The sequence below is a fragment of the Achromobacter sp. GQ309 genome (genome assembly GCF_059759315.1).
Genome location: NZ_JCAXDP010000013.1, coordinates 1 through 47,888, shown reverse-complemented (window position 1 = coordinate 47,888; position 47,888 = coordinate 1). Strand labels below are relative to the sequence as shown.

42 protein-coding genes are annotated in these 47,888 nt (G+C 67.0%); 16 read left to right on the top strand and 26 right to left on the bottom strand.

All coding sequences use genetic code 11. From position 1 onward, the window contains the following. Positions 1 to 69 precede the first annotated feature (69 nt). Genes AC6CIE_RS27670 through AC6CIE_RS27650 form a run of 5 tightly spaced genes read right to left on the bottom strand, consistent with a single transcriptional unit; the run spans position 70 to position 5,195 of the window. Complete coding sequence (locus tag AC6CIE_RS27670) at positions 70 to 1,035, bottom strand: NAD(P)H-dependent flavin oxidoreductase (protein WP_498094957.1); 966 nt, start codon at positions 1,033 to 1,035, stop codon at positions 70 to 72. 19 nt (positions 1,036 to 1,054) lie between these two features. Further along, on the bottom strand, positions 1,055 to 2,029 hold the full coding sequence (locus AC6CIE_RS27665) for a Bug family tripartite tricarboxylate transporter substrate binding protein (protein WP_498094955.1): 975 nt from the start codon (positions 2,027 to 2,029) through the stop codon (positions 1,055 to 1,057). 57 nt (positions 2,030 to 2,086) lie between these two features. Then, entirely contained in the window at positions 2,087 to 3,604 is a 1,518-nt protein-coding gene (locus tag AC6CIE_RS27660) for a class I adenylate-forming enzyme family protein (RefSeq protein WP_498094953.1), read from the bottom strand. A gap of 17 nt (positions 3,605 to 3,621) precedes the next feature. Continuing rightward, positions 3,622 to 4,794: a thiolase family protein gene (locus AC6CIE_RS27655; protein WP_175123282.1), complete on the bottom strand. Its 1,173-nt coding sequence runs from the start codon at positions 4,792 to 4,794 to the stop codon at positions 3,622 to 3,624. Continuing rightward, positions 4,791 to 5,195 (bottom strand): Zn-ribbon domain-containing OB-fold protein, encoded by a 405-nt coding sequence (locus AC6CIE_RS27650; RefSeq protein WP_343737124.1) that lies wholly within the window; start codon positions 5,193 to 5,195, stop codon positions 4,791 to 4,793. The genes AC6CIE_RS27655 and AC6CIE_RS27650 overlap by 4 nt, the downstream gene beginning before the upstream one ends. Before the next feature lie 228 nt (positions 5,196 to 5,423). On the opposite strand from AC6CIE_RS27650, the gene AC6CIE_RS27645 reads away from it, so the two are divergent. The 3 genes from AC6CIE_RS27645 to paaG are packed head-to-tail and all read left to right on the top strand — an operon-like array spanning position 5,424 to position 8,563. Next, positions 5,424 to 6,614 (top strand): acyl-CoA dehydrogenase family protein, encoded by a 1,191-nt coding sequence (locus AC6CIE_RS27645; protein ID WP_498094951.1) that lies wholly within the window; start codon positions 5,424 to 5,426, stop codon positions 6,612 to 6,614. A gap of 33 nt (positions 6,615 to 6,647) precedes the next feature. Further along, on the top strand, positions 6,648 to 7,760 hold the full coding sequence (locus AC6CIE_RS27640) for an acyl-CoA dehydrogenase family protein (RefSeq protein ID WP_498094949.1): 1,113 nt from the start codon (positions 6,648 to 6,650) through the stop codon (positions 7,758 to 7,760). Continuing rightward, entirely contained in the window at positions 7,757 to 8,563 is an 807-nt protein-coding gene (gene paaG / locus AC6CIE_RS27635) for a 2-(1,2-epoxy-1,2-dihydrophenyl)acetyl-CoA isomerase PaaG (protein ID WP_286900358.1), read from the top strand. The genes AC6CIE_RS27640 and paaG overlap by 4 nt, the downstream gene beginning before the upstream one ends. 12 nt (positions 8,564 to 8,575) lie before the next feature. Here paaG and AC6CIE_RS27630 read toward each other — a convergent pair whose 3' ends face one another. Continuing rightward, a complete protein-coding gene (locus tag AC6CIE_RS27630; RefSeq protein WP_367353516.1) occupies positions 8,576 to 9,469 on the bottom strand; it encodes a LysR family transcriptional regulator in 894 nt (297 codons plus the stop codon). A gap of 143 nt (positions 9,470 to 9,612) precedes the next feature. Between AC6CIE_RS27630 and AC6CIE_RS27625 the strand changes: the two genes are divergently transcribed. The 4 genes from AC6CIE_RS27625 (at position 9,613) to AC6CIE_RS27610 (ending at position 13,431) form a co-directional block, all read left to right on the top strand. Then, the gene (locus AC6CIE_RS27625; RefSeq protein ID WP_498094947.1) at positions 9,613 to 10,443 is read left to right on the top strand and encodes an HTD2 family dehydratase; all 831 of its coding nucleotides are present in this window, start codon (positions 9,613 to 9,615) and stop codon (positions 10,441 to 10,443) included. Further along, complete coding sequence (locus AC6CIE_RS27620) at positions 10,440 to 11,633, top strand: CaiB/BaiF CoA transferase family protein (RefSeq protein WP_175185927.1); 1,194 nt, start codon at positions 10,440 to 10,442, stop codon at positions 11,631 to 11,633. The genes AC6CIE_RS27625 and AC6CIE_RS27620 overlap by 4 nt, the downstream gene beginning before the upstream one ends. Continuing rightward, the gene (locus tag AC6CIE_RS27615) at positions 11,630 to 12,463 is read left to right on the top strand and encodes an HpcH/HpaI aldolase/citrate lyase family protein (protein ID WP_452004217.1); all 834 of its coding nucleotides are present in this window, start codon (positions 11,630 to 11,632) and stop codon (positions 12,461 to 12,463) included. Before AC6CIE_RS27620 ends, AC6CIE_RS27615 begins: the two co-directional genes overlap by 4 nt. A gap of 71 nt (positions 12,464 to 12,534) precedes the next feature. Next, a complete protein-coding gene (locus AC6CIE_RS27610; protein ID WP_498094945.1) occupies positions 12,535 to 13,431 on the top strand; it encodes a sugar kinase in 897 nt (298 codons plus the stop codon). Positions 13,432 to 13,562: 131 nt separating this feature from the next. On the opposite strand, the gene AC6CIE_RS27605 is transcribed toward AC6CIE_RS27610, so the two are convergent. Genes AC6CIE_RS27605 through hda form a run of 4 tightly spaced genes read right to left on the bottom strand, consistent with a single transcriptional unit; the run spans position 13,563 to position 16,825 of the window. Then, positions 13,563 to 14,051: a 2-amino-4-hydroxy-6-hydroxymethyldihydropteridine diphosphokinase gene (locus tag AC6CIE_RS27605; RefSeq protein WP_481146355.1), complete on the bottom strand. Its 489-nt coding sequence runs from the start codon at positions 14,049 to 14,051 to the stop codon at positions 13,563 to 13,565. 3 nt (positions 14,052 to 14,054) lie between these two features. Then, a complete protein-coding gene (gene pcnB / locus AC6CIE_RS27600) occupies positions 14,055 to 15,428 on the bottom strand; it encodes a polynucleotide adenylyltransferase PcnB (protein ID WP_175138851.1) in 1,374 nt (457 codons plus the stop codon). After that, positions 15,429 to 16,127, bottom strand: coding sequence for an HAD family hydrolase (locus AC6CIE_RS27595; protein WP_175123270.1), 699 nt, complete (start codon positions 16,125 to 16,127; stop codon positions 15,429 to 15,431). It lies immediately after the preceding gene. Next, the gene (gene hda / locus AC6CIE_RS27590) at positions 16,124 to 16,825 is read right to left on the bottom strand and encodes a DnaA regulatory inactivator Hda (protein WP_105237474.1); all 702 of its coding nucleotides are present in this window, start codon (positions 16,823 to 16,825) and stop codon (positions 16,124 to 16,126) included. The genes AC6CIE_RS27595 and hda overlap by 4 nt, the downstream gene beginning before the upstream one ends. 340 nt (positions 16,826 to 17,165) lie before the next feature. Between hda and purM the strand changes: the two genes are divergently transcribed. After that, positions 17,166 to 18,215: a phosphoribosylformylglycinamidine cyclo-ligase gene (gene purM / locus AC6CIE_RS27585; protein ID WP_056320991.1), complete on the top strand. Its 1,050-nt coding sequence runs from the start codon at positions 17,166 to 17,168 to the stop codon at positions 18,213 to 18,215. A 197-nt stretch (positions 18,216 to 18,412) separates the two neighbouring features. Here the strand turns inward: purM and miaA are convergent, their stop codons facing one another. Next, positions 18,413 to 19,372: a tRNA (adenosine(37)-N6)-dimethylallyltransferase MiaA gene (gene miaA, locus AC6CIE_RS27580; RefSeq protein ID WP_498094943.1), complete on the bottom strand. Its 960-nt coding sequence runs from the start codon at positions 19,370 to 19,372 to the stop codon at positions 18,413 to 18,415. Position 19,373: 1 nt separating this feature from the next. After that, entirely contained in the window at positions 19,374 to 21,416 is a 2,043-nt protein-coding gene (mutL, locus tag AC6CIE_RS27575; RefSeq protein ID WP_367351490.1) for a DNA mismatch repair endonuclease MutL, read from the bottom strand. A 99-nt stretch (positions 21,417 to 21,515) separates the two neighbouring features. Between mutL and AC6CIE_RS27570 the strand changes: the two genes are divergently transcribed. Further along, positions 21,516 to 22,154, top strand: a complete 639-nt coding sequence (locus AC6CIE_RS27570; protein WP_175123266.1) for a VTT domain-containing protein — start codon at positions 21,516 to 21,518, stop codon at positions 22,152 to 22,154. 96 nt (positions 22,155 to 22,250) lie between these two features. Here the strand turns inward: AC6CIE_RS27570 and AC6CIE_RS27565 are convergent, their stop codons facing one another. Both AC6CIE_RS27565 and tsaE read right to left on the bottom strand, forming a co-directional pair. Continuing rightward, entirely contained in the window at positions 22,251 to 23,633 is a 1,383-nt protein-coding gene (locus AC6CIE_RS27565; RefSeq protein WP_175138848.1) for an N-acetylmuramoyl-L-alanine amidase, read from the bottom strand. Then, the gene (tsaE, locus tag AC6CIE_RS27560; RefSeq protein ID WP_175123264.1) at positions 23,561 to 24,100 is read right to left on the bottom strand and encodes a tRNA (adenosine(37)-N6)-threonylcarbamoyltransferase complex ATPase subunit type 1 TsaE; all 540 of its coding nucleotides are present in this window, start codon (positions 24,098 to 24,100) and stop codon (positions 23,561 to 23,563) included. Before tsaE ends, AC6CIE_RS27565 begins: the two co-directional genes overlap by 73 nt. Positions 24,101 to 24,262: 162 nt before the next feature. On the opposite strand from tsaE, the gene fumC reads away from it, so the two are divergent. Next, positions 24,263 to 25,660, top strand: a complete 1,398-nt coding sequence (gene fumC, locus AC6CIE_RS27555; protein ID WP_498094941.1) for a class II fumarate hydratase — start codon at positions 24,263 to 24,265, stop codon at positions 25,658 to 25,660. Between the two features lie 79 nt (positions 25,661 to 25,739). Here the strand turns inward: fumC and AC6CIE_RS27550 are convergent, their stop codons facing one another. Then, entirely contained in the window at positions 25,740 to 26,636 is an 897-nt protein-coding gene (locus AC6CIE_RS27550) for an AEC family transporter (RefSeq protein WP_498094939.1), read from the bottom strand. 242 nt (positions 26,637 to 26,878) lie between these two features. On the opposite strand from AC6CIE_RS27550, the gene AC6CIE_RS27545 reads away from it, so the two are divergent. Beyond that, positions 26,879 to 27,871 carry a tripartite tricarboxylate transporter substrate binding protein BugE gene (locus AC6CIE_RS27545; RefSeq protein WP_218344954.1) on the top strand — a complete coding sequence of 331 codons (993 nt, stop codon included), beginning with the start codon at positions 26,879 to 26,881 and terminating at the stop codon, positions 27,869 to 27,871. Positions 27,872 to 27,961: 90 nt separating this feature from the next. Here AC6CIE_RS27545 and AC6CIE_RS27540 read toward each other — a convergent pair whose 3' ends face one another. Next, on the bottom strand, positions 27,962 to 28,882 hold the full coding sequence (locus AC6CIE_RS27540) for a LysR family transcriptional regulator (protein ID WP_218344953.1): 921 nt from the start codon (positions 28,880 to 28,882) through the stop codon (positions 27,962 to 27,964). Between the two features lie 198 nt (positions 28,883 to 29,080). Between AC6CIE_RS27540 and ggt the strand changes: the two genes are divergently transcribed. Continuing rightward, on the top strand, positions 29,081 to 30,844 hold the full coding sequence (gene ggt, locus AC6CIE_RS27535) for a gamma-glutamyltransferase (RefSeq protein ID WP_495602214.1): 1,764 nt from the start codon (positions 29,081 to 29,083) through the stop codon (positions 30,842 to 30,844). 110 nt (positions 30,845 to 30,954) lie between these two features. On the opposite strand, the gene AC6CIE_RS27530 is transcribed toward ggt, so the two are convergent. The 4 genes from AC6CIE_RS27530 to AC6CIE_RS27515 all read right to left on the bottom strand — a co-directional run bounded on the left by AC6CIE_RS27530 (position 30,955) and on the right by AC6CIE_RS27515 (position 36,529). Further along, complete coding sequence (locus AC6CIE_RS27530; protein ID WP_175123258.1) at positions 30,955 to 32,346, bottom strand: APC family permease; 1,392 nt, start codon at positions 32,344 to 32,346, stop codon at positions 30,955 to 30,957. Between the two features lie 291 nt (positions 32,347 to 32,637). Continuing rightward, positions 32,638 to 33,765 carry a CaiB/BaiF CoA transferase family protein gene (locus AC6CIE_RS27525; RefSeq protein WP_191577769.1) on the bottom strand — a complete coding sequence of 376 codons (1,128 nt, stop codon included), beginning with the start codon at positions 33,763 to 33,765 and terminating at the stop codon, positions 32,638 to 32,640. Positions 33,766 to 33,778: 13 nt separating this feature from the next. Next, entirely contained in the window at positions 33,779 to 34,759 is a 981-nt protein-coding gene (locus tag AC6CIE_RS27520) for a Bug family tripartite tricarboxylate transporter substrate binding protein (protein ID WP_218344949.1), read from the bottom strand. 69 nt (positions 34,760 to 34,828) lie between these two features. Further along, a complete protein-coding gene (locus AC6CIE_RS27515) occupies positions 34,829 to 36,529 on the bottom strand; it encodes an acyl-CoA dehydrogenase family protein (protein ID WP_498094937.1) in 1,701 nt (566 codons plus the stop codon). A gap of 120 nt (positions 36,530 to 36,649) precedes the next feature. On the opposite strand from AC6CIE_RS27515, the gene AC6CIE_RS27510 reads away from it, so the two are divergent. Beyond that, the gene (locus tag AC6CIE_RS27510) at positions 36,650 to 37,570 is read left to right on the top strand and encodes a LysR family transcriptional regulator (RefSeq protein WP_498094935.1); all 921 of its coding nucleotides are present in this window, start codon (positions 36,650 to 36,652) and stop codon (positions 37,568 to 37,570) included. Positions 37,571 to 37,573: 3 nt separating this feature from the next. On the opposite strand, the gene purU is transcribed toward AC6CIE_RS27510, so the two are convergent. From purU to AC6CIE_RS27480, 6 genes are all read right to left on the bottom strand, one after another. Next, positions 37,574 to 38,428, bottom strand: a complete 855-nt coding sequence (purU, locus tag AC6CIE_RS27505) for a formyltetrahydrofolate deformylase (RefSeq protein WP_175138843.1) — start codon at positions 38,426 to 38,428, stop codon at positions 37,574 to 37,576. Positions 38,429 to 38,468: 40 nt separating this feature from the next. After that, on the bottom strand, positions 38,469 to 39,578 hold the full coding sequence (locus AC6CIE_RS27500; protein ID WP_498094933.1) for an NAD(P)/FAD-dependent oxidoreductase: 1,110 nt from the start codon (positions 39,576 to 39,578) through the stop codon (positions 38,469 to 38,471). Continuing rightward, a complete protein-coding gene (locus tag AC6CIE_RS27495) occupies positions 39,575 to 40,099 on the bottom strand; it encodes a flavin reductase family protein (RefSeq protein WP_175138841.1) in 525 nt (174 codons plus the stop codon). The genes AC6CIE_RS27500 and AC6CIE_RS27495 overlap by 4 nt, the downstream gene beginning before the upstream one ends. 69 nt (positions 40,100 to 40,168) lie before the next feature. Beyond that, on the bottom strand, positions 40,169 to 40,798 hold the full coding sequence (pdxH, locus tag AC6CIE_RS27490; RefSeq protein ID WP_498094931.1) for a pyridoxamine 5'-phosphate oxidase: 630 nt from the start codon (positions 40,796 to 40,798) through the stop codon (positions 40,169 to 40,171). 115 nt (positions 40,799 to 40,913) lie between these two features. Next, positions 40,914 to 41,570 (bottom strand): gamma-glutamylcyclotransferase, encoded by a 657-nt coding sequence (locus tag AC6CIE_RS27485; protein WP_175123249.1) that lies wholly within the window; start codon positions 41,568 to 41,570, stop codon positions 40,914 to 40,916. A 2-nt stretch (positions 41,571 to 41,572) separates the two neighbouring features. After that, positions 41,573 to 42,781, bottom strand: a complete 1,209-nt coding sequence (locus AC6CIE_RS27480) for an MFS transporter (RefSeq protein WP_498094929.1) — start codon at positions 42,779 to 42,781, stop codon at positions 41,573 to 41,575. A gap of 314 nt (positions 42,782 to 43,095) precedes the next feature. Here AC6CIE_RS27480 and AC6CIE_RS27475 point away from each other — a divergent pair, with 314 nt between their 5' ends. Genes AC6CIE_RS27475 through AC6CIE_RS27465 form a run of 3 tightly spaced genes read left to right on the top strand, consistent with a single transcriptional unit; the run spans position 43,096 to position 47,670 of the window. Further along, positions 43,096 to 44,280 (top strand): efflux RND transporter periplasmic adaptor subunit, encoded by a 1,185-nt coding sequence (locus AC6CIE_RS27475; protein ID WP_218344945.1) that lies wholly within the window; start codon positions 43,096 to 43,098, stop codon positions 44,278 to 44,280. A 1-nt stretch (position 44,281) separates the two neighbouring features. Then, positions 44,282 to 46,240, top strand: coding sequence for a MacB family efflux pump subunit (locus AC6CIE_RS27470; RefSeq protein WP_175123247.1), 1,959 nt, complete (start codon positions 44,282 to 44,284; stop codon positions 46,238 to 46,240). A 5-nt stretch (positions 46,241 to 46,245) separates the two neighbouring features. Then, a complete protein-coding gene (locus AC6CIE_RS27465; protein ID WP_498094927.1) occupies positions 46,246 to 47,670 on the top strand; it encodes an efflux transporter outer membrane subunit in 1,425 nt (474 codons plus the stop codon). The last annotated feature ends 218 nt before the right edge of the window (positions 47,671 to 47,888 follow it).

The window sequence follows — 47,888 nt, the reverse complement described above, 5'->3', positions numbered from 1 at the left end:
CAGGCCGACGCCGCGCCGGGCGTCAAAAGAACCAACTCAGCCCGACGAACCGCCGGGCGTCAAAAGAACTCAAACCGTTCGCGAAACAGCACCAATAGCCCCCAGATACTCCCCCTCCAACTGCGCCACCAGATCAGCAACCCCCAACACCTCCTGCACAGCCCCCACCCCCTGCCCAGCACTCCAAACATCCTTCCAAGCCTTAGGCCGAGAACTCTTATCCATATTCGGAGGCGGCGTCACCCCATTGCTGCCCAACACAACCGGATCCAACCCCGCCGCCAAAATACTGGCCGACAAATAATTCGCCGGCACCCCAGAAAAGTAAGCCGTATAAGTCACATCCCCCGCCTGCGCAGCCAGCACCATCTCCCGATAAGCATCCCCCGCAAGCGACTCCCGGGTAGCAATAAACCGAGTCCCCATATATGCAAAATCGCACCCAAGCACCTGCGCAGCCAAGATATCCTTCCCATGGCTGATGCACCCCGACAACGCCAATGGCCCGTCATAAAAGGCCCGTATCTCATTCACCAGCGCAATCGGATTCATCTGCCCCGCATGTCCGCCTGCCCCCGCGGCAACAAGGATCAACCCATCGGCCCCCGCATCCAGCGCCCGCTTCGCATGCCGCACGTTCGTCACATCGTGATAGACCACCCCCCCATAGGCATGCGCCGCCTTCACCACCGCCTCCGGCGCGTGCAGAGAAGTAATCAGCAACGGCACCCGCCGTTCCGCGCAGATCGCAAGATCTCCTTGCCACCGCGGATTGCTCGGATGCACGATCAGGTTCACCCCATACGGCGCCACCTTCTGCGATGGCGCCGCGAGACGCCGCGCCGCCAGTCCATCTTCGATCCGCGTGATCCACTCGTGCAACTGCTCCTGCGGCCGCGCGTTCAGCGACGGAAACGTCCCGATGATCCCCGCCGCGCACTGCGCGACCACCAGTTGCGGCCCCGACACCAGAAACATCGGGGCGCCAATCACAGGCAGGCGGATCTGGTCTCGCAATGCGGACGGGCAATTCATCGTGATGCTCCGGGGAAAATCAATTGGCCTGAATGTTCGCGGTCTGGATCACGTCCGACCACAACGCGTACTCGCGGTCGATCCGCGCCTGCAGCGCCTTCGAATCGCCCGCGTTGATCGTGTACCCGCCTTCCGTCATCGCCTGGCGGAAAGCCGGATCCTTCGACACATCCGATAGCGCCTGTGTCAGCCGCGCCGTCACCGCATCAGGCAGCTTCTTCGGCCCCACCAGCGCATACCAGCCCACCACCTCGTAATCCTTCATCCCGGCTTCCATCATCGTCGGCACGTCCGGCAGCTCCGGATTGCGCGTCTTCGACGTCACCGCCAGCGCGCGCGCCTTGCCGCTTTTCACGAATGGAATCGCCGTGCTCGTGATGTCGAACATGAACGTCACCTTCCCGCTCACCACGTCCATCATCGCCGGTGAATTCCCCCGATATGGCACGTGCAGCATCGACGCCTGGCTCTGCTTCTTCAGCAATTCAGCCGAAAGATGATTCGACGCCCCGATCCCCGCTGACCCGAACGACACCGCCTCCGGATGCTCCCGCGCATAGGTGACGAGTTCGCCCACATTCTTCGCCGGAATCTGCGGCCCGATCAGCAGCACGTTCGCATAATCCACCACCAGGCCGATCAGCGAAAAGTCCTTACGGGGGTCAAAGAGCGTGCTGCGCTGGACCAGCGGCGACATCGTCAGCGTCGGGCTCGCTGCAAAGCCCAACATGTAGCCGTCCGGCGTCGCCTTGGCGGTCGCGTCTGACGCGATCATGCCGCTCGCGCCTGCACGGTTCTCCACCACCACGGTCTGTCCCAGCTTGTCGCCGAGATACTTCGCAAAGACGCGCGCCGTCGTGTCCACCGGGCCGCCCGGCGCGTAGCCCACGAGCAGGCGGATGGGGCGGTCGGGGTACGTCTGCGCCGAGGCGGTTTGCGCGCCAGCCAGCGCGGCCACGGCCGAGGCCGCGGCGATCAGGGTCTTGATGTTCACGCTCTTGTCTCCTTGTGCATAGGTGGCCGGTCGTCAGAGCGGAACAGCTGTCCGCGCCTACGCCAGCCTTTCTTTCAGCGGCTGCTTCAGGATCTTGCCGCTGACGGTGGTGGGAATCGTCTCGATGGGAATGATCCGCGCCGGCCGCTTGTACGGCGCAAGCTGGGCGCGCAGGTGCAGCATCAGCAGATTCGTGTCGATCGTCGCGCCCGGCAGCGGCTCGACGAAAGCGATGACCTCTTCGTTGTGATCTTCGGTGTCGCGTCCCACCACGGCCGACAGCCGCACACCGGGAAACGCGTTGATGACCGACTCGACCTCGATCGGGTAAACGTTGAAGCCCGACCGGATGATCAGGTCCTTCGACCGCCCCGAGATGAACAGCGCGCCGCTGGCGTCGACAAAGCCGATGTCGCCCGTGTTGAGCCAGCCGCCCGGCAGCAGCGCCTGCGCTGTCTGTTCCGGATTGCGGTAATAGCCCAGCATCACGCCCGGACCGCGGATCAGCAGGTCGCCGCGCGTGCCCGGCGCAGTCGCCGCGTCCGGGCTGCCGATACGCAGTTCCACGCCGTCCACCGCATGCCCCGCCGAGCAATCGTCCCGCGGCGAATCGATGTCCGTTATGAACATGGAGCCCGCGTACTCCGTGATGCCGTAGCCGTGGTGCATCGGCACGCCGAAGTAGCGTTCGGCATCGCGCTTCTGTGTCGGATCCAGCGCCGCGCCGCCCGTGTACAGGTAGCGCAAGGCCGGCGCGCGCAGTTCCGTGCGGGGCGGCGCCACCGCCATCAGGCGGCTGAACATCGTCGGCACGCCCTGCAGGATGCTGACGCCGGGATGCGCCAGCGCCTTGAACACGTCTTCCGGATCGAAGCGGCTGCGCAGCACCAGGCTGGCCCCCGCATGCAGCGTGGCCATCAACACGGTCGCGATGCCGAAGATGTGCGACATCGGCAGGGCCGCGTAACCGATATCGTGCGGCGTCAGCCGGCGTGACGCCGCCGACACCCGCGCAAAGTGGATCAGCCCGCGATGCGGCACCATCACGCCCTTGGGCGCGCCAGTGGTGCCTGACGTGTAGATCACCGTGGCGACCTCGCCGGCCAGCTCGCCGGTTTCAGCGTGCGTCGGCTCGGCCGCGCGCGCGGCAGCGACGCCCGGTCCCCAGACGGCCGCGTCCGCGTCGACCGCGCCCGCCGCGGCGGCATGGGCGGCAGCCGCCGCCGACACGCCGCTCGTGAACAGCACCAGTTCGGGCTGCGCGTGCTGGCGGATGTTGTCGATCTCGCGGCCGGACAGGCGCGCGTTCACGCCCACCGGCCAGGCGCCTGCCACGCCGCACCCGAACAGCGCCGCCAGCATCGCCGTGCAGTTCTCACCCACCATCATCACGCGATGGCCGGGCTGCACGCCCTGGCCGCGCAGCCATTGCGCTGTGTCCTGCACCCGCTGCCACAACTGGGCGTAGGTCACCGTGCCGCCGCCTTCCTCGTACAGGCAGATGGCGTCGGGCTGCCGGCGCGCCTGCAGCGCCAGGATGTCGTGGATGCGGGTGATGGGTTCTGCGTGAGACATGGGTTGATACGTCAGGATCAAAGAGTTGCCTGGGTGCCCAGGATGGCGGTCGATTGGCTGGACAGGGTACCGCCATTGCCATGCACCAGCGCAAGCTGTGCGTCCGAAACCTGCCGTTCGCCGCATTCGCCGCGAAGCTGGCGCACTGCCTCGATCATGATGAAGACGCCATACATGCCGGGATGCACGCAGCACAGCCCGCCGCCGTTGGTGTTGACCGGCAGCCGGCCCCCGGGCGCAATGGCGCCGTCCGCGATGAACTCCTTGCTTTCGCCCTTGGCGCAGAAGCCAAGGTCTTCCAGGAACAGCAACGTGTTGATGGTGAACGCGTCGTAGAGTTCGACGACGTCGATGTCCTTGGGGGCAAGGCCCGCCATCGCGAAAGCCCGGCGGCCAGACTCGGACGCGGCGGTGACCGTCAGGTCTTCCATCGAAGAGATCTGCCGGTTCCACACCGCCGTCGCATTGCCCAGCACATAGACGGGCGGGCGCGGCAAGTCGCGCGCGCGGTCGGCGCGCACCAGCACGTAGGCGCCCGCGCCGTCGGTGACCAGGCAGCAATCGCGCACGCTCAAGGGGTCGGACACCATGCGCGCAGACAGAATCTGATCCAGCGTGGCCGGCTCGCGCAATTGCGCTTCCGGATTGAGCTGCGCCCACTGGTTGGCCGCCAGCGCCACCCGCGCCAGATCTTCGCGCCGGGTGCCGTACTGATGCATGTGCCGGGCGGCTGCCAGCGCGTACGAGGACAACGGGTTGAGCGGATCGTAGGGGGACTCGTAGGGTTGCGGATCGAACTGCTTGCGCACGCGTCCTACCTCGGCGCGGCTGAGCGTGGACGTGCGCTGTGTGCTGCCGTAGCAGACCAGCACGGCATTGCACTGGCCGGAGGCCAGCGCGTGCAGCGCCGGCATCAGATGCGCCACGAAGCTCGACCCGCCCAGCATGGTGCTGTCGATGAACGTCGGGCGGATGCCCAGGTGTTCGATCACCGGCATGGCCCACATCGGCGCGGCCACGCTGGCCGTGCAGATGCCGTCGATGTCGCGCATCGTCAGGCCCGCGTCCGCCACGGCGCGCTGCGCCGCCTGCACCAGGATTTCCATTTCGGTAAAGCCCGTGGCCTGTCCGAGGCCCGCGTGGCCCACGCCGGCCACCGCCACAGCGCCGCGCAATTCGTTCAGCGTCATGCCGCCTCCTTGTTGGGAACAAAGACGACCAGCCCGCGGCCGTCCTGCTGGATCACCTGCGCGCGCACGCCCATGCCGATGCGAACGGCGTCCGGCGCCACACCGTCGACGCGGCTCATCAGCCGCACGCCTTCCTGCAGGTCGATCAGCGCGACGTTGTAGTCGCCACCCGCCTCGGGCTTGCGCCGCACGACGGTGGTGGAATAGACGGTGCCGCGCCCGTCGGGCGCCGCGAAGGAAAGCTTGTCCGCGCCGCAGTGCGGGCAGATCATGCGGGGATAGAACACGGCGCGGTCGCAGCCGCCGCAGCGCTGGATGAGGAAGCGGCCGTCGTCGAGCGCCTGGCGGTATTGCGCCTCGACGCCTTGCGAGACGCCATCCGTCTGATCGGGAGCAGTCATGGTGCGATGGGATTCCAGTGATTGAAGCGTGAATCTGAAGCGTGAAGCTGAACAGCGCCTAGTGTCCGCACTGCCAACGGCTTCGGCCATTCTTCATTGCTGAAGCAGGACTTTTGCCAATCCGTAGTGGACCGCACGCCCTACACGCAACGCGAAGCCCGTCTTCGGGAGAGGCAGATTGTCCGGCCGTACGCGCCGTGGCTAGATACCGGGCAAAGGAGGTGGACCATGAACCTGACCTGGACGCCAGAAGAGCGCCAATTCCGCGAAGCCGTGCGCGCCTTCGCCGCCGAGAAGCTGCCGGAAGACATACGCGCCAAGGTGCTGCGGCACCAGCGGCTGGAACGCGACGACTACGTGCGGTGGCACAACATCCTGGCCGACCAGGGTTGGGGCGCGCCCAACTGGCCGGTCGAGCACGGCGGCACGGGGTGGAACGCCTTGCAACGCCTGATCTTCGAAGTGGAATGCTTCAAGGCGGGCGCGCCGCGGCTGCTGCCGTTCGGCCTGTCCATGATCGGCCCCGTGCTGATGAAATACGGCAGCGCCGAGCAGAAGGCCCGGCTGCTGCCGCGCATGATCCGTGTGGAGGACTGGTGGTGCCAGGGGTATTCCGAGCCGGGTTCCGGTTCCGACCTGGCGTCCCTCAAAACCCGCGCCGTGCGCGATGGTGACGACTATGTGGTCAACGGCCAGAAGACCTGGACCACGCTGGCGCAGTATGCGGACTGGATGTTCTGCCTGGTGCGCACCGATCCCGATGCGCGCGCGCAGCGCGGCATCTCGATGCTGCTGCTGGACATGCGCTCGCCGGGCGTCACGGTGCGGCCCATCCGCACGCTGGACGGCGGCCATGACGTCAACGAGGTCTGGCTGGAAGACGTGCGCGTGCCGGTCGCCAATCTTGTCGGCGAGGAAAACCAGGGCTGGACCTACGCCAAGTACCTGCTCGGCCACGAGCGCACCGGCATTGCGGGCCTGGGCCATTGCCACCGCGAACTGGGCATCCTGAAAGACATGGCGGCGCGCGCGCAGTCGCGCGGCAGGCCGCTGCTGCATGACAGCCGGATGCGCGACCGCATCTCGCGTATCGAGGTCGACATCATGGCGCTGGAAATGCTGCTGCTGCGTGTGGCCGCCAGCAACGATGGCACGCCCGGGCCGGAGGCCTCGGTGCTGAAGATCCGCGGGTCCGAGATCCAGCAGGACCTGGCCATGCTGCAGATGGAAGTCGCGGGCCCGGACGCCTGGCCTTATGACCCCGACTGGCTGGTGGCCGGCAACGATTTTCACGGCCCCGGCCCCGAGATGGCTGCCGCTGCGGGCGCCGGCTATGCCGATATGCGGAAGACCTCGATCTACGGCGGCACGACCGAAGTGCAGAAGGGCATCATCGCCCGCCTCGTGCTGGGCGTGTAGGCCCGCCGCGCAACCCCGACAGGAACACGACGCATGGATTTCATCTACACGGAAGAACAGCGCATGCTGGCCGACAGCCTGCGCCGCCTGGTGGACCAGGCATGGCCCTTTCCCCAGCGGCGCGCCCGCCAGGCCGCGGGTACGCTGGACCGGCAGGCCTGGAATGCACTGGCAGAACTGGGCGTGCTGGGCCTGACCATTTCGCAGGACCACGGCGGCTTTGGCGAGGTGCCGGCCAGCCTGCTGCCGGTGCATGTCGAGCTGGGGCGCGGGCTGGTGTCCGAGCCGGTCATCCCGAGCGCGGTGATGGGCGCGGCGTTGGCGGACGGCTGCGGCGAGGCGGCACGCGGCCGCTGGCTGCCGGCCATTGCCTCGGGCGAGGCCATCGTCAGCGTGGCGTGGCAGGAGCCCGGCCGGCGATATGCGGCTGATCCGCAGGACTGCCGTGCTGCGCAGACCGCCGAAGGCTGGCGGCTGGACGGCGCCAAACACCTGGTCTGGCACGGCGCGGCCGCCGATGCGTGGTTCGTCAGCGCGCGCGGTGGTGACGGTCAGACCGTCCTGTTGGCGGTGCCGGCCGATGCGGCCGGCGTGCGCGTGACGGACACGCCCACGCTGGATGGCGCGCGCTGCGCGCGGCTGGACTTCGATGCGGTGACGCTGCCCGCGGAGGCGCTGCTCGCAGAAGGCGCTGCGGCCGACGATGCGCTGGCGCAGGCGTTGCAATGGGGCACGGCCGCGCTGTGCGCGCACGCGGCCGGCGCCATGGAGCGGCTGCTGCAAATCACGGTGGAATACCTGAAGACCCGCAAGCAGTTCGGCCAGCCGCTGGCGTCGTTCCAGGCGCTGCAGCACCGGATGGCCGAGATGCTGGTGGCCAAGGAGCTCGCGCTGTCCATGGCCTATGTGGCGGTGGCGGCGTTGACCGAATCCGACGCGGCGCAGCGGCGCCGCATGATCGCGTCGGCCAAGCTGGAAGCCGCGCGCGCCGGCCGTCTGGTCGCGCAGCTGGCCGTGCAGTTGCACGGCGGCATGGGCATGACGGACGAACTGGAGGTCGGCGATTATTTCAAGCGCCTGACCGTCGTGGATCAATTGATGGGCGATACGGCCGAGCAGCTGGCCGTGCTGGAGGAGTTGGCATGAGCGCGCACGTACCGGCTTTTACTCAGATCCAGTTCACGCTGGACCGCGGTGTGGGTGTCATTACGCTGAACCGTCCTGAGCGCATGAACAGCTTCACCGAGGTCATGCACGGCGAGCTGTCGCGCGCGCTGGACCTGCTGGAAGGGCATGAAAACCTGCGCGGCCTCGTGATCACCGGCGCGGGCCGCGGATTTTGCGCCGGCCAGGACCTGGGCGAACGCAAGCCTGCCGAAGACGGCTCGCGCCGCGATCTGAGCCTGATGCTGGAAAAGTGCTATCGCCCGCTCATCAACCGCCTGCGCGCGTTGCCGGTGCCGGTGGTGTGCATCATGAACGGCGTGGCGGCAGGCGCGGGCGCCAGTCTGGTGCTGGCGTGTGACGTGGTGTTTGCGGTGGAGTCGGCGCGCTTCGTGCAGGCGTTCAGCAAGATCGGCCTGTTGCCCGATGCGGGCGGAACGTGGTTCCTGCCGCGCCTGGTCGGGTCGGCGCGCGCGATGGGCGCGGCGCTGTTCGGGGAATCGGTGTCGGCCGCGCAGGCGGAGGCCTGGGGTCTGATCTGGCGGGTGGTGCCCGACGCGGCGCTGGCGGAAACGATCCAGCAGGTGACGGACACGCTGGCCGCCGGCCCCACGCGCGCCTATGGGGCCACCAAGGCGGCCTTGCAGGCGTCCAGCGGCAACACGCTGGCGCAGCAGTTCGATCTGGAATGCCGCCTGCAGCGCGAGCTGGGCTACACCGACGATTACCTGGAGGGCATGCGCGCCTTCGCGGAAAAGCGGCCGCCGGCGTTCACCGGCAAATGACGCGGCGCAACGTCAGGGCGCTTGCGGCGTCTGGATCTGGTCGATGAGTTCGCGCGCGCAGCCGGGCAGGGCGTCGATGTCGCGCACCAGCAGCTTGCGCTCGCGCACCACCCACGGCTCGTCCAGCTCGACAACTTGCAGCTTGGTGTCTGCCCCGTAGCGGCGCGCGGCCGAGTCGGGAATGACGCCGACGCCCACGCCCGCCTGCACCATGCGGCAGATCGAGTCGAAGCTGTAGAGCTGGATGCGCTGCGGCAGGCGCTGGCCGACGCGTTCCAGCTGGTCGCGCAGGAAGGCCACGAGCGTGGAGCCTTCGTGCATGGTGATGAACGGATAGCGCACGGCGTCCACCAGCTTGACCTTGTCCTGGTCCTGCAACGGATGGCCGTTGGGCACCACCAGCACCAGGCGGTCGGTGCTGAAGTGGATGGTCTGCAATTCGGGTGCATCCACCGGACCCGCGACGATGCCCAGGTCGGTGGTGCCATCCAGCACGCCGCGCACGATGTCGCGCGTCAGGCGTTCCTGCAGATCGACCGTGACGCCCGGATGGCCCGACAGGAATTGCGCCAGGATGTCCGGCATGAATTCCGTGACGGCCGTGGTGTTGGCAAAGATGCGGATGTGGCCGGCGTCGCCGTCGGCCTGTTCCTGGAAGTCGTGTTTCAGGTGATCCACCTGCCGCATGATGACGCGCGCATGCTGCAGCAGTTTCTGCCCGGCAGGCGTGATTTCCACGCCGCGGCTGTCGCGGTAGAGCAGGCGGGAATTGAGCTGGTTCTCCAGCGCCTTGATTCGCACGCTGACCGCGGCCAGGGACAGATGCGCCCGCTTGGCTGCCTGCGTCAGGCTGGGGGATTCGGCGATGTGGATGAACAGTCGGAGGTCGGCAAGGTCGAAGTGCATGGGCCATATATTACGGCGGCCGCCGCCGGCGCGGATGGCCGATTCAGGCGCAGCAAACCCCGCCTTGAGGAAAAACGAATTCACACGCCCGTCGGCTTGCGGGCATGCTTCAGGCTGTAAAAACACCACCAGAGGAACTCGGCATGACATCTACAGATCCGGCCGCGTGGATCGGCAGCGGCGAACGCAAGGCGGACGCCATGGATCCCGGCCACGCCGCGCGTATCGCCGCCACCCTGGGCGGTCCGGGGCCGGCCGAGGGCGACGACCTGCCGCCGCTGTGGCAATGGGCATTCTTCATCTCCACCGTAGGCATGGACGGGTTGGGGACGGATGGCCACCCGTCGCGCGGCGGTTTCCTGCCGCCCGCGCAGGACCGCAACCGCATGTGGGCGGGCGGCCGGGTGGAATTCCGCCAGCCGCTCAAGGTCGGCGTGCCGGCCGAGCGCGTGTCCACCGTGGCCGAGGTCAAGGAAAAGACCGGCCGCACCGGCTCCCTGCTGTTCGTGACCGTGCAGCATGAATACCGGCAGTCGGGCGAAGTGGCCATCCTGGAAGAGCAGGACATCGTGTACCGCCAGCCCACGCCGCCCAAGCTCACCGGCAGCGAGCCGGCGCCGCAGGCGCAATGGCGCGACACGGTCAATCCCACGTCGGTGTTGCTGTTCCGCTATTCGGCCGTCACCTTCAACGGCCATCGCATCCACTACGACCATCCCTATGTCACCGGCGTCGAAGGCTATCCCGGCCTGGTGGTCCACGGCCCGCTCATCGCCACCGAGATGGTTGCCGCCTTTGCGCGGGCGCATCCCAAGGCCCGCCTCACGCATCTCGCCTACCGCGGCCTGCGTCCGCTGATTTCCCCCGCGCCTTTCCAGGTTGCCGGCCGCCTGTCCGAGCCGGGCGTCGCCCAGCTCTGGGCCGAGCAGGACGGCACGCTGGCCCATCAAGCCGAATTGAGGTTCACCGAATGAACATGCAGGCCTCCCGCCCGCTGGACGGCATCACCGTCGTCAGCCTGGAACACGCCATCGCCGCGCCTTTCTGCACCCGCCAACTGGCGGACATGGGCGCGCGCGTCATCAAGATCGAACGCCCCGGGACCGGCGACTTCGCCCGCGGCTACGACGAGCGCGTGCGAGGCCTGTCCTCGCACTTCGTCTGGACCAACCGCTCCAAGGAAAGCCTGACGCTGGACCTCAAGCGCGACGAAGCCGGCGGCATCATGGACCGTCTGCTGGAATCGGCCGACGTGCTGGTGCAGAACCTGGCGCCCGGCGCCGCGGCGCGCCTGGGCCTGTCGTTCGAGGCGCTGCACCAGAAATACCCGCGCCTCATCGTTTGCGACATCTCGGGCTACGGCGAGGGCGGCCCCTACCAAGACAAGAAGGCCTACGACCTCCTCATCCAGAGCGAAAGCGGCTTCCTGTCGGTCACCGGCACGAAGGACGATCCGGTCAAGGCGGGGTGTTCCATCGCGGATATCGCCGCGGGCATGTACGCCTATTCGGCCATCCTGAACGCGCTGCTGCTGCGCCAGCGCACGGGGCAGGGCAGCCGGCTGGACGTGTCCATGCTGGAAAGCATGGTCGAGTGGATGGGTTTCCCCATGTACTACGCCTTTGACGGCGCGGCGCCGCCCGTGCGCGCGGGCGCGGCGCATGCCTCCATCTATCCGTACGGGCCGTTCCCGGTGGGCGGCGGTTCGACCATCATGCTGGGCCTGCAGAACGAACGCGAATGGCGCGTCTTCTGCGCTCAGGTGCTGCGGCAGGCCGAGCTGGCCGAAGACCCGCGCTTCATCTCCAATTCGCTGCGTACCGCCAACCGCGACGCGCTGCGCGCGCTGATCGTGGCCGCGTTTGCCGACCTGTCCATCGAGCAGGTGACGCAGCGCCTGGAAGACGCGCAGATCGCCAATGCGCGCGTCAACGACATGGCCGGCGTGTGGGCGCATCCGCAATTGCAGGCGCGCCAGCGCTGGAGCGAGGTCGATAGCCCCGCCGGCATGCTGCCGGCGCTGCTGCCGCCCGCCACCAGCAACGCGTTCACGGCGCACATGGGGCCCGTGCCCGCAGTGGGCCAAAACACCGATGCGGTGCTAGCATCTCTGGGATACGCGCCGGATCAGGTGGCGCAGTTCCATGCCTCGGAGGTTGTGTGACGCATCCCGTCGTTCGTAGCGCCCTGTTTGTGCCGGCCTCGCGGCCCGAACGCATCCCCAAAGCGCTGGCTGCGGGCGCGGACGCCGTCATCGTGGACCTGGAAGACGCCGTGGAGCACTTGGCCAAGGCGTCGGCCCGAGAAGCCCTGTGCGATTTCCTGGGCTTGAATCGCGAGGCCCGGCTCTGGGTGCGCATCAACGACGCCTCCACGTCCTGGCACGACGACGATCTCAAGGCCTGCCGCGGCAGGGCCGGCGTGGCAGGCATCCTGCTGCCCAAGGCCGAAAGCATGATGCAGGTGCGGCACGCAGCCCAGACCGGCTGTCCCGTGATTCCCATTCTTGAAACCGCGCAGGGCATTCTCAATGCCGGCGAGATCGCCGCCACCCCTGGTGTCGCGCGGCTGGCGTTCGGCAGTCTGGATTACGGCCTGGACCTGGGCCTGACGCCCGACACGCCGGGCGCCAAAACCGTGCTGGACCACGCCCGGGTGCAGGTGCTGCTGCACACCCGTGCCGCGGGCCTGGCGCCTGCGTTGGATGGCGTCTTTCCCGGTGTGCAGGATCAGGCCGGACTGGCCGCGGCAGCCGGCCGTGCGCAGCAGATGGGCTTTGGCGGCATGCTGTGCATCCATCCCACGCAAGTCCCCGTCATCCACGCCGCCTTCGTGCCGGACCAGCAGGAACTCGACTGGGCGCGGCGGGTCATCGCCGCGCATCGCGACACGGCCGCGGGCACGTTCATGCTGGATGGCAAGATGGTCGACGCACCTGTCATCGCACGAGCGCGACTGGTGCTGGCGCAGGCGGGCGAATCCGCGCGCGGCTGAATCCCGCGCCGGCGCCTCGTCCAGACCCTGCGCCGAGGCGCCCCGCGCATACAACCTGACAAGGCGAGCCCATGGGCGAGGCGCTTTTCATCGGACATACCTACATCGACGTCACCGTGCTGGCCGACGAATGGCCCACGGGCGACCAGAAAAGCGTGGCGCGCGACTACGCGGTCTCGTTCGGCGGCAATGCGGTGACGGCGGCGTTTGCCTGCGCGCGGCTGGGGTTGCCGCCCGATCTGATCTGCTCGCTGGCGCCCGACTGGCTCGGCCACATGTACTCGGACATGGCGGCCGCGCATGGCGTCACGCTGCACGCGCGCCAGGTACGGCGCTCCTCGCTGTCGTTCATCATGCCCAACCACGGCAAGCGCGCCATCGTCCGCGCGCGCGACGCGGGCTACCTGAACGACTTCCCCCGGCTGGACATCGGTGGCTATCGCGCCCTGCATCTGGACGGCCATCAGCCCGACGCCGCGCTGCATTACGCGCGCGCCTGCCGCCAGGCCGGCGTGCTGACTTCGCTGGACGGGGGCGGCATGCGCGAGAACACCGACGAACTGCTGCGCCATATCGACGTGGCCGTGTGCGCCGAGCGCATGTGCGAGCAGCTAGGTCTGTCTCCGGAACGGCTGCTGGATCTGCTGAAGGCGCGCGGCTGCCGCATCGGCGCGGTGACGCTCGGCGAGCGCGGCATGCTGTGGTACGACGAGACGGGGCGCGTCGACACGCTGCCGTCGCTTGACGTGCCGGCTGCGCGCATCATCGACACGTCGGGCGCGGGCGACGTGTTTCACGGCGCGTATGTGTGGTCTTACCTGACACGGCCGGAACAACCGTGGATCGAGCATTTCACGTTTGCGCGGGCGGCCTCCGCGCACAAGATCCAGCATCTGGGGAACGAGGCGGGGCTGCCGGGCGTGGAAGACGTCGAGCGGGCGATGATGGCGTTTACGCCGAAGGCGTGACGGCTGGTACGCGGCGCGCCATGTGTCGCGCTATGTTTCGCCTTATGTGTCGTCACGTGCTGCGTAATGTTCTGCGCAATGTGCCGCGCGATTGCGCGGGCGCGCATTGTGCCGCGCTGCTGATCCTGCGCTCAGGGCGCGATTCGTTCGATCGGCTGATCGTGGATCGCGTCGATCCACGCGTCAAGCGGCCGTCCTTGCACGGACAGGCCGGGCGCAAGATCGCGCAGCGGCAGCAGCACGAAGGCGCGCAGATGCAGGCGGGGATGCGGCAGGATCAGCCGCGCGTCATCCAGCCGCGTATCGCCGTGCAGCAGCAGATCCAGATCGAGGGTGCGGGGGGCATTGCGGTAGGGGCGCAGGCGGCCGTGTTCGTTTTCAAGCGCCTGCAGGACGTCCAGCAATGCCAGCGGCGCGAGGACGGTGTCCACAGCCGCCACGGCGTTGATGAAGTCGGGGCCGGTGGCCTCCACCGGCGCGCTGCGGTAGAACGGCGAAGCCGTTACCCCGGTGATGCCCGGGGTGGCCTGCAACTGCGCCAGGACCTGGCGCAGGGTGGCCGCGCTGTCGCCCAGGTTGGCGCCCAGGCCGACGTAGGCGCGCACGGACGGCTGCGGCATGGGTTACTCGCCGGCGGGCGCGCTGCGCGGTCCGCTGCGGCGCGGACGGCGGCGCCGGCGCGCGGGCGAGGCCGTGCCCGTGGCCGCATCGGAGGCTTCGCGCGGCTGCCGCGAGATTTCCTCGATCATCTCGGCGCGGGTGTCGTCGTCGGCATTGGCCAGATCCATCCACCACTGCGCCAGCACGCTGTCGAACTCGCCGGCGGCGGCGCGCAGCTGCAGGAAGTCGCAGGCGGCGCGGAAGCGCGGCTGCTCGATCATGCGGTAGATGGTCTTGCCCATGCGGCGCTCGAAACGCGGCTGCATGAACCAGATTTCGCGCATGTCGGACGAGAAGCGGCGCTGGATGGCGAGCTTCTCGGTCTGTTCGTCCAGCACCGAGTCCGCCGCCGTCGACAGCGCGGGGATGGTGTGCTCGCCCTGGGCGCGCAGCTGCTTCCAGCGCACGTCCACCTGCTGCCACAACAGCGCGGCAAAGAGGAAGCTGGGGCTGATGGTCTTGCCGGCGCGCACGCGCGCATCGGTGCGTTCCAGCGCCAGTTCCACGAAGTGTTCGCCGCCGGGTTGCTCAAGCACGACGTCCAGCAGCGGCAAGAGGCCGTTGTGCAGGCCGTCGGCGCGCAACTGGCGCAGGCAGTCCATGGCATGGCCGCAGGTCAGCAGCTTGAGCATCTCGTCGAACAGGCGCGAGGCCGGCACGTTTTCGATGAGGTCGGCCATTGTGCTGATGGGCTGGCGCGTGGCCGGGTCGATCGTGCCGTTCAGCTTGGCGGCAAAGCGCACCGCGCGCAGCATGCGGACCGGGTCTTCGCGGTAGCGCTTGACGGGGTCGCCGATGATGCGGATCTGGCGCTTCTTCAGGTCGGCCACGCCGTCGTGGTAGTCGATGACTTCTTCGTTGTGCGGGTCGTAGTACAGCGCATTCATGGTGAAGTCGCGGCGCTTGGCGTCTTCTTCCTGCGAACCGAACACGTTGTCGCGCAGGATGCGGCCGTGCTCGTCGGTCTCCTGGTCTTCCGAGGCGGGCGCGCGGAAGGTGGAGGTCTCGATGATCTCCTGGCCGAACACGACGTGCACCAGCTGGAAGCGGCGGCCGATGATGCGCGCGCGGCGGAACAACGGGCGGATCTGTTCGGGCGTGGCGTTGGTGGCTACGTCGAAGTCCTTGGGCTCCAGTCCGACGATCAGGTCGCGCACCGCGCCGCCCACGATATAGGCTTCGTAGCCGTGCTGGCGCAGCACCTCGCACACCTTGATGGCGTGGCGCGACACGTTGCGGCGATCGATGCCGTGCTTGTCGCGCGCGATGCGCAACGGCCCCTTGGGTGTCGGCGCGAAGAGCCGGCCGACGAATTTTCTTATGGTTTCAGTGATCATTTAGGACTTCGAATCTTCCATGTGGTCGAACAGGTCGATCACTTGCCAGCCGCGTTCCTGTGCGATGGCGCGCAGGGTGGGGCTGGGGTTAGCGGCAATTGGACGGGTCACTTTTTCGAGCAGCGGCACATCATTGACCGAATCGCTATAGAAAAACGATTCGGAGAAATCCGCAACCCCCAGGCCCATGCCGGCGAGCCAGTCGTTGACGCGCACGACCTTGCCTTCCTTGAAGCTGGGCGTGCCCAGGATGCGGCCGGTGTAGCGGCCGCGCAGGTACTCGGCGTCGGTCGCGACCAGGTGGGGCACGCCGAAGGCGCGGGCGATCGGGGCGGTGACGAAGCTGTTGGTGGCCGTGACGATGGCGCAGAGGTCGCCGGCTTCGAGGTGGCTGTCGACGAGGTCGCGGGCAGCCGGTGTGATGGACGGGCGGATGACTTCGCCCATGAAGGTTTCGTGCCAGGCGGCCAGGTCGTACGGCGAATGCGCAGCCAGCAGGCCCAGCATGAATTCGGCGGCCTGTTCGGCCGTGAGTTCGCCGCGGTTGTAGCGGTCCATCAGATCGTCATTCAGGCGGCGGGCTTCGACGGGATCGCCCGCGCGGCCTGTGCGCGCCAGATAGTCGGCCCATTGGTAGTCGCTGTCGAGCGGCAGCAAGGTGTGATCCAGGTCGAACAGGGCGAGACGTCGGGTGGTCATGTGCGTTGTGAATCAGGATCTGCGAGCATGGCGCGCAGCAGGGGGAGGGTGATGGGGCGGCCGGTGGCCAATGAATAACGGTCCAGCGCGTCGAGCAACGCGGCAAGCTTGCGGATGTCGCGTTCGTGGTGCGTGAGCATCCAGTTGATGATTTCGGGCGCCAGATGCAGCCCGCGTTCGGCGGCCTGCGCGGACAGCGCGGCCAGCTTGTCGGCGTCGGACAGCGGATCCAGGCGGAACACCAGATCCCAGCCCAGTCGCGTGCGCAGGTCTTCGCGCAGCGGCATCGACAGCGGCGCGCGGTCGCCGGCCAGCGCCAGCGCAAACGCCCGCTGCGTGGCCGCGGATTCCCGCCACCGGTTGTACAGCGCAAACAGCGCGGCCTGGCGGCTGTCGTCCATGCGGTGCACGTCGTCGACCGCCACGAATTTGGGCATGGGCGATTTGGAATCGGCCTCGGCCAGTCGGCGCAGCATGTTCTCGCCGTTGGCAGGGTCGACGTAGACGGCATCGGGGCGGGCGGTCAGCGCGCGCAAGAGGTGGGTGCGGCCGCAGCCGGCGGCGCCCCAGATGTACAGGGCCCGTCCGGGCTTGAGCGCACGCACGGCCGCCACCGCTTCTCCGTTGGGGCCGGCGATGTAGTTGTTCAGCGATGGCGCTGGCGCGGGGAGAACGTCAAGCAGCAGCTGGCGGTTCATGAGAGTTAGCAATCGGGCTTTTCAGGGGCGCTGGAATAGCCATGTTCAGGGGCGCCGGAAGAGCCATTTTCAAAGGCGCCGGAATAGCCAATTCGGGGCGCCACAAAAAGCCAGGAAAAAAAGCCAAGAAAAATCGGTGATGCAAGGGCCATGTAGAAACTGGCAAAATCAATACCGGCCAACCCTACACTTTAAACCACCTGGGGCGCTGATGTCGCGTCGGAACGCACGGCCTGGCGTGGGTTTGCGCCTTACGCGCCTGTCCGTGCCCGCGTCATCGTAAAATGCAGGGCGTTCCACCAAAATCCCAGCAATTGTTACATACCCCACGGCATTTCTCATGACGAACCAACCTAAAGCCCCCCTGACCTACCGCGACGCCGGTGTCGACATCGACGCAGGCGACGCCCTGGTCGACCGAATCAAACCCCTTGCCGCGCGCACCATGCGTCCCGGGGTGCTGGCCGGTATCGGCGGCTTTGGCGGCCTGTTCGAAGTGCCCAAGACCTACAAGGAGCCGGTGCTGGTTTCCGGCACCGACGGCGTGGGCACCAAGCTGCGCCTCGCGTTCGACTGGAACCGCCACGACACGGTCGGCATCGACCTGGTCGCCATGAGCGTCAACGACATCCTGGTGCAGGGCGCCGAGCCGCTGTTCTTCCTGGACTACTTCGGCTGCGGCAAGCTGTCGGTGGACACGGCGGCGGCGGTGGTGGGCGGCATTGCCAAGGGCTGCGAACTGTCGGGCTGCGCGCTGATCGGCGGCGAAACCGCCGAAATGCCGGGCATGTACCCGGACGGCGAATACGATCTGGCCGGCTTCGCGGTGGGCGCGGTGGAAAAGTCCAAGATCATCGACGGCAAGTCCATCAAGGCGGGTGACGTGGTCCTGGGCCTGGCGTCCAGCGGCGCGCACTCCAACGGCTACTCGCTGCTGCGCAAGATCCTGGAACGCGCCGGCGCCAAGCCGGACGACGATTTCCACGGCCAGAAGATGGTGGACGTGGTCATGGCCCCGACCCGCATCTACGTGAAGCAGGTGCTGGCTGCGCTGGCCAAGCACGGCACCGACATCAAGGGCCTGGCCCACATCACGGGCGGCGGCCTGCTGGACAACGTGCCGCGCATCCTGCAGGACGGTCTGGCCGCCAAGCTGCACCGCGACGCCTGGGAAATGCCCAAGTTGTTCCAGTGGCTGCAGGAGCAGGGCGGCGTCGAAGACACCGAGATGTACCGCGTTTTCAACTGCGGCATCGGCATGGTGCTGGTGGTGGACCCGGCCCAGGCCGACGCCATCGCCGCCACGCTGCGCGAGCAGGGCGAGACGGTCAGCAAGCTGGGCGAGATCGTTCCCCAGGAAGCCGGCATGGCGCAGACCTTCGTGGTGTGATGCCGCGGCGATAGCGCTGAAATGAAATGACCGCCGTGATGGCGGTCATTTTTTTTGTGGCGCGAGCGGTCGCCTGGGCGCCACGCTCTCGAAGGCGTCTGACACCCCAACGAGACCGACTTCATCCTGCGATGCTGACTCAGGGGGTGTCAGACACCTTCGAGAGACACCCTCGAATCAGGAAGTGTTGCCGCCCGTCAATCCGCCAGCGCCACTGCCACGGCGTCGATCGTCTGCGCGACGGCGTCGGCGGCCAGGCAGTCCACGATCAGGCGCTCAGGCTGGGCGCGCAGCCAGGTGATCTGGCGCTTGGCCAGTTGCCGCGTCGCCGCGATGCCCTGTTCGCGGGCGGTATCCAGGTCGATCTCGCCGTCCAGGTGCGCCCACATCTGCCGGTAGCCCACGCACCGCACCGACGGCAGGCCGGGATGCAGGTCGGCGCGGGCGTGCAGGCCGCGCACCTCGTCAAGCAGGCCTTGCCGCAGCATGGCGTCAAAGCGCTGTTCGATGCGCGCGTGCAGCGCGGCGCGGTCCGAAGGTTCCAGGCTGATGGTCAGATACCGGTTGGCGCCGTCGTCCGGCTTGCGCTCGGCCCGCTGCAGCAGCGCCGACATCGGCTGGCCGGACAACTGGCAGATTTCCAGAGCGCGCTGGATGCGCTGGCTGTCGTTGGGCGCGAGGCGCGCGGCGGTGATGGGGTCCAGCACCGCCAGCTCGGCATGCAGGGCGGGCCAGCCCAGGCGGGCGGCGCGCGCTTCCAGTTCGGCGCGCAGGGCAGGATCGGCCTGCGGCAGATCGTCCAGGCCGTCGCGCAGCGCCTTGTAGTACATCATCGTGCCGCCCGCCAATAGCGGAATGCGGCCGCGCGCGCGAATCTCCCCGATCAGGCGCAGCGCATCGGCGCGGAATTCCGCGGCCGAATACGACTGGGCAGGATCCAGGATGTCCAGCAGGTGCTGCGGCACGCGGGCCTGCTCTTCTGCAGACGGCTTGGCCGTGCCGATGTCCATGCCGCGGTAGATCGTGGCCGAATCCACGTTGACGATTTCGAGCGGCCAGCGTTCGGCGAGCGCCAGCGTGGACGCGCTCTTGCCGGCCGCGGTGGGGCCGGCAAGGCAGATGACCGGGAGCGATGCGGGAGATTGGGAAGACGACAAGCTATTGTCCGCGCAGAAAGAGCTTGTCCAGGTCCGACATGGACCACTGCACCCAGGTGGGCCGCCCGTGATTGCACTGGTCGGCCCGTTCCGTGGTTTCCATCTGGCGCAGCAAGCCGTTCATCTCTTCAAGCGTGAGCTTGCGGTTGGCGCGCACGGACCCGTGGCAGGCCATGGTCGAGAGCAGTTCGTTGCGCTGTTCGGTGAGCAGTCGCGACACGCCGACGGCGCCCAGGTCGCGCAGCACGGCGCGGGCCAGGGTTTCGATGTCGCCGCGCGCCAGGATGGCCGGCACCGACCGCACGGCGATGGACGTGGGGCCTGACGGGCGCATCTCGAAACCCAGGTCGTTCAACTGTTCTTCGAACTCCTCGACCAGCGCCACATCCTTTTCCTGCGCGTGAAACACTACGGGCACCAGCAGGTCCTGGCGCGGCAGGCTGCGCGCGTCCAGGGCCTGCTTGAGCTGCTCGTAGACCACGCGCTCGTGCGCGGCGTGCATGTCCACCAGCACCATGCCGCGGCGGTTCTGCGCCAGGATGTAGACGCCGTGCAGCTGCGCCACCGCCATGCCCAGCGGGTGTTCTTCGTCGGCCGGTAACGCGGCGGACGCGGGCGCCGGTTCGCGCAGGGGCGCGGTGCGGGCCGTGGTGTCGTCGGTCAGCGGGCGATAGAGCGATTGCCAGTCGGCGGCCGGGATCCCGGCCGGTTCGGCGTGCAGGCGGAAGGGGACCTGGGTGTGCGGGCGCTGGGGGGCGGGAGAGGGGCGCAGGCCGTAGGCGGCGCCGTTGCCCGGGCCGCCGCTTGCGCCAGGGTAAGCGCCGGCATTCGAGCCGCCAGCCGCGGCGCCGTTCAAGCCGCCATTGCCGCCAATCGTGCTGCCGTAGCCGCCATTCACGCCGCCGTAGCCCGGGCGCGGAGATTCCGTCGTGGACGGCGAGGCCGGCCGGTAAGCCGGTGCGGCGGAGTCGGTCGAGGTCGCGTCGCCCGCCGGGCGCGCCACGGTTTCAAATTCGGCGTCTTCAGCGTGCCCCGCAGGCGCCACGGCCGACGAGCCGCCCATCTGGGCCAGCGTCTGGCTGACCGCGTGCGAGACAAAGCGGTGCACGGCGCCGCTGTCGCGGAAACGGACCTCGTGCTTGGCCGGGTGGACGTTCACGTCCACGGCGGCGGGGTCGATGTCCAGGAACAGCACGTACGCGGGCTGACGGTCGCCGTGCAGCACGTCGGCATAGGCCGAGCGCAGCGCGTGGCTGACGGTGCGGTCCCGCACGTAGCGGCCGTTCACGTAGAGGTATTGGCGGTCGGCGCGGGCGCGGGCGGCGGTCGGCCGGGTAATCATGCCGGCCAAGCTGACCGTGCCGACCGAATGCGACAGCAGCAGGCCGTGCTCGGCGAATTCGGCGCCCAGCACGTCGCGGATGCGCTGCGGCGGGTCGGCCGGCAGCCATTGGCGCTGTGCGCGGTCGTGGTGGAACAGGCGGAAGGCGATCTGCGGATGCGCCAGCGCGATGCGCTCCATGGCGTCGACGCAATGGCCGAATTCGGTGGCTTCGGAGCGCAGGAACTTGCGGCGGGCCGGCACGGCGTCGAACAGCTGGCGCACGTCGACCGTGGTGCCGGGCGGGCCGGACGCGGGGCCGACCTGCATGCTGCCCGCGTCGATCTGCCAGGCGTGATCGCCGTCGCGGGTGCGGGAAATGATGGATACCTGGGCGACCGACGCAATGGACGCCAGCGCTTCGCCGCGAAACCCCATGGAAGCGACCGATTCCAGCTCGTTCAGCGAACGGATCTTGCTGGTGGCGTGGCGGGCCAGCGCCAGGGGCAGTTCCTCGGGCGGAATGCCGCCGCCATCGTCCGTGACGGCGATACGCCGGATGCCGCCGCCTTCGAGGCGGACCTCGATGGCGCGCCCGCCCGCGTCGATGGCGTTTTCAAGGATTTCCTTGAGCACGGACGCGGGGCGCTCGATGACCTCGCCAGCGGCGATCTGGCTGATCAGCAGGTCGGGAAGCGCAAGGATGGAACGACGTTCGGTCATGAGGCCCAGATCTTATGTAGCAGTGCGGACGATTTTAGCGTCATGCCCCGGTCGGCTATAGTCGCTGACAAATTCCACTCGGATATCAGGGCCGCTTCAATGCTTGAGTTTTTCAATATGGTGCTTCACATCGACCAGACGCTTGGCCTTTGGGTCGAGCAGTACGGCGTGTGGGTGTACCTGGTGCTGTTTCTCATCGTCTTTGCGGAGACGGGGCTTGTCGTGCTGCCCTTCCTGCCGGGCGACTCGCTGCTGTTCATCGCCGGGGCCTTTGGTGCGACAGGGCATATCGACCCCGTTTTGATGTCGGTGTTGCTCATCGTCGCCGCCGTGACCGGCAACTCGCTGAACTACGCCATCGGCCGCTACATCGGGCCGCGGGTGTTCTCGATGAACCTGCGCTTTCTGGACCGGGGCGCGCTGATGCGCACGCACGCGTTCTACGAAAAGCACGGCGGCAAGACGATCGTGATGTCGCGCTTCATTCCGGTGGTGCGCACATTCGCGCCCTTCGTGGCGGGCGTGGCCGAGATGTCGATGGCGCGCTTCCAGCTGTTCAACATCATGGGCGCGCTGTTGTGGGTGATCAGCCTGGTGGCGGCGGGTTACTTCTTTGGCAACATCCCGATCATCCGCGATCACCTGAACACCATCGTGTTGGTGGGCCTGGCGGCGGCGGTCGTGCCGGTAGTGGGGGCCGGTGTCCTCAAGCTGGTGCGCGCGCGCCGCACGCAATAGCGTCCGCGCAGCGCAAACAAAAAGGCTATGCGCCGGAAGGTGCATAGCCTTTTTTCGTGGACCCTGAAATGAGTCCGAGCGCGGGGCCGACCCCGGCTAGCTCAGATCGCCCAAACGGGCCAGCGGCGGATTGGCCGTGAAGTAGCGCTGGATGCCGGTCATCATGGCCTGCGCCAGCTTGTCCTGGTGCGAGGAGCTGCGCAGCAGCGCTTCTTCTTGCGGATTGCTGATGAAGGCGGTTTCGACCAGCACCGACGGGATGTCCGGCGCCTTCAGCACGGCAAAGCCGGCCTGCTCGACGCTGTTCTTGTGCAGGCGGTTGATCTTCTTGATCTCGTCCAGGAAGGCGTTGCCAACCTTGAGCGAGTCATTGATCTGGGCCGTGGTGGACAGGTCCAGCAGCACTTTCGCGACCTGGCGATCGTGGCTGCCCAGGTTGACGCCGCCGATCAGGTCGGCCGCGTTTTCCTTGTCGGCCATCCAACGGGCCTGCGCGCTGGTGGCGCCGCGCTGGGACAGCGCAAACACCGACGAGCCGTTGGCCGAGGGCTTGACCCAGGCGTCCGCGTGGATCGAGATGAACAGGTCCGCATGCACGCGGCGCGCCTTTTGCACGCGCACGTGCAGGGGCACGAAGTAATCGTCGTCGCGCGTCAGGTAGGCGCGCATGTAGGGCTGGCTATCGATCAGCGCCTTCAGGCGCCGTGCGATGCGCAGGACCACGTCTTTTTCGCGCAGCCCGGATTTGCCGATGGCGCCCGGGTCTTCGCCGCCGTGCCCGGGATCCAGCGCGATGGTCAGCATGCGCGGCTTGCCGCGGCTGGCGGTGGCGGGGGGCTTGGGCGGGGTGGGCAGGGCGGGCGCCGGCTGCTGGCCGCGCACGCGCGGCGGCTCGGGCGGATCCGCGCGGGTCACCGGGTTGCGCTGGATGTCTTCAAGGATGCGCGCCAGCGGATCGTCCACGTCGGGCCCACTAGACTTATTCAGGATCGCGATCAGCGGATCCTGCGCGATCTTGGGATACAAGTCGAGCACCAGGCGGTACTGGTAATCGGCCACCGGCTTGAGCGTGAACACCTGCGGCGCCACGGGCTGCTTCAGGTCGAACACCAGCCGCACCACGTTCGGACGGTTCTGCGCCACGCGCAGGCTCTGGATGTAGGGGTCGTCGGGCCGGACCTTTGAAACCAGGTCGTTTAGTGCCGCGCTGAGGGTCAGTCCCTCGATATCGACCACCAGGCGGTGGGGATTTTCAAGGGTGAATTGTTCGGCCTTGAGTTCGCTGTCGAGTTCCAGCGTGACCCGGGTGTATTCGTCTGCCGGCCAGGTCCGGACAGCCAGGATCGTTGCAGCCTGCGCCAGCCTTGGCACGACCGGCAGGACGAGCAGGGTGGCGGCGACGCTGATCAGGCGTCGGCGGGTGGCGCCTGCCGAGGGGAGGGCGCCGTCAGGGGCGGGGGGACAATCGCGTTCAACCATGTTTGTCCTCGAGCGGTGTACGCGGTCAGGCTGGCGTCACGTCCGTCGCCTGCATAGTCCAGGCAGATCAGCAGGTCGGGCGGGGGCAAAAGACCCTCCGCCCGCTCCGGCCATTCGATCAAAACGACTGCTTCGTCACGCAGTAAATCCCGGAATCCTGCGTCCAACCATTCGCGCGAATCACTAAATCTATAAAAATCAAGGTGATAGAAGTATAAGTTAGAAACTTTATAGGATTCAAGCAGCGCGTAGCTTGGACTCTTGATTCGGCCTGTGATGCCGCTTTCCCGCAACAATGCCCTGGAGAAGGCCGTCTTTCCTGCCCCGAGGTCCCCTCGAAGGTGAATACATGCGCCTGGCAGGCCGGTTTTGGCGCCGGTGACCATCGGGGCGAGCTGGCGCGCCAGCGCCTCGGTGGCAGCTTCGTCGGGCAGGTGCAGGGTCAGGGTGGCGAGGGGGGCGGACATGGCGCGGGAGCAGTGGTAAAAAACGAGGATCGGAGCACAGATGGGAGCAATTATAGGAATGCGGGTTTCTGCTAACCTATAACGATTGCTATTCTCAATAATGTCGCGACTATGCGGCCTTCCGCCGCACGCGACTGACGCCGCCACGGAGTTGTACGCGCCATGAAGACCCGCATCGAAAGAGACACCTTTGGCCCCATCGAGGTGCCGGAAGACCACCTGTGGGGCGCGCAGACGCAGCGCTCCCTGCATTTCTTCGCGATTTCCACCGAGAAGATGCCGGAGCCGCTGGTCAATGCGATGGCAAGGCTCAAGCGCGCGGCGGCCAAGGTCAATGCCGACCTGGGCGAGCTGGACCCCAAGATCGCCGATGCGATCATGCGCGCCGCTGATGAAGTCGTCGCGGGCAAGTGGCCCAACGAGTTTCCGCTGTCCGTCTGGCAGACCGGTTCGGGCACGCAAAGCAACATGAACATGAACGAGGTGCTGGCCAACCGCGCCTCGGAATTGCTGGGCGGCGTGCGCGGCGAAGAGCGCAAGGTGCACCCGAACGACCACGTCAACCGCGGACAATCGTCGAACGACACCTTCCCGACCGCGATGCACGTGGCGGCCGCCGTGGAAGTTGAACACCGCCTGCTGCCGTCGCTGAAGGCCCTGCGCGCCACGCTGGCGGCCAAGAGCGCCAAGTTCTACGACATCGTCAAGATCGGCCGCACCCACCTGCAGGACGCCACGCCGCTGACGCTGGGCCAGGAACTGTCCGGCTACGTGGCGCAGCTGGATCTGGCGGAGCAGCAGATCCGCGCCACGCTGCCCGGGCTGCACCAACTGGCCATCGGCGGCACGGCAGTCGGCACCGGCCTGAACGCCCATCCGCAATTCAGCCCCAAGGTGTCGGCCGAACTGGCCCATGCCACCGGCACGGCGTTTGTCTCGGCGCCCAACAAGTTCCAGGCGCTGGCGTCGCACGAAGCGCTGCTGTTCGCGCACGGCGCGCTGAAGTCGCTGGCGGCGGGCCTCATGAAGATCGCCAACGACGTGCGCTGGCTGTCGAGCGGTCCGCGTTCGGGCCTGGGCGAGATCAGCATCCCCGAGAACGAGCCGGGCAGCTCGATCATGCCGGGCAAGGTCAACCCGACGCAGTGCGAAGCCATCACGATGCTGGCCGCGCAGGTCATGGGCAACGACGTGGCCATCAACATCGGCGGCGCCAGCGGCAATTTCGAGCTGAACGTCTACAAGCCGCTGGTGATCCACAACTTCCTGCAATCGGTGCGTCTGCTCACGGACGGCATGGCCAGCTTCGACCAGCATTGCGCCGCGGGCATCGAGCCCAACCACGAGCGCATCGCGGAACTGGTGGACCGTTCGCTGATGCTGGTGACCGCGCTGAATCCGCACATCGGCTACGACAAGGCCGCGCAGATCGCCAAGAAGGCGCACAAGGAAGGCCTGTCGCTGAAGGAATCGGCGCTGGCGCTGGGCTTTGTGACCGAAGCGCAGTTTGCCGAATGGGTCGTGCCGGGCTCGATGACGAACGCGCACAAGCCGTCGTAATCGTCATACGCCGGCCCGCGCCGCCGGTCCCGTGAATATGGCCGCCCCGCAAAGGGCGGCCATTTTTCTTGTGAGCGGGCTAGCGGCCCGCCACGAGCAGCCACATCGGGATCGTGACCGCTGAAAACAACGTGCCCAGCGAGATCAGCACGGCGACCATGCGGCCGTCTCCGCCCATGCGCATCGCCAGCACATACGCCGCGGATGCCGTGGGCAGCGCCGCGAACAGCAGCAACATGCGCGCTTCGAGCGGGGGCAGGTCGAGCAGGTGCGCCACCAGCAGCGCCACCGCGGGCAGCGCGACAAGCTTGACCGTCAGCATCCACGCGATCAGAGAGCCATAACCCTTGCCGCCTTCCCACGCCAGGCTGGCGCCCACGCAGATGATGCCCAGCGCAAGCGCCGCCGCGCCCAAGCGCCCGAACACTGTGTCGACGGGGCCGGGAAGCTGCAGTCCCGCCAGATTGCAGGCCAGGCCGAGCAGCGTGGAAATCACCAGCGGATTGCGCGCGAGTTCGCGCAGCAGGTTGCCGCCGCTGTGGCGCGCCAGGCCATATACGGCGGCGACGTTGGCCATGGGCACTGCAAAGCCGACGATCAGCGCCATGACGGTCTGGCCCGGCGCGCCCGCCAGGCTGGCCGACAGCGCCAGACCAATGTAGGTGTTGAAGCGGTACCCGCATTGCGCGGAGGAGGCGAGACCCAGCGACGAGGGCCGCAGCGCCAGGCCCGCCAGCCACGCCATCGCGACGCCGGCGGCAATGACCGACGCGGTGGCCTGCAGCAGCAGCGCCGCGTTGCCCGCCGTGATGGGCGTGCGCAGGATCGATTGGAACAGCAGCGCGGGGAACAGCACGAAGTAGACGAGACGTTCCGTGCCGGCGAAGAACTCGCGTGAGAAACCCAGTTTGTGACGTAGCGCCCAACCCAGCGCGACCAGCATGAAATCGGGGAGAACCAGGAGTGCAACAGACATGAGGGAGTGGTTTTTCGTCTGGCGCCGGGCGGCGTCGGGCGCGCTATGCGGGTGTAAGCATTTGCTGCTATTCTCCGTCATTCTGGCGGGCGCGTGTGCCACAAGCAACCTATAAATGCGGCGTAGACACGCTGCGCACAAGCAATGCGCCCGCACCGTTATCTGCTGGTCCGTCTACAGGCGGGCACAACACACAACGGTCCGTCTACACACGGGCTCGCAATCTTGGAGGAAACACAACTATGAATAAGGTCCGCTCCCTGGCAGTGGCCATCGCCCTTGCTACCGGTGCTGCCGGCACGTTGGGCGTTTCGGTCGCGCACGCCGCAGACAAGTACCCCAGCAAGGCCATCCGCGTGATCGTTCCGTTCGCGCCTGGCGGTTCCACGGACATCATTGCGCGCCTCGTGACGCAGCGCATGAGCCAGGAACTCGGCCAGCCGATGGTCGTTGAAAACAAGGGCGGCGCCGGCGGCGCCATCGGTGCGGCCGAAGCCGCGCGCGCACCGGCCGACGGCTACACGCTGTCCATCGCCACCGTCTCCACGATGGCTGTGAACCCCGCCTGCCGTCCGAAGGACCTGCCGTACGATCCGATCAAGGACTTCCAGCCGGTCACCAACTTCGCCAACACCGCCAACGTCGTGGCCGTGAACCCCAAGTTCCCCGCCAAGGACTTCAAGGGCTTCATCGAAGAGCTGAAGAAGAACCCGGGCAAGTATTCGTACGGCAGCTCGGGCACCTGCGGCGTGCTGCACCTGATGGGCGAGTCGTTCAAGATGGCCACCGGCACCGACATCGTGCACGTGCCCTACAAGGGTTCGGGCCCGGCGCTGGCTGACGCCGTCGGCGGCCAGATCGAAATCCTGTTCGACAACCTGCCGTCCTCGATGCCGCAGATCCAGGCCGGCAAGCTGAACGCCATGGCCATCGCGTGGCCCGAGCAGATCGGCACGATGAAGGGCGTGCCGACCTTCAAGGACGCCGGCTTCCCGGTGCTGAACCAGCCCGTCTGGTATGGCCTGCTGGCGCCCAAGGGCACGCCGATGGAAGTCGTGAACAAGCTGCGTGACGCCGCCGTCGTGGCCCTGAAGGACCCGAAGGTCATCAAGGCGCTGGACGAGCAAGGCTCGGCGCCGTCGGGCAACACGCCGGAAGAGTTCGCCAAGGAAATCCAGGAACAGTTCAACTGGGCCCAGGACGTCGTGAAGAAGCAGAACATCAAGCTGGACTGATGCTGCGCGGGGCGGCCTGGGTTGCCCCGATCGACACAGCAACGGGCGCCTTCGGGCGCCCGTTGTGCTTTGCGGGCCGCGCGCGGTTGGTCAGACGGGCGCGTCCAGCCCTTCCAGCAGCGCGGCGCACGCCGTGCGCAGACGTTCGATCAGGTCGCGGTGCAACGCCGACAGCGGATCCTGGTTGCGCGTCATGATGCTGATCGGCACGCGCAGCGCCGGTTCCAGACGGCGCAGGGTCATGCCGGGACGCAGCATGGCGCGCGCGGTGATGGCGTCAACGATGGCGTCGCCGCAGCCTGCATCGACCAGCGCGCAGGCCACGTAATGGGTCTGCACCTGGATGGCGACCTGCGGCGCCAGGCCCTGCGCGTCCAGCGCCAGTTGGAGCAGGGCGCCCGATGCGTCGCCCGCGTCCAGCACGATGAGCGTGTCGCCGGATGCTGTGGCGTCCGCGGTTTCAGACAATTCCGACAGTCTTAGCGGCCCATTCCCGGGCTTGCGGCTCAGGTGCACGAGTTCCGTGTGCCCCAGCCCCATGCGCGTCAGGCCGGGATAATCGTTCGTGTCGAACGTGATCGCCAGATCGAGCTCCCGCGTCAGCAGCCCTTGCACGAGTTCGGCGCTGTGGTGCGTGTGGATGTCGAAGGTGATGCCGGGTTGCGCGTTGCGGCTGTCGCGCACAACGCCGGGCAACAGACCCAGTCCCAACGCCGGCGCGCAGCCCAGCCGCAGATGGCCGTGGGGCCGGTCGCGCAGGTTGGTCGCCAGCCTGCGCACGCTGTTCAGATCCTGGCTCAGGCGCGCGATCTCGGGGGTGAGGATCTCGGCCTCGCGCGTGGCGACCAGCCGGCCCTTCACACGGTCGAACAGCTTGAAGCCCAGCTGGCTTTCGGCATGCGCCAGCAGTTTGCTCGCGGCAGGCTGGGAAATGTGCAGCGCGGCGGCGGCTTCGGTCAGGGATCCGGTGCGGCGGATCGCTTCGAATATCTCGATGTGGCGCAGGCGCATGGCGCGGAAATGGGGGGGGGTGATCCGAAACCGCGATTCTAAGCCGGATGGCGCGCCGCGCGCCGCCACAGGGGCGGCACCGCTACCGCCGTGAAACTGCCACCGCCGCGAAACCGCTGCAGTTGAACCGCGACAGCGGCGCGGCCCTTTGACTATCATGGACGCCAGCCGGATGTCCGGCGACCACCGGAGCCATCCATGCGCCTACGCCGCCACGCCGCCCTGCTGCTCGCCGCCGCGATAACCGGCCTGCCATTTGTTTCCGCCAGTTGGGCGCGCACGCCGCCCGCAGCCGAGGACATCAATCCCGAAGCCGCCAGCGGCGTCCAGGCGCGCCAGCTGGTGCGCGCGCCGCATTTCATGATGGTGTCGGCCAACCCGCTAGCCAGCCGCGCGGGCGAAGCGATGCTGCGGCGCGGCGGCAGCGTGGTGGACGCCGCCATTGCCACGCAGCTTGTGCTGAATCTGGTCGAGCCGCAATCGTCGGGCATTGGCGGGGGCGCGTTCATGGTGCTGTACTCCGCGGCGGACGGCCAGATCCGCACCATCGACAGCCGCGAGACCGCGCCCGCGGCCGCGCGGCCTGATCGCTTCCTGGATGCCGAAGGCAAGCCGCTGCCCTTTGCGCAGGCCGTCAACAACGGCATGTCGGTGGCGGTGCCCGGCCTGTTGCGCGGTCTGGAACTGGCGCACAAGACGCACGGCAAGCTGCCGTGGGCCGACCTGTTCCAGCCGGCCATTGAATTGGCGGAAGCGGGCTTTGCGGTGTCGCCGCGCCTGCATTCGCTGCTGGCCGGCAACAAGGCGCTGCCGCAGCAGGCCGCGGCGGCCGCGTATTTCTATGCGCCGGACGGCGCTCCCTGGCCCGTGGGCCACGTGCTGAAGAACCCGGAATTTGCACGCACCCTGCGCGCGGTGGCAACGCAAGGCGCCGACGCGTTCTACCAAGGCGATATCGCGCGCGACATCGTGGCCGCGGTGCAAAAGCATGAGAAGCCGGGCGACCTTACCCTTGCGGACCTTGCAGACTATCGCGCGAAGACGCGCGACCCCGTGTGCGGCGCGTACCGCGGCTATCAACTCTGCGGCATGGGTCCGCCCAGCAGCGGTCCCATCGCCGTCCTGCAGATGCTGGGCGAGCTGGAGCAGTTTCCGCTGAGCCGCTACGCGCCGGGCACGGCGCAGGCGGTGCATTATTTTTCAGAAGCCGGCCGGCTGGCCTTCGCCGACCGCGATTTCTACGTGGCCGACCCGGACTTCGAGCGCGTCCCGGTACGCGCCTTGCTGGACCCCGCCTACCTGCGCGCGCGCGGCGCGCTGATCCAGCCGGATCGCAGCATGAAGGTCGCGCTGCCCGGTGACCCCGAAGGCAAGCTGCTGTCGCTGGGCAAGGACAACGCGCTGGAACTGCCGTCCACCAGCCACCTCGTGGCGGTCGACGCGCAAGGCAACGCGCTCACCATGACGACGACCATCGAAAGCGAATTTGGCAGCAAGATTTTCGTGCGAGGCTTTCTGCTGAACAACGAGATGACCGATTTTTCGTCGTCGTTCAAGGACCCGGAAGGCCGGCTCGTCGCCAACCGCATCGAGCCGGGCAAGCGCCCGCGCAGCTCGATGGCGCCGATGATGGTGCTACGCGATGGCAAGCCTTACGTGCTGGTGGGCTCGCCGGGCGGCAGCGCAATCATCAACTACGTCGCCAAGACGCTCGTGGGCGTGCTGGACTGGAATCTCGATATTCAGTCGGCAATCGACCTGCCCAACATGGGCAGCCGCAACAAGGAAACCGAACTGGAGAAGGGCACGGCGCTGGAAGCATTGGCGCTGGAACTGGAGAGCATGGGGCACCCGGTGCGCATCACCGAGTTTCCCAGCGGCATCCACGGCATCGTCATCGACGCGAAGGGCCTGCAAGGCGGCGCGGACCCGCGCCGCGAAGGGCTGGCGGTGGGCGGCTGACGCCGCGCTGCGGCGCCAGGCCCGGCGGGGGGCGTCCTCGCTGAGACGCCGCGGCCAATACGTGAGGCTGAGGCGCCCGGCTGAGGGTGCCTCAGCCGTGGCGCCACGCATCACTCCAGCGCCGAGGGATCCAGCTCCATCTTGGCCTCGCGGCGCCGTGCCAGCCAGGTCACAAACCACATCACCACGCCCAGCAGCAGCAGCCAGCCGGCGACCTGGTACTGGATCACGTCACGGCCCGTCAGCGGCGTAACCAGGAACAGGCAGGCCGCGGCGCCCAGCCACGGGACGATGCGGTTGATGGAAAAGTGCTTGTGCTTGACCTTGTCACGCCGCAGCACCAGCACCGCGACGTTCACGAACGCGAACACGCCCAGCAGCAGCAACGCGGTGGTGCCGCCCAGCGCGCGGATCGCCTGCGAGTCGGTCAGCGAGACCAGGATGATGAGGCCGAAGGCCAGCGCCGTCGTGAACAGGATGGCCGTCCACGGCGTCTGGTTCTTGCGGTGCACGTGCGCCAGGAACGACGGCAGCACGCCCTGACGCGACATGCCGTACAACAGGCGGCTGGCCATCATCATGTTGATCAGCGCCGAGTTCGCCACGGCGAACATCGAGATGATCGGCATGATGTACTCCACGGGCAGATCCGGCGCGGCGCGCTTGACCACCAGCACCAGCGGCGTGCTGCTCTTGGCCAGTTCGCCCACCGGCACCAGCGCAACGGCGCAGATGGACACCAGCACATAGATGAGTGCCGTGATGCCCAGGCCGGTCAGCATGACCTTCGGGAAGATGCGGCTGGGATCGTGCGTTTCCTCGGCCATGTTGACCGAATCCTCGAAGCCGACCATGGCGAAGAACGCGAGCGCGGTGGCCGAGGTCACGGCCAGGAACACGCTCTTGTCCTCGGGCGTGTCGAACGCGACGACGCGCGAGAAGTCCGCCTGGCCGCCGGAGATGGCGTAAAAGCCAAGTAGGATGACCATCAGCAGACCCGACAGCTCGATCAGCGTAAGCACAACGTTGGCGCGAACGCTTTCAGTCGCGCCACGAAAGTTGACCAGCATGACCAGCGTCATGAAGCCCAGCGCGCCAAGCGTGATCCAGTGCTTTTCGGCCTCGATGCCCATCGCGGCGAACAGGTTGGCGGCGAAGGCCTGCGAGGCGGTGGCGGCCGACGTCAGGCCGGAACACATGACGGTAAAGCAGACGATGAACGTCAGGAAGTGCACGCCGAACGCCTTGTGGACGTAGAGCGCGGCGCCCGCGGCGCGCGGGTACTTGGTGACCAATTCAAGGTAGGACAGCGCGGTCAGCAGGGCCACCCCGAAGGCGACCAGGAACGGCAGCCAGGCCGCGCCGCCGACTTCAGCGGCCACTTGCCCTGTCAGTGCGTAGACGCCGGTGCCCAGGATGTCGCCAACAATGAATAGCAGAAGCAGCTTCGGGCCCATCACCCGTTTCAGCTGGCCGTGGTCTTGTGAGTCTGTCGTGGCCATAGTCTTTTATTTCCTCTTATGTGGCTCGCCTTTTTATGTGGCTCGGGAAAGCGTGCAGATGCGACGCAAAATGCAAAAAAAGTCTACGGCGGCAATAGGGCGATGTGCTGAAACCAAATGTCTAAGTTGTTGCGCGCGGGGATAGCGGTCCATTTCGGACGGTGTCAGACACCCGGGCGAGTGGGCCGTCAGTCTGTGACACCGGATATGCGGGTGTCTGACACCTGGCCAAGCGGAAACGCTGCAGCAAAAAAAGCCCGGCGGGCGCCGGGCGGGGTCATCGATGCGGGATCAGTCCTGCCCGGCTGGCGGCGCCAGGTCTGGCGGCAGCTTGCGCAGCGTGGCGGGCGTTCGCGACAGCTTGATGGGCGAGCCCACGCCTTTGTAATCGCCCTGTTCCAGCACCATGCCGCGATGCCGCGTATGCGGATGCGCGAGCGCCTGATCGACCGTCTGCACGGCGGCGGCAGGCACGCCGGCGCGCAGCAGTTGGTCGGCAAGCGCGGCGGCTTCATGGCGGGCAAGCAGCGCAGAGAGATCGTCCCGCAGCGCCTGGCGATGGCGCAGGCGGTCTGCATTCGTGGCATAGCGCGCATCCTCGGCCAGCGCCGGCGCATCGAGCGTCTGCGCCAGCATCGCAAACTGGCGGTTGTTGCCCACGGCCAGAAAGATCGGCCCGCTGGCGGTCGGCAAGGTTTCGTACGGCGCGATGTTCGGGTGCGCGTTGCCGCTGCGCTGCGGCACCTTGCCGCTGTAGAAATAATTGGGCGCATGCGGGTGCAGCAGCGACAGCGCGCAGTCGTACAGCGTGATGTCCAGGAACTGCCCCAGCCCGCTGCGCGTGCGCTCATTGAGCGCCAGCAGGATCGCCACCGCTGCGTTCAGCCCCGTCACCATGTCCACCACCGGCAGGCCCACGCGCGTCGCTTCGCCGTCCGCATCGCCGTTTACGCTCATCAGCCCGCACATCGCCTGCGCGCACGCGTCGTAGCCGGGCAAGCCGCCCAGCGGGCCGTCCGAGCCGAACCCGCTGACGCGGCAATGGATCAGCGCGGGGAAGGCCGCCTTCAGGTCTTCATAGCCCAGGCCCCACTTTTCCAACGTGCCGGGCTTGAAGTTCTCGACCAGCACGTCGGCGTCAGCCAGCAGGTGGCGCAGGAGTTCCTGCCCGGCGGGCTGCGACAGATCCAGCGTCATGCCGTCCTTGTTGCGGTTCACGCCGACAAAGTACGAGGCCGTCTCGCCCAGAAAGGGCGGACCCCAGCCGCGCGTCTCGTCGCCGCCGGGCGGCTCGATCTTCAGCACGTCGGCGCCGTGGTCGGCCAGGATCTGCGTGCAGTACGGACCGCCCAGCACGCGTGACAGATCGATCACCTTGCAGCCCGCAAGGGCGCCGGCATTGGGTAGGGTGTGAGCCATGGAATTCTTCGCGTCAGTCGATGGAAACGTTGGCGCTCTGGATCAGCTCGCGCCACTTGGGGACTTCGGTGGTGATGAAGGTGGACAGACCCTGCGGCGTCTTGTCCTGCGCTTCGACGATGCCCTGCATGCGCAGCGTCTGCTCGATCGCGGGATCGGACAGCGCCGTCTTGAAGGCTTGGTTCAGCGTGTTCACCACATCGGCCGGGGTGTCTTTGGGCGCGACGATGCCGAAGAAGACGCTGACGTCATAGCCCTTCAGCCCCTGCTCGGACAGCGTCGGCAGCTCGGGCAGCGCGTCGGAACGCTGCGCGCTGGCCAGGCCGATGGCGCGCAGCTTGCCCGCCTTGATGTACGGCAGCGCAGTCAGGATGTCGGTGAACGACATCGACACCTGGCCGCCCAGCAGATCGTTCAGCGCGGGGCCCGTGCCCTTGTACGGGATGTGCATGATCTTGGTGCCGGCCATGCGGTTGAACAGGATGCCGGCCAGGTGCGACGACGCGCCGTTGCCGGACGAGGCGTAGCTCAGCTTGTCCGGATTCTTCTGCGCGTAGGCGATCAGCTCCTGCATGTTGTTGGCGGGCACCGACGGGTTCACGACCAGGATGTTGGGCAGGTGGCCGATGCGGATGATGGGCGCGAAGCTGGTCTCGGGGTTGTAGTTCTGCTTCTTGTACAGGCTGACGTTGATGGCCAGCGGGCCGGACGTGCCGAACAGAATGGTGTAGCCGTCGGGCTTGGCGGACGCGACGTATTCAGAGCCGATGTTGCCGCCCGCGCCGCTGCGGTTTTCGACGATGACGTTCTGCTTGAGCGGCTCGCGCAGCTTTTCGGCCAGGCGGCGCGCCAGCGCGTCGGTGGGGCCGCCGGGCGGGAAGGGCACGACCAGCGTGACCGGCCGCGCAGTGGGGTAGGCGTCTGCGGCAACGGCCGGGGTGGCCGCGACGATGGCGGCGGCCGCCAGGAACAGGGGGGTGAAATAGCGTTTCATGCATGTCTCCAGTGGATGGCGCGCCGGCTGTGCCGCCGGCGTCGGGTTACTGCAAAAGCCGGATGGGCGTTACAGCGCGTACTGCAGGATGGCCTGGCAGGCCGCGCTTTCGTCAGGCGGGATGGCATAGGGATCGCGCGGCGCCAGGCGGTGCAGCAGCACCTGGTCGGCCAGCCGCGCGCGGCTTTCCAGACCCGTGCCGGTGGCTTCCCAGCGCAACGCGGCCATGGACACCGCGTGATACAGCAGCGATGCGGCCTGGCGCGCCAGCTGGGCATGGTCGCCTTGCGCGGCATGTTCCGCCAGCGCGTAGGTCTTTTCCAGGGCGCTGGCCTGCAGATCGGCCAGTTCGGGCGGGCAGGGCGCGCCGTCCGCCAGCAGGCGGTCGATGTGGCTGCGCAGCGCGGGCAGGGAATGTTCTTTCTTGATGGCGCGCAGGACATCCAGCGCGACGATGTTGCTGGTGCCTTCCCAGATGGAACCAAGATGCGCGTCGCGCACCAGGCGCGGGTCGGTGAACTCCTCGATGTAGCCGCAGCCGCCGCGTACTTCCATCGCGTCGCCGGTGACCTTGCGCGCGTCGCGGCAGGCGCGGAACTTGATCAGCGGTGTCAGGATGCGCGCCAGCGCGGGGTCCGCCGCGCCTTGATCGGCGTCGGCCAGCGCGCGCGCCGTCTGGAACATCACGCTGCGCGCCTGTTCCGCCCACACGATCATCTTGACGAGCTGGCGCTGCATCAGCGGCATGTCGATCAGCCGCTTGCCGAAGGCGCGGCGATGCTGCGACACATAGACGGCTTCAGTGACAGCGCGGCGCATCAGGCCCGCGGCGCGCATGCCGTTGGACAGGCGCGAATTGTTGATCATGTCGGCCATGTGCTTGAAGCCGCGGCCGCGTTCGCCCACCAGCCAGGCCACCGCGCCTTCCAGACGGATTTCGCCGCTGGCCATGGAGCGCGTGCCCAACTTGTCCTTCAGGCGCAGGATGCGGTAGTGGTTGTGCGTGCCGTCCGCCAGGTCGCGCGGCAGCAGAAAGAGCGACACGCCCTTCAGGCCGGGGTCCGTTTCGCTGCGGGCCAGCACCATCGCAAAGCCGGCGTCGGGGTTCGAGCAGAACCACTTGTCGCCGTGAATGCGCCAAGTGCCGTCGTCCTGCGCTTGCGCCGTAACTTCGGTGGCGCTGACATCCGAGCCCGCGCCCTGTTCGGTCATGAACATGGCGCCCTGGCGCAGCGTGTCGAAGTCCTGCGACGTCACCTGCGGCAGCACGCGTTCGACCAGTGCCGGGTCGCCGAATTTGCGCAACGTGCGCGCCAGCGAGTCCGTCATGCTGACCGGGCAGCACAGGCCGAACTCCGCCTGCACGAAGAGATGGCTGAGCGCGTATTTGGCGGCGGCGGGCATGGGCTCGGGCCAGCCGAGCACCCCGCCCCGGTGGGACAGGGCGGCCAGCCCGAATTCGCTATAGGCCAGGCGTTCCAGTTCGACGTAGGCCGGATGCTTGTCGATGCGGGACTCGTCCGTGCCGGCCCGGGTGCGCACGGACAGCGTGGGCGGATGCTTGTCAGCCACGGAAGCCAGTTCGTCCATCACCCCGCCTGCCAGTTCGCCCAACCGGCTCAGGTGCGGCAACAGATGCGCGTGCAGGGCGGGCGGCAGGTAGCGTCGGCTCAGCGCCTCGGCGTATGGGTCGGCGCTGAACAGGTTCAGCCCGCGGGAATCCGGGACGGGCGTGGCGGTGGCGGCAACGGGCAAGGCAGGGGTATCCATGGCGGCATCCGGGTCGAACGGGGAGATGTCCTATGGTGAGGGCCTTGATTTATCTATTCAAATACTGTTTTGATGTAGATCAATCCAAAAAAAATATAGATATGCCTTAAGGAGGGACGCATGGACTTGGAACCCCGGCTGCTGCGCTACTTCATCGCCGTGGCCGAAGAGCGCCATTTCAGCCGCGCGGCGGCGCGCCTGCACATCTCGCAGCCGCCGCTCAGTTACGCGATCCGCCAGCTGGAAGAGAACATCGGCGCGCGCCTCTTGGCCCGCACCAGCCGGCATGTCGAGCTGACCGACGCCGGCCAGGCGCTCTACCACGAGGCCCTGATTCTGCTGCGCCAGGCTGAAGAGGTCCGCACGCTGGTGCGCCAGGTGGACGCGGGCCTGCGGGGCCGGCTGCGCATCGGCTTCGTGGGGTCGATGCTGTATCGGGGCCTGCCCGCGCTGCTGAGCGCCATGCGCACGGAACTGCCCGACGTGGAGCACGTGCTGACCGAACTGAACTCACATGACCAGATCGAGGCGGTGCGGCGCGGCGAGCAGGATCTGGGCTTCATCCACGCCAATCCGGTGCCGGACGGCGTGCAGGCGCGTGATCTGATGGCCGAGCCGTTCGTCGTGTGTCTGCCGGACGCGCATCGGCTCGCGCAGCGCACGACGCTGCGGCTGGCGGAGCTGGCGGAGGATGACTTTGTCTTCTTCGCGCGGGCGGCCTCGCCCAGCTATTACGAAACCGTGTTGGCCATGTGCGTGTCGGCCGGCTTCATGCCGGCGATCCGGCACGAGGTGCGCCACTGGCTGAGCGTGGCGTCGCTGGTGTCGCAGGGATTGGGGGTGTCGATCGTGCCGGCGTGCCTGTCGCGCAGCGGGCTGGCGGGCACGCGGTTCATTGCGTTTGAACACGATGCGCGCTCGATCAGCCAGGTGATCTGGCCCGATGCGGCGCGCTCGCCCTTGCAGGAGCGCGCGGTGGCGTTGGTGGCCCAGGCGTTTCCGCCGTTGCAACCGCCCGCCGCGGTCCCGTCAAAGGCGTGAGGATCAGCGGAACACGACGGTCTTGTTGCGGTTCAGCAGGATGCGGTGTTCGACGTGGCTGCGCACGGCGCGAGACAGCACCAGGGATTCGATGTCGCTGCCCACCTGGGTCAGGTCCTGGGCGGTCATCGTGTGGTCGACGCGTTCGATGTCCTGGTCGATGATCGGGCCTTCGTCCAGGTCCGAGGTGACGTAGTGGGCCGTGGCGCCGATGATCTTCACGCCGCGCGCATGCGCCTGGTGGTAGGGGCGTGCGCCCTTGAAGCTGGGCAGGAAGCTGTGGTGGATGTTGATCGCGCGTCCGGTCAGCGCGCGGCACATGTCGGCGGACAGGATCTGCATGTAGCGCGCCAGCACGACCAGGTCGATGTTCGCCTCGTCGACGATCTTGAGCACCTGCTTTTCCTGTTCCAGCTTGGTGTCGGGCGTGACCGGCAGGTGGTGGAACGGGATGTTGTAGGTGGCGGCCAGGCCGGCGTAGTCGTTGTGATTCGAGACGATGGCGGCCACTTCGGCATGTAGATGGCCGCTGTGCACGCGGAACAGCAGGTCGTTCAAGCAGTGGCCCTGCTTGCTGACCATGATGAGCAGGCGTTCCTTGCGGCGCGCGTCGTGCAGCTTCAGTTCCATGCCGTAGTCGGCGGACATGGCGTCCAGGCGGGTGCGCAGGTCGTCGGCGGAGGCGCCGACCGGCAGGTCGAAGTGCACGCGCAGAAAGAACCGGCCGGTCTCTTCGTCGCCGAACTGCTGCGAATCCAGGATGTTGCAACCCAGTTCGAACAACAGGCCGCTGACGCGGTAGACGATGCCGGTGCGGTCGGGGCAGGACAGGGTCAGGATGTAGTCGTTGTGCTGCATGGCGGAAATGGATGAATAAGAAAGAGGAAGCGGGCGGAGATCAGGCGGACAGGCGCGCCAGGGTTTCTTCCGCCAGGGCCAGGCTGGAGGTCAGCCCGGGGGATTCGATGCCGAACAGGTTCACCAGGCCGGGCACGCCATGCACGGCGGGTCCGGCGATGACGAAGTCGGCGGCCGGCTCGTGCGGGCCCGAGATCTTGGGCCGGATGCCCGTGTAACCGGGCGCCAGCGCGTCGTCCGGCAACGCTGGCCAATAGGTGCGGACGGCTTCGTAGAACACCTCGGCGCGGGATGGGTCCAGCGTGTAGTCCTCGGTCCCGACCCATTCGGTGTCGGGGCCGAACTTGGCCTGGCCGCCCATGTCCAGTGTCAGGTGCACGCCCAGGCCGGCATGCTGGGGCACGGGATAGATCAGGCGCGAAAACGGCGCGCGCCCGGACAGCGTGAAATAGCTGCCCTTGCACAGGTAATCGGTGGGGATGCTGTCTGCCGGCACGCCTTCGATGCGCCGCGCCAGGGCGGGCGCCTGCAGGCCGGCCGAGTTGATCAGCACGTTGCAGGTCAGTTGCATGGCGTCATCGCCGCCGAACTGCAGTTCAAAGCCGCCTTCAGGACGCACACGCCCCGACACGAGCGGGGTATGGAAGACGCATTGGGCGCCCGCGTTTTCGGCGTCGCCCTGAAAAGACAGCATCAGCGCGTGGCTGTCCACGATGCCGGTGGACGGCGACACCAGCGCGGCGGTGCATTGCAGCGCGGGCTCCAGGCGCATGGCTTCTTCGCCCGCGATGTACTGCAGGTCGTCCACGCCATTGGCGCGGGCGCGCTGGGCGATGCCTTCCAGCTGCGTGGCCTGTTCGGGGCTGGTGGCGACGATGAGCTTGCCCAGCCGCTTGTGCGGCACGCCGCGCTCGGCGCAGTACGCGTACAGCAGATGCTTGCCGCGCACGCATAGCCGCGCCTTCAGGCTTCCGGCGGGGTAATAGATGCCGGCGTGGATGACTTCGGAGTTGCGCGAGCTGGTGCCGGTGCCGATGGCCTCGGTGGCCTCGGCCACCAGCACCTCGCGGCCGGATTGGGCCAGCGCGCGGGCGATCGCCAGCCCGACCACGCCGGCGCCGATGACGACGCAATCGACGTCGACGCTCATGATTTGGCCTTCTCGGCGCGCGTGCCGGCCGGCGTCAGGTCGAATCCGCCAGCGTGAAACACCAGCGGCGGCTCGCCGCTATGACCGCAACGTTCGACTTCTCCGACCATGATGACGTGATCTCCTTCGACATAGCGGCTGCGGTTGCGGCACTCGAACCACGCGGCGCAGTGCCCGTCCAGCATCGGCGTGCCGCCCGGCGCGTAATGCACCTGCAGTCCGGCATAGCGGTCCGGCGTCTTGCCGGTCGCAAAGCGCCGCGCCAGCGCGATCTGATCCGCGCTCAGCACGTTTACCACGTAGCGCTCGCACTGTTCGAAGGCCTCCAGCGACGAGGAGCCCAGCGACAGGCTCCACAGCACCAGCGGCGGGTTCAGCGAGACCGAATTGAACGAGCTGACCGTCAGGCCGATGGGCGCGCCGTCCTGGCCGGCGGTCGTCACGACCGTCACGCCGGTGGCGTAACGGCCCAATGCGGTGCGAAAGAAGACGGAATCGAAATCAGGGGAGGAGGCGGACATGCAGTAGACAGTTCGGTCGGGCGCGGGAGGCGCCCGGCGTGGGGACGCCCCGCGTCGGGGGCGCCTGTATCAGGGAGACAGGCGTTCGATCTTCCAGTCCGCGCCGTCCGCGACGTAGCGCAGGCGGTCGTGCAGGCGGGACGGCCGGCCTTGCCAGAACTCAAAGGCGGTGGGCTTCAGACGGTAGCCGCCCCAGTGCGGCGGACGCGGCGGCTGTTCGCCGAAGCGTTCGCGGAATTCCTTTTCGCGGGCTTCCAGTTCTTCGCGGGTGATGGGCTGGCTCTGGCGCGAAGCCCAGGCGCCGATGCGCGATCCGGCCGGGCGGCTGTGATAGTAAGCGTCCGACTCTTCGGCGGCCACTTTATCCACCACGCCCTCGATGCGGACCTGGCGCTCCAGCGGCTGCCAGAAGAACAGCAGGCTGGCGCGCGGTTCGGCCAGCAGATCCAGGCCCTTGCGCGATTCGTAATTGGTGAAGAACGTGAAGCCTTGGTCGTCAAAGCCCTTGATGAGGACGATGCGGGCGCTGGGCTGGCCGCTGGCATCCACCGTCGCCAGGGTCATGGCGTTGGGTTCGGGCACTTTGGCCGCGAGGGCCTCGTCGAACCAGCGGGTGAATTGCTCGAACGGGGAGCGGGCGGCCTGGCTTTCCAGGAGCACATTCTTTTCGTAGCTTTGACGCAGATCAGAGACGGACATGGTCTTAGGGGTTCAGCGTTGATAACAGGGAGTTTATACCGCCTGGAAGACCGGCCCCTCATTGACCCCGCGCAGGCCCCGGGCAAGTTCGCCGCGCCTGCTTGCCCCTTGGGCGTTAGGGACCTTCGGGCAGCGGGTGGCCGTCCAGTTCCAGCCGGCGTGCGATCGCGTCGAGCCGGGCGTCGTGGATGCCGGCGGACCGCAGGGCCTGGGCGGTCTGCACCACATAGTCCGTGCACGGGCCGTAGCGTCCCGCCGCGCGGCGCACGATCTCCAGCAGTTCCGGCTCGGGCAGTGCGCGGATATAGGCGGGATTGCTGCGGTTCATGATGAAGACCAGGGCGCGGACGACCCCTTCGTCCGTGGCGCAGTTGATCCAGCGGGGCAGGTAGGCGCCCGTGGACATCTCGCGTTCCCAGAGGGCGGGAAAGTAATTGGGGACCTGGTCGCCGGCCAGGCGGTAGACCACACCCCGGCAGGAACCGCCGCGATCCAGTCCAAACACCAGGCCCGGGCATTCGGGCGTGCCCCGGTTCACCCGCGACCACAGGCAAAGCGCCCGGTGGTGGCCGCGCAGCGTGGCCAGGCGCCGTTCCTGGAAGTCGAAATCCGGCCGCCAGATCAGGGATCCGTACCCGAATACCCAGACGTCTTCCCCGGCTTGCCAGTGTTTGAGCGCGTCGTCGAGCGAGGCTTGGCGTTCTTCTGCCGTCCAGAGCCGGAAGGGCAAGGACGCGCCGGAGATGTCGGAGGGGGAGGACTGCTTGTTCACAACTACGTTTTCCGTTCAGGCTCGTGCGGAGGATTTCGGTTGGCCCAGCCCCCGGCCATCAGCGCCACGGAATAGGCCCAGAAAAGCGGGGCAACGCCAATTACCGCACCCAGCGCGCCGAAGGTCAACGGCAGGGACACCTGCGAACCGTTGATCAGCGCCATGCGCAGGCCCACTGCTTCGGCGGCGCGGCCCGGCGGCGAGTATTGGTGCAGCAGGGACAGCATGCTGGGTTGGCAACAGCCCAGCGCCAGTCCCAGGATGAAAGACAGCACGATCAGGACGGTAACGTCGGTGAACAGCGGGTAAAGCACAAAGTCGATCGCCGCGGTGGCCATGGCCACTCGCACCAGTGTCCAGGATCGCACCCGGCGCTGGATCAGCGGCAAAGCCAGCCGGATAACGAAAGTTGCCGCCGCGAATGACGCAAGAATGACGCCGATGGTGGTGGCGGACAAGCCAATCGCCACGCCGAAGATCGGTACGACGAACAGGTGGGTATCCCACGCGCCGGACAGGATGGTGTTCACCATCAGGACTCGGCGCAAGGCGGGCACGGCGAGCAACTCGGTCACCCGGCGGCGCTGGGCTTCTCGCACGCCGGTGATGGCAGCGTCGACGGCCTTCAACTGATGCCGCAGCGCATACAGGCCGATTCCCGAGACCAGGGGCCCGACGGCGAGGAGGCCGAAGGCCGTGCGCGTACCCAGGTGGTCAATGGCCAGACCGGCGATCAAAGGACCGGAAAATCCCGACCCTGCCAGGGCCAATGACATGAACGAGAAATTGCGCAGCCGCTTTTCGGGTTCGGCGTGTCCCAGCAGATCCTGCGTGGCGACCTGATGCAGCATGAAGCCGATGCCGATGCAGCAGGACGCCACCAGCAGCGCGGACTGGGTTTGTGGAATAGAGGGGAGTAGCGTGCCGAAGGCCACCAATGTGGTGCCGATGACCAGCGGACGGACGATGCCGACCCGGTCCACCCAGCGACCCGCGCGGACCGAAAACAGCATGGGCAGCACGGCAAACACCGCCACCAGCGTGCCCACCGTGAATGTGGACAGCCCCATCTGAAGCGCCGTCAGGGAAACGGTGATCCGTCCCCCGGTCAGCGCCACATGATTCATCATTGCCAGCAGGCACAAAAGCACCGCCCCGGAAAATTCCGGGGAACTGGATGGCGAGGAGGGGGATCTGTTGGAGGTAGACACGGCTTAACTGCATTCATTCTGTTCGTAACGTCCGGCTATGTCGAGGCGATGCGATTTTGCGCTGCAGCGGACAGTGACTAGTCACATTGCGAAGTTAACGGTCTCTACCGGACAAGTCTCGCGCTTATTCGGCAAGATGACGGCACGTTCGCGGCAGGTGCGGTAAAACGGTTCCGCAACCGTCCTGGGATCGTTGTATCGTTCACGCAACGGAACACGTCCGCCCGGCGCAATTCACCTGCGAATTACGCCGCTTGTTTGCAGCATTACCGGCGCCGCCCGTGGCGCCTTGCCGTTCCCATCGTCCAGGTTCAATGAAAAAGTCCCGCAGCAAGTTCAAGCGCTACGTCCTGATAGCCGTCATCCTCCTGCTTCTTGTCTTCGGTGCGCGCGCCGCATTCTTTTCGGCGCCGCCGCCGCCTACCTTCGCCGTGGCCGAGGTGTCCCGCGCGGACCTGGAAGACAGCGTCCTGGCCAGCGGCACCATCGACGCCATCGAACGCGTCAGCGTCGGTGCGCAGGCCACGGGCCAGCTCAAGTCCCTGAAGGTGGAACTGGGCGATCGCGTCAAGAAAGGACAACTGGTCGCCGAGATCGATGACCTGACCCAGCAGAACGAGCTGCGCAACGCCGAAGCGGCGCTGCAGACGCGGCGCGCCGAGCGGGCGGCCAAGGTCGCCACGCTGAAGCAGGCCGAACTGGCGTTCAAGCGCCAGCGCATGATGCTGGCGGCCGACGCCAGCTCGCGCGAGGCCTATGAAACCGCCGAGGCCACGCTGGCCGTGACCCGTGCCGAGATCGCGTCGCTGGACGCGCAGATCGCGCAGGCCGAGATCCAGGTGGACACGGCCCGGGTCAACCTGGGTTACACGCGCATCGTCTCGCCGATCGACGGCATGGTGGTGGCGGTGGTGACCAAAGAAGGCCAGACGGTCAACTCCATCCAGAGCGCGCCCACCATCATCAAGGTGGCGCAGGTGGACACCATGACGATCAAGGCGCAGATCTCCGAGGCCGACGTGACGCGGGTCAAGCCCGGGCTGCCGGTCTACTTCACGATCCTGGGCGAACCGGACGAGCGCTACCGCGCCACGCTGCGCGCGGTGGAACCGGCCCCGGATTCCATCCAGAAGGATGACGCGGCGTCGTCGCTGACGTCCTCGACCAGCACCTCCACCAGCGCCGCGGTCTACTACAACGGGCTGTTCGACGTGCCCAACCCCGACGAGAAGCTGCGCATCTCGATGACGGCGCAGGTCTTCATCGTGCTGGGCGAGGCCAAGGGGGCGGTGGTGGTGCCGGCGTCGGCGCTGGGCAAGCGCGGCGCGGACGGGCGCTACGAGGTGCGCGTGGTGCTGGACGGCAACAAGACCGAGACGCGCCAGGTCCGCATCGGCATGAACAACAATGTGCAGGCGCAGGTGCTGGAAGGCCTGGAGGTGGGCGAACGCGTCGTGTCGGCGGATTCGTCGCCGGCCGCCGCCAAGCCGGGAGCCTGACATGAGCGGTCCGCTCATTTCCCTGTCGGGCGTGCGCCGCGAGTTTCCGGCGGGCGACCAGACGATTGCGGTCCTGAAGGACGTCAACCTGACGATCGAGGCGGGCGAGATGGTCGCGATCGTGGGGGCGTCCGGTTCGGGCAAGTCGACGCTCATGAACATCCTGGGCTGCCTGGACCGGCCCACGCGCGGCGATTACAAAGTCGACGGCCGCAGCACGGGCGAGCTCGATCCGGACGAGCTGGCAGAGCTGCGCCGGGAGCACTTCGGGTTCATCTTCCAGCGCTATCACCTGCTGGCGGACCTGAGCGCGCAGGGCAACGTGGAGGTTCCGGCCGTCTACGCGGGCAAGCGCCGCGAGGCGCGGCTGGAACGGGCTTCGGCCTTGCTGGCGCGCCTGGGCCTGGCCGATCGCTCCGAGCACCGGCCCGGCCAGTTGTCCGGCGGTCAGCAGCAGCGCGTGAGTATCGCGCGGGCGCTGATGAACGGCGGCGACATCATCCTGGCCGACGAGCCCACGGGCGCCCTGGACACGCATACGGGCCAGGAGGTGCTGCGCATCCTGGAAGAACTGAACGCGGCGGGACACACGATCATCATCGTCACGCACGATATGAACGTGGCGCGCCACGCGCAGCGCATCATCGAGATCAGTGACGGCGAGATCGTCGCGGACAAGCGCAATCCGGACGCGCCGCGCCATCAGACGGCATTGGACGAGGCCCCGGCGATGGCCCAGCGGCCGGCCTGGCAGGCGTATCTGGACCGCTGCGGCGAGGCGCTGCGCATGGCGCTGCTGGCGATGAACGCGCATCGGCTGCGCACGTCACTGACGATGCTGGGCATCATCATCGGCATTGCGGCGGTGGTGTCGGTGGTGGCGCTGGGCGAGGGCTCGCGGCGCAAGATCCTGGAAGACATCAGCGCGATCGGCACGAACACGGTTGAGGTTTTTCCGGGTAAGGATTTCGGCGACGAGAAGGCGGTGAACATCCGCACGCTGGTGGCGGCGGACGCCGAGGCGTTGGCGCGCGAGTCGTATGTGGACAGCGTGACGCCGGAAGTGGGCACGAGCAATACGCTGCGTTACCGCAACGTGTCGGTGAATGGGTCGATCCAGGGCGTGGGCGATCAATACTTCCGGGTGCGCGCGATCAAACTGGCCGAGGGCAAGTTCTTTGACGAGACCAGCGTGGCGCGCCGCGCGCAGGAAGTGGTGATCGACGAGGGCACGCGGCGTGCGCTGTTCGGGTCGCATACGGAGCCCATCGGGCAGGTGATTTTCCTTGGGTCGATGCCGGCGCGCGTGATCGGGGTGACGCAGAAGAAGGACACGGTGTTTGGCAGCAACGATTCGCTGAACGTGTGGATTCCCTATACAACGGCGCTGTCGCGGGTGCTGGGGCAGCAGCACCTGAAGAGCATCACGGTGCGCGTGAACGACGCAACGCCGCCGGCCGCCGCCGAACAGGCCATCGTGCGGGTGCTGACGCGCCGGCACGTAGTGAAGGACTTTTTCGTGTTCAACACGGATGCGGTGCGCAAGACGATCGAGCGCACGACGGCGACGATGACGCTGCTGGTGTCGCTGATCGCGCTGATTTCGCTGATGGTGGGGGGGATCGGGGTGATGAACATCATGCTGGTGTCGGTGACCGAACGCACGCGCGAGATCGGGGTGCGGATGGCGGTGGGCGCGCGGCGCAGCGACATCATGCAGCAGTTCCTGATCGAGGCGGTGCTGGTGTGCCTGATCGGCGGCGCGGTGGGCATCCTGTTGTCGCTGGGCTTGGGCGTGCTGGTCAGCAAGGCGACGGGCGGCTCGTTCCAGATGATCTATTCCACGGCATCGATGGTGGCGGCATTCACGTGCTCGACGCTGATCGGTGTGATTTTTGGCTATCTGCCGGCGCGCAACGCGGCGCGCCTGGATCCCGTCGAGGCGTTGGCCCGGGAATGAGGAAGATGAAAGCAGTTTCTCTTGTGTGCAAACCGCTGGGCGTGGTGCTGTTGCTGGCGCTGGGCGGGTGCGGTCTGCTGCGTACGGATTACGAGCGGCCGGCGGTAAGTGTGCCGGCGTCCTGGACTTATGCGGGGGCGGGCGCTGATGCGGGCGCGCAGGCTTCGCTGGCCGATGGTGGCGACTGGTGGCGCAATTTCGAGGATCCGGTGCTGAACGGGTTGGTGGAGACGGCGCTGGCGCGCAACAACGATCTGGCGGCGGCGGCGATCCGGGTGCGGCGGGCGCAGTATCAGGCGGGATTGGCGGATGATCAGCTGATGCCGCAGTTTGGCGGGGACGCGAACGTGTCTCGGGTGCGCAATCTGTATGGGGATCGCGCGATCACGCGGGCCAATTCGGCCGAGCTGACGGTGAGCTATCAGGTGGACCTGTGGGGCAAGCTGGCGCGCCAGCGGGATGCGGCGCAGTGGGAGGCGCTGGCGACGGAGCAGGACCGCCAGGCCGCGGCGCTGTCGCTGGTGGGGACGACGGCGACGTTGTATTGGCAGACGGCGTTCATCAACCAACGCATCGCCAGCAGCGAGGAGAGCATTGCCTACGCGCGGCGCACGCAGGATCTGGTGCGGGCGCAGTACGCGGCGGGCGGGGCGTCGGCGCTGGAGCTGGCTGAGGCGGAGCAGACGGTTGCCAGCCAGGAAGCGGCGCATGCGTTGCTGGTGCAGCAGCGGGTGGAGTACATCAATGCGTTGACGATTCTGTTCGATGGGCCGCCGGATCACATTACGGCAGATCCGATGCGGTTGCCGTCGAGTGCGTTGCCGGAGGCGCGGGCGGGGGTGCCAGCGGAGTTGCTGGGGCGGCGGCCGGATCTGCGGGCGGCGGAGCTGCGGTTGCGGGAGTCGCTGGCTACCGTGGATGCGACGCGGGCTAGCTTTTATCCGCCGGTGACGTTGACGGGGGCGCTGGGCACTTCTAGCCCGACGTTGTCGGATGTGTTGAAGAATCCGATCGGGACGTTGGGGGCGGGGTTGACGTTGCCATTTCTGCAATGGAACCAGATGCAGCTCAATATCCGGATTTCGAAAGCGGATTTTGATGAGCGGGTGGTGACGTTCCGGCAGACGCTGTATCAGGCGATGGCGGATGTGGAGAATGCGCTGTCGAATCGGACGCAATTGTCGATTCGTGCTGCGCAGCTGGATCTGTCGTTGCGGGCGGCTCGGGAGGCTGAGCGGCTGTATGAAGTCAGGTATCGGGCGGGGGCGGTGCCGCTGCGGGATTGGCTGGATGCGCAGGAGAAACGGCGGGTGGCTGAGGTGGCCAGCGATGAGAATATGCTGAATCGGTTGGTGAATCAGGTCTCGGTTTATCAGGCGCTTGGCGGGGATGATGTGGTGGCTGTTGAGGGGGATGGGCTGCGGATGTGAGGTTTTCAGCCGGCCGGCGCGTCGATTTTCGGCGAAAGTCGGGGGCGGGTGTCGGTTGCGGTTCTGGTGGCGCTCGGCGGGTGTTTTGGGTGTCGGTTGCGGTTCTTGTGGCGCTTGGTGGGTGTTTTAGTTGTCGATTGCAGTTCTTGTGGCGCTCGGCGGGTGTTTTAGGTGTCGATTGCGGTTCTTAAGACGCCCGGCGCGTCGTCGGCCTGGGG

Excerpts from the sequence above, each read along its gene's own strand:
- pdxH (WP_498094931.1), bottom strand. The coding sequence starts at position 40,798 with ATGTCCGTCTCTGATCTGCGTCAAAGCTACGAAAAGAATGTGCTCCTG.
- AC6CIE_RS27545 (WP_218344954.1), top strand. The coding sequence starts at position 26,879 with ATGAATAAGGTCCGCTCCCTGGCAGTGGCCATCGCCCTTGCTACCGGT.
- AC6CIE_RS27625 (WP_498094947.1), top strand. The coding sequence starts at position 9,613 with ATGACATCTACAGATCCGGCCGCGTGGATCGGCAGCGGCGAACGCAAG.
- hda (WP_105237474.1), bottom strand. The coding sequence starts at position 16,825 with ATGAACCGCCAGCTGCTGCTTGACGTTCTCCCCGCGCCAGCGCCATCG.
- AC6CIE_RS27525 (WP_191577769.1), bottom strand. The coding sequence starts at position 33,765 with ATGGCTCACACCCTACCCAATGCCGGCGCCCTTGCGGGCTGCAAGGTG.
- AC6CIE_RS27620 (WP_175185927.1), top strand. The coding sequence starts at position 10,440 with ATGAACATGCAGGCCTCCCGCCCGCTGGACGGCATCACCGTCGTCAGC.
- purU (WP_175138843.1), bottom strand. The coding sequence starts at position 38,428 with ATGCAGCACAACGACTACATCCTGACCCTGTCCTGCCCCGACCGCACC.
- pcnB (WP_175138851.1), bottom strand. The coding sequence starts at position 15,428 with ATGATCACTGAAACCATAAGAAAATTCGTCGGCCGGCTCTTCGCGCCG.
- AC6CIE_RS27515 (WP_498094937.1), bottom strand. The coding sequence starts at position 36,529 with ATGGATACCCCTGCCTTGCCCGTTGCCGCCACCGCCACGCCCGTCCCG.
- AC6CIE_RS27660 (WP_498094953.1), bottom strand. The coding sequence starts at position 3,604 with ATGTCTCACGCAGAACCCATCACCCGCATCCACGACATCCTGGCGCTG.
- AC6CIE_RS27655 (WP_175123282.1), bottom strand. The coding sequence starts at position 4,794 with ATGACGCTGAACGAATTGCGCGGCGCTGTGGCGGTGGCCGGCGTGGGC.
- fumC (WP_498094941.1), top strand. The coding sequence starts at position 24,263 with ATGAAGACCCGCATCGAAAGAGACACCTTTGGCCCCATCGAGGTGCCG.
- AC6CIE_RS27670 (WP_498094957.1), bottom strand. The coding sequence starts at position 1,035 with ATGAATTGCCCGTCCGCATTGCGAGACCAGATCCGCCTGCCTGTGATT.
- AC6CIE_RS27565 (WP_175138848.1), bottom strand. The coding sequence starts at position 23,633 with ATGGTTGAACGCGATTGTCCCCCCGCCCCTGACGGCGCCCTCCCCTCG.
- AC6CIE_RS27470 (WP_175123247.1), top strand. The coding sequence starts at position 44,282 with ATGAGCGGTCCGCTCATTTCCCTGTCGGGCGTGCGCCGCGAGTTTCCG.
- AC6CIE_RS27605 (WP_481146355.1), bottom strand. The coding sequence starts at position 14,051 with ATGCCGCAGCCGTCCGTGCGCGCCTACGTCGGCCTGGGCGCCAACCTG.
- AC6CIE_RS27520 (WP_218344949.1), bottom strand. The coding sequence starts at position 34,759 with ATGAAACGCTATTTCACCCCCCTGTTCCTGGCGGCCGCCGCCATCGTC.
- AC6CIE_RS27610 (WP_498094945.1), top strand. The coding sequence starts at position 12,535 with ATGGGCGAGGCGCTTTTCATCGGACATACCTACATCGACGTCACCGTG.
- AC6CIE_RS27495 (WP_175138841.1), bottom strand. The coding sequence starts at position 40,099 with ATGTCCGCCTCCTCCCCTGATTTCGATTCCGTCTTCTTTCGCACCGCA.
- AC6CIE_RS27550 (WP_498094939.1), bottom strand. The coding sequence starts at position 26,636 with ATGTCTGTTGCACTCCTGGTTCTCCCCGATTTCATGCTGGTCGCGCTG.
- mutL (WP_367351490.1), bottom strand. The coding sequence starts at position 21,416 with ATGACCGAACGTCGTTCCATCCTTGCGCTTCCCGACCTGCTGATCAGC.
- paaG (WP_286900358.1), top strand. The coding sequence starts at position 7,757 with ATGAGCGCGCACGTACCGGCTTTTACTCAGATCCAGTTCACGCTGGAC.
- AC6CIE_RS27475 (WP_218344945.1), top strand. The coding sequence starts at position 43,096 with ATGAAAAAGTCCCGCAGCAAGTTCAAGCGCTACGTCCTGATAGCCGTC.
- tsaE (WP_175123264.1), bottom strand. The coding sequence starts at position 24,100 with ATGTCCGCCCCCCTCGCCACCCTGACCCTGCACCTGCCCGACGAAGCT.
- AC6CIE_RS27595 (WP_175123270.1), bottom strand. The coding sequence starts at position 16,127 with ATGACCACCCGACGTCTCGCCCTGTTCGACCTGGATCACACCTTGCTG.
- ggt (WP_495602214.1), top strand. The coding sequence starts at position 29,081 with ATGCGCCTACGCCGCCACGCCGCCCTGCTGCTCGCCGCCGCGATAACC.
- AC6CIE_RS27465 (WP_498094927.1), top strand. The coding sequence starts at position 46,246 with ATGAAAGCAGTTTCTCTTGTGTGCAAACCGCTGGGCGTGGTGCTGTTG.
- purM (WP_056320991.1), top strand. The coding sequence starts at position 17,166 with ATGACGAACCAACCTAAAGCCCCCCTGACCTACCGCGACGCCGGTGTC.
- AC6CIE_RS27640 (WP_498094949.1), top strand. The coding sequence starts at position 6,648 with ATGGATTTCATCTACACGGAAGAACAGCGCATGCTGGCCGACAGCCTG.
- AC6CIE_RS27540 (WP_218344953.1), bottom strand. The coding sequence starts at position 28,882 with ATGCGCCTGCGCCACATCGAGATATTCGAAGCGATCCGCCGCACCGGA.
- AC6CIE_RS27650 (WP_343737124.1), bottom strand. The coding sequence starts at position 5,195 with ATGACTGCTCCCGATCAGACGGATGGCGTCTCGCAAGGCGTCGAGGCG.
- AC6CIE_RS27500 (WP_498094933.1), bottom strand. The coding sequence starts at position 39,578 with ATGAGCGTCGACGTCGATTGCGTCGTCATCGGCGCCGGCGTGGTCGGG.
- AC6CIE_RS27570 (WP_175123266.1), top strand. The coding sequence starts at position 21,516 with ATGCTTGAGTTTTTCAATATGGTGCTTCACATCGACCAGACGCTTGGC.
- AC6CIE_RS27510 (WP_498094935.1), top strand. The coding sequence starts at position 36,650 with ATGGACTTGGAACCCCGGCTGCTGCGCTACTTCATCGCCGTGGCCGAA.
- AC6CIE_RS27645 (WP_498094951.1), top strand. The coding sequence starts at position 5,424 with ATGAACCTGACCTGGACGCCAGAAGAGCGCCAATTCCGCGAAGCCGTG.
- AC6CIE_RS27630 (WP_367353516.1), bottom strand. The coding sequence starts at position 9,469 with ATGCACTTCGACCTTGCCGACCTCCGACTGTTCATCCACATCGCCGAA.
- AC6CIE_RS27530 (WP_175123258.1), bottom strand. The coding sequence starts at position 32,346 with ATGGCCACGACAGACTCACAAGACCACGGCCAGCTGAAACGGGTGATG.